The 57,671-nt window shown below is 64.4% G+C and carries 48 protein-coding genes and 2 tRNA genes (2 of these 50 cut by a window edge); 24 read left to right on the plus strand and 26 right to left on the minus strand.

Annotation, left to right across the window (positions count from 1 at the left end):
• On the minus strand, positions 1-1,231 hold the 5' portion of the coding sequence (locus tag DKB74_RS02585) for a sigma-54-dependent transcriptional regulator (RefSeq protein WP_109806525.1). The gene continues 20 nt to the left of window position 1, outside the view; 1,231 of the gene's 1,251 nt are visible here — the first part of the coding sequence; its start codon is at positions 1,229-1,231; its stop codon lies beyond the left edge, outside the window.
• A 176-nt stretch (positions 1,232-1,407) separates the two neighbouring features.
• On the opposite strand from DKB74_RS02585, the gene DKB74_RS02590 reads away from it, so the two are divergent.
• The 6 genes from DKB74_RS02590 to DKB74_RS02615 all read left to right on the plus strand — a co-directional run bounded on the left by DKB74_RS02590 (position 1,408) and on the right by DKB74_RS02615 (position 8,435).
• Positions 1,408-2,658: an efflux RND transporter periplasmic adaptor subunit gene (locus DKB74_RS02590; RefSeq protein ID WP_109806526.1), complete on the plus strand. Its 1,251-nt coding sequence runs from the start codon at positions 1,408-1,410 to the stop codon at positions 2,656-2,658.
• A gap of 9 nt (positions 2,659-2,667) precedes the next feature.
• The gene (locus DKB74_RS02595; RefSeq protein ID WP_109806527.1) at positions 2,668-3,348 is read left to right on the plus strand and encodes an ABC transporter ATP-binding protein; all 681 of its coding nucleotides are present in this window, start codon (positions 2,668-2,670) and stop codon (positions 3,346-3,348) included.
• A gap of 17 nt (positions 3,349-3,365) precedes the next feature.
• Positions 3,366-5,780, plus strand: a complete 2,415-nt coding sequence (locus DKB74_RS02600; RefSeq protein WP_109806528.1) for an ABC transporter permease — start codon at positions 3,366-3,368, stop codon at positions 5,778-5,780.
• 321 nt (positions 5,781-6,101) lie between these two features.
• Entirely contained in the window at positions 6,102-7,775 is a 1,674-nt protein-coding gene (locus DKB74_RS02605) for a DNA polymerase III subunit gamma/tau (RefSeq protein ID WP_109806529.1), read from the plus strand.
• Entirely contained in the window at positions 7,772-8,095 is a 324-nt protein-coding gene (locus tag DKB74_RS02610; RefSeq protein WP_109806530.1) for a YbaB/EbfC family nucleoid-associated protein, read from the plus strand. The genes DKB74_RS02605 and DKB74_RS02610 overlap by 4 nt, the downstream gene beginning before the upstream one ends.
• A gap of 103 nt (positions 8,096-8,198) precedes the next feature.
• Entirely contained in the window at positions 8,199-8,435 is a 237-nt protein-coding gene (locus DKB74_RS02615; protein ID WP_109806531.1) for a hypothetical protein, read from the plus strand.
• An 11-nt stretch (positions 8,436-8,446) separates the two neighbouring features.
• Here DKB74_RS02615 and mtgA read toward each other — a convergent pair whose 3' ends face one another.
• The 3 genes from mtgA to DKB74_RS02630 form a co-directional block, all read right to left on the minus strand.
• Entirely contained in the window at positions 8,447-9,124 is a 678-nt protein-coding gene (gene mtgA / locus DKB74_RS02620; protein WP_239987390.1) for a monofunctional biosynthetic peptidoglycan transglycosylase, read from the minus strand.
• A gap of 360 nt (positions 9,125-9,484) precedes the next feature.
• Complete coding sequence (rpoH, locus tag DKB74_RS02625) at positions 9,485-10,387, minus strand: RNA polymerase sigma factor RpoH (protein ID WP_109806533.1); 903 nt, start codon at positions 10,385-10,387, stop codon at positions 9,485-9,487.
• Positions 10,388-10,449: 62 nt separating this feature from the next.
• Positions 10,450-11,397 (minus strand): RluA family pseudouridine synthase, encoded by a 948-nt coding sequence (locus DKB74_RS02630; RefSeq protein WP_109806534.1) that lies wholly within the window; start codon positions 11,395-11,397, stop codon positions 10,450-10,452.
• An 18-nt stretch (positions 11,398-11,415) separates the two neighbouring features.
• Here DKB74_RS02630 and DKB74_RS02635 point away from each other — a divergent pair, with 18 nt between their 5' ends.
• Positions 11,416-11,823 carry a M67 family metallopeptidase gene (locus DKB74_RS02635; RefSeq protein WP_109807077.1) on the plus strand — a complete coding sequence of 136 codons (408 nt, stop codon included), beginning with the start codon at positions 11,416-11,418 and terminating at the stop codon, positions 11,821-11,823.
• Between the two features lie 306 nt (positions 11,824-12,129).
• On the opposite strand, the gene DKB74_RS02640 is transcribed toward DKB74_RS02635, so the two are convergent.
• The 7 genes from DKB74_RS02640 to cysS all read right to left on the minus strand — a co-directional run bounded on the left by DKB74_RS02640 (position 12,130) and on the right by cysS (position 22,146).
• Complete coding sequence (locus DKB74_RS02640; protein ID WP_161956777.1) at positions 12,130-12,858, minus strand: energy transducer TonB family protein; 729 nt, start codon at positions 12,856-12,858, stop codon at positions 12,130-12,132.
• Positions 12,833-14,983 (minus strand): TonB-dependent receptor domain-containing protein, encoded by a 2,151-nt coding sequence (locus tag DKB74_RS02645; protein WP_109807078.1) that lies wholly within the window; start codon positions 14,981-14,983, stop codon positions 12,833-12,835. The genes DKB74_RS02640 and DKB74_RS02645 overlap by 26 nt, the downstream gene beginning before the upstream one ends.
• A 93-nt stretch (positions 14,984-15,076) precedes the next feature.
• Positions 15,077-15,490 (minus strand): hypothetical protein, encoded by a 414-nt coding sequence (locus tag DKB74_RS02650; protein ID WP_109806536.1) that lies wholly within the window; start codon positions 15,488-15,490, stop codon positions 15,077-15,079.
• 82 nt (positions 15,491-15,572) lie between these two features.
• On the minus strand, positions 15,573-16,943 hold the full coding sequence (locus DKB74_RS02655) for a class II 3-deoxy-7-phosphoheptulonate synthase (RefSeq protein WP_193504373.1): 1,371 nt from the start codon (positions 16,941-16,943) through the stop codon (positions 15,573-15,575).
• Between the two features lie 312 nt (positions 16,944-17,255).
• A complete protein-coding gene (locus DKB74_RS02660) occupies positions 17,256-19,565 on the minus strand; it encodes a GH92 family glycosyl hydrolase (protein ID WP_109806538.1) in 2,310 nt (769 codons plus the stop codon).
• Positions 19,566-19,661: 96 nt separating this feature from the next.
• Entirely contained in the window at positions 19,662-20,597 is a 936-nt protein-coding gene (locus DKB74_RS02665) for an NAD(P)-dependent oxidoreductase (protein ID WP_109807079.1), read from the minus strand.
• A 91-nt stretch (positions 20,598-20,688) separates the two neighbouring features.
• Positions 20,689-22,146, minus strand: coding sequence for a cysteine--tRNA ligase (gene cysS / locus DKB74_RS02670; protein WP_109806539.1), 1,458 nt, complete (start codon positions 22,144-22,146; stop codon positions 20,689-20,691).
• A 113-nt stretch (positions 22,147-22,259) separates the two neighbouring features.
• Between cysS and DKB74_RS02675 the strand changes: the two genes are divergently transcribed.
• Positions 22,260-22,469, plus strand: a complete 210-nt coding sequence (locus tag DKB74_RS02675) for a hypothetical protein (RefSeq protein ID WP_109806540.1) — start codon at positions 22,260-22,262, stop codon at positions 22,467-22,469.
• Positions 22,470-22,481: 12 nt separating this feature from the next.
• Here the strand turns inward: DKB74_RS02675 and DKB74_RS02680 are convergent, their stop codons facing one another.
• From DKB74_RS02680 to DKB74_RS02690, 3 genes are all read right to left on the minus strand, one after another.
• Entirely contained in the window at positions 22,482-22,769 is a 288-nt protein-coding gene (locus DKB74_RS02680; protein WP_109806541.1) for a hypothetical protein, read from the minus strand.
• Between the two features lie 118 nt (positions 22,770-22,887).
• Entirely contained in the window at positions 22,888-23,118 is a 231-nt protein-coding gene (locus tag DKB74_RS18800; RefSeq protein WP_162604165.1) for a hypothetical protein, read from the minus strand.
• A 265-nt stretch (positions 23,119-23,383) separates the two neighbouring features.
• A tRNA-Cys gene (locus DKB74_RS02690) sits at positions 23,384-23,457 on the minus strand.
• A gap of 205 nt (positions 23,458-23,662) precedes the next feature.
• On the opposite strand from DKB74_RS02690, the gene DKB74_RS02695 reads away from it, so the two are divergent.
• The 10 genes from DKB74_RS02695 (at position 23,663) to DKB74_RS02740 (ending at position 36,821) form a co-directional block, all read left to right on the plus strand.
• Positions 23,663-24,343, plus strand: coding sequence for a protein-L-isoaspartate O-methyltransferase family protein (locus DKB74_RS02695; RefSeq protein ID WP_109807080.1), 681 nt, complete (start codon positions 23,663-23,665; stop codon positions 24,341-24,343).
• 17 nt (positions 24,344-24,360) lie between these two features.
• The gene (locus DKB74_RS02700) at positions 24,361-25,902 is read left to right on the plus strand and encodes a TolC family outer membrane protein (protein ID WP_109806543.1); all 1,542 of its coding nucleotides are present in this window, start codon (positions 24,361-24,363) and stop codon (positions 25,900-25,902) included.
• A 40-nt stretch (positions 25,903-25,942) separates the two neighbouring features.
• Positions 25,943-26,458, plus strand: a complete 516-nt coding sequence (locus DKB74_RS02705) for a DUF2497 domain-containing protein (RefSeq protein ID WP_193504347.1) — start codon at positions 25,943-25,945, stop codon at positions 26,456-26,458.
• Between the two features lie 95 nt (positions 26,459-26,553).
• Positions 26,554-29,376 carry a valine--tRNA ligase gene (locus tag DKB74_RS02710; RefSeq protein ID WP_109806544.1) on the plus strand — a complete coding sequence of 941 codons (2,823 nt, stop codon included), beginning with the start codon at positions 26,554-26,556 and terminating at the stop codon, positions 29,374-29,376.
• Between the two features lie 213 nt (positions 29,377-29,589).
• A complete protein-coding gene (locus tag DKB74_RS02715) occupies positions 29,590-30,651 on the plus strand; it encodes a choice-of-anchor A family protein (RefSeq protein ID WP_109806545.1) in 1,062 nt (353 codons plus the stop codon).
• Positions 30,652-30,754: 103 nt separating this feature from the next.
• Positions 30,755-32,203, plus strand: coding sequence for an MATE family efflux transporter (locus DKB74_RS02720; protein WP_109806546.1), 1,449 nt, complete (start codon positions 30,755-30,757; stop codon positions 32,201-32,203).
• Between the two features lie 40 nt (positions 32,204-32,243).
• The gene (locus DKB74_RS02725; RefSeq protein WP_109806547.1) at positions 32,244-32,969 is read left to right on the plus strand and encodes a hypothetical protein; all 726 of its coding nucleotides are present in this window, start codon (positions 32,244-32,246) and stop codon (positions 32,967-32,969) included.
• 40 nt (positions 32,970-33,009) lie between these two features.
• Positions 33,010-33,993: a porphobilinogen synthase gene (gene hemB, locus DKB74_RS02730; RefSeq protein ID WP_109807082.1), complete on the plus strand. Its 984-nt coding sequence runs from the start codon at positions 33,010-33,012 to the stop codon at positions 33,991-33,993.
• Complete coding sequence (locus DKB74_RS02735; protein WP_109806548.1) at positions 33,990-34,526, plus strand: GNAT family N-acetyltransferase; 537 nt, start codon at positions 33,990-33,992, stop codon at positions 34,524-34,526. The genes hemB and DKB74_RS02735 overlap by 4 nt, the downstream gene beginning before the upstream one ends.
• 51 nt (positions 34,527-34,577) lie before the next feature.
• Positions 34,578-36,821: a polyamine aminopropyltransferase gene (locus tag DKB74_RS02740; protein ID WP_109806549.1), complete on the plus strand. Its 2,244-nt coding sequence runs from the start codon at positions 34,578-34,580 to the stop codon at positions 36,819-36,821.
• A gap of 41 nt (positions 36,822-36,862) precedes the next feature.
• On the opposite strand, the gene DKB74_RS02745 is transcribed toward DKB74_RS02740, so the two are convergent.
• Positions 36,863-37,366: a hypothetical protein gene (locus tag DKB74_RS02745; protein WP_109806550.1), complete on the minus strand. Its 504-nt coding sequence runs from the start codon at positions 37,364-37,366 to the stop codon at positions 36,863-36,865.
• An 83-nt stretch (positions 37,367-37,449) separates the two neighbouring features.
• On the opposite strand from DKB74_RS02745, the gene DKB74_RS02750 reads away from it, so the two are divergent.
• The 3 genes from DKB74_RS02750 to DKB74_RS02760 all read left to right on the plus strand — a co-directional run bounded on the left by DKB74_RS02750 (position 37,450) and on the right by DKB74_RS02760 (position 39,504).
• Positions 37,450-37,526: transfer RNA gene (locus DKB74_RS02750), tRNA-Arg, on the plus strand.
• Between the two features lie 265 nt (positions 37,527-37,791).
• Positions 37,792-38,373 (plus strand): helix-turn-helix domain-containing protein, encoded by a 582-nt coding sequence (locus tag DKB74_RS02755; RefSeq protein ID WP_109806551.1) that lies wholly within the window; start codon positions 37,792-37,794, stop codon positions 38,371-38,373.
• 117 nt (positions 38,374-38,490) lie between these two features.
• Positions 38,491-39,504, plus strand: coding sequence for a winged helix-turn-helix domain-containing protein (locus DKB74_RS02760; protein ID WP_109806552.1), 1,014 nt, complete (start codon positions 38,491-38,493; stop codon positions 39,502-39,504).
• On the opposite strand, the gene DKB74_RS02765 is transcribed toward DKB74_RS02760, so the two are convergent.
• The 11 genes from DKB74_RS02765 to DKB74_RS02815 form a co-directional block, all read right to left on the minus strand.
• Positions 39,501-41,120, minus strand: coding sequence for a tetratricopeptide repeat-containing sulfotransferase family protein (locus tag DKB74_RS02765; RefSeq protein WP_109806553.1), 1,620 nt, complete (start codon positions 41,118-41,120; stop codon positions 39,501-39,503). The genes DKB74_RS02760 and DKB74_RS02765 overlap by 4 nt on opposite strands.
• Positions 41,121-41,187: 67 nt before the next feature.
• Entirely contained in the window at positions 41,188-44,295 is a 3,108-nt protein-coding gene (locus tag DKB74_RS02770) for a TonB-dependent receptor domain-containing protein (RefSeq protein ID WP_109807083.1), read from the minus strand.
• A gap of 320 nt (positions 44,296-44,615) precedes the next feature.
• Positions 44,616-45,428 (minus strand): LytR/AlgR family response regulator transcription factor, encoded by an 813-nt coding sequence (locus DKB74_RS02775; protein ID WP_109806554.1) that lies wholly within the window; start codon positions 45,426-45,428, stop codon positions 44,616-44,618.
• Complete coding sequence (locus DKB74_RS02780; RefSeq protein ID WP_109806555.1) at positions 45,425-46,510, minus strand: sensor histidine kinase; 1,086 nt, start codon at positions 46,508-46,510, stop codon at positions 45,425-45,427. The genes DKB74_RS02775 and DKB74_RS02780 overlap by 4 nt, the downstream gene beginning before the upstream one ends.
• Before the next feature lie 442 nt (positions 46,511-46,952).
• Positions 46,953-48,272 (minus strand): ATP-binding protein, encoded by a 1,320-nt coding sequence (locus DKB74_RS02785; RefSeq protein WP_109806556.1) that lies wholly within the window; start codon positions 48,270-48,272, stop codon positions 46,953-46,955.
• 73 nt (positions 48,273-48,345) lie between these two features.
• A complete protein-coding gene (locus tag DKB74_RS02790; RefSeq protein ID WP_109806557.1) occupies positions 48,346-48,561 on the minus strand; it encodes a hypothetical protein in 216 nt (71 codons plus the stop codon).
• A gap of 64 nt (positions 48,562-48,625) precedes the next feature.
• Positions 48,626-49,879, minus strand: coding sequence for an N-succinylarginine dihydrolase (locus DKB74_RS02795; RefSeq protein ID WP_109806558.1), 1,254 nt, complete (start codon positions 49,877-49,879; stop codon positions 48,626-48,628).
• Between the two features lie 30 nt (positions 49,880-49,909).
• Positions 49,910-50,920, minus strand: coding sequence for an arginine N-succinyltransferase (locus DKB74_RS02800; RefSeq protein WP_109806559.1), 1,011 nt, complete (start codon positions 50,918-50,920; stop codon positions 49,910-49,912).
• On the minus strand, positions 50,917-52,125 hold the full coding sequence (locus tag DKB74_RS02805; RefSeq protein ID WP_109807084.1) for a hydrolase: 1,209 nt from the start codon (positions 52,123-52,125) through the stop codon (positions 50,917-50,919). Before DKB74_RS02805 ends, DKB74_RS02800 begins: the two co-directional genes overlap by 4 nt.
• Positions 52,126-52,171: 46 nt before the next feature.
• Positions 52,172-53,065: a DUF481 domain-containing protein gene (locus DKB74_RS02810; RefSeq protein WP_109806560.1), complete on the minus strand. Its 894-nt coding sequence runs from the start codon at positions 53,063-53,065 to the stop codon at positions 52,172-52,174.
• Between the two features lie 43 nt (positions 53,066-53,108).
• Positions 53,109-53,606 (minus strand): RNA pyrophosphohydrolase, encoded by a 498-nt coding sequence (locus tag DKB74_RS02815; RefSeq protein ID WP_109806561.1) that lies wholly within the window; start codon positions 53,604-53,606, stop codon positions 53,109-53,111.
• Between the two features lie 89 nt (positions 53,607-53,695).
• On the opposite strand from DKB74_RS02815, the gene DKB74_RS02820 reads away from it, so the two are divergent.
• The 3 genes from DKB74_RS02820 to DKB74_RS02830 all read left to right on the plus strand — a co-directional run.
• Entirely contained in the window at positions 53,696-54,742 is a 1,047-nt protein-coding gene (locus DKB74_RS02820; protein ID WP_109806562.1) for a cupin-like domain-containing protein, read from the plus strand.
• Positions 54,743-54,876: 134 nt separating this feature from the next.
• Positions 54,877-56,751 (plus strand): 2-oxoacid:acceptor oxidoreductase subunit alpha, encoded by a 1,875-nt coding sequence (locus tag DKB74_RS02825; protein WP_109806563.1) that lies wholly within the window; start codon positions 54,877-54,879, stop codon positions 56,749-56,751.
• 94 nt (positions 56,752-56,845) lie between these two features.
• Positions 56,846-57,671, plus strand: the 5' portion of a protein-coding gene (locus DKB74_RS02830; protein ID WP_109806564.1) for a 2-oxoacid:ferredoxin oxidoreductase subunit beta. It continues 221 nt past the right edge of the window; the window shows 826 of its 1,047 coding nt (coding positions 1-826); it begins with the start codon at positions 56,846-56,848; its stop codon lies off the right edge, out of view.

Raw genomic sequence — 57,671 nt, forward strand, 5'->3', positions numbered from 1 at the left:
TCCGGCGATAGAGGGCGGCGCGCGTAAGGCCGAGCTCTCCGGCAGCGCGGCTGACGTTGAAGCCGTTGCGCTTGAGCGCCGCCTCGACCAGCAACCGCTCGCTACGTTCGAGATTGAGGTCGGACGCGATGGCGCGCGGGGCGGGTGCCTGTGCATCGGTTTCGAGCTGGAAATCGGCAAGATCGAGTGCGTCGCCTGTGCCGAGCAGCACCGCGCGCTCGACCACCTGGCGTAGCCCGCGAACATTGTCGGGCCAGCGATCGGCGGCGATCGCGGCAGCGGCGGTTTCGCTGATCGACCGTGCGGGCTTGCCGTAGCGCGCGGCGAAGCGATCGGCGAAATAGCGGGCGAGCAGAAGCACGTCGTCGCTGCGTTCGACGAGAGGCGGCAGGTCGATCTCGATCGTATTGATGCGATAGAGCAGGTCGGGAGCGAGCGTCTGGGCCAATGTGGCGCGATCATGCCGACTGGTCGCGATCGGGCGCGTTTGCGACAGGCGGCTTGCGAGCTGGAGCTGGAGTTCGGGCGCCAGCGCGTCGACTGCGTCCAGGATCAGCGTGCCGCCGGCCGCTTGCGCCAGCGCAGCATCGATCGCCGCCATGGTCTTCACCGCCGCGCAGGCGAGCAGCGCGGGCGGGCGCTCGGCATGCTGCGAGCCATTATGGAGTACGTCCGCGAACAGGCTCTTGCCGCTGCCCGCCGGTCCGCGGATCAGCACCGGCGCAGCGGTAGCCGCCACTTGCGCGATCCTGTCGCGCGCAGTCTGGATGGCCGGTGCCTCTCCGATGATCAGGCGGTCGGTGTCGCTGGCTGTGGGAATGACGCGGCGGCGTGCGCGGCTGAGCGCGACGGCGCGTTCGATCGTCGCGAGCAGCCGTTCGTTGCTCCATGGCTTGATGACGAAATCGGCGGCGCCGGCGCGCATCGCCTGCACTGCGATGTTGATGCCGCTATGGCCGGTGACGACCACCACGGCGAGATCGCGGTCGGCGGCGGTCAGCCGGTCGAGCATCGCGAAGCCTTCCTCGCCGGTAGTGCGCCCGCGCGCGAAATTGAGATCGAGCAGGACCGCATCATAACGATGCTCGGCCAGCAGCGGCCATGCCGCGTCAGGCGACGCGGCGCCGGTGAGCGCCATGCCGCGCCGTTCGAGCAGCAGCCGCGCCGCCTTCACGATATCGGGGTCGTCATCGATGAAGAGAATCGCGGGCGGTGACGTGTCGTTTGACATGATCCAGACAGTGTCCGAAATCGGACAGTTCGTACAGTCCGAGCTTTTCGCGACTGTCCGCTATTCCATTTTAAATATGTATATCAGTGCCTTAGGAAGGTGTCCGCCTGTCCGGTACACTGTCCGGGATGAACCAGGACACTTCCATAGCATCAAGCGCGCATTCGGGCGCGACGATGGACCAGCGGATCGAGCGGCCCGGCCTGCGCCGCCGCAAGCTGTTGGTGCGCGGGCTGATCGCGCTGGCCGCGCTGATCATTCTCATCGCCGCATATCTGTTGATGCCGGGTGCCAATGCAGTGACGGTCGATCGCGACAGCGTCCGCATCGGTACGGTCGAAAGCGAGCCGTTCCGCGATTATGTGCCGTTGCGCGGCGAAGTGACGCCGTTGCGCACCGTCTATGTCTCGGCGCTGGCGGGCGGCCAGGTCGACGCGCTGATCGCAAGCGACGGCGCGATGGTCGCTGCGGGCGAACCGCTGGCCCGTCTGGTCAATCCCGATCTGCAGCGCGACGTCGCCACTCGCACCGCCGGGATCGCCGGCCAACTCAGCAATGTCAGCGGCGAGCGGCTATCGGTGCAGCGCAGCCGCCAGCAGGCCGAAAGCGAGCTGGCCGACGCGCGCAACCAACTGCGCCGCGCCGAGCATGACCTGTACGTCAAGCAGACGCTGTTCGAGAAGAACATCGTCAACGAAGCCGCGGTGCGCCCGCTGCGGGAGGACGTCGCTTATCTGCGCGAACGGGTAGGCGCGCTGGAAGCCGCGCGGCGCGACGAACTCGCGACGCTCGCCGATCAGGAGGCGCGGATCGACCAGAGCCAGCGCCAGTTGCGCGCCAGCCTGGAGATGGTCGAACAAAGCCTTGCCGCGCTCACCATCCGCGCGCCCGCCGGCGGGCGATTGACTGCCTTCACTGTCCAGCCGGGTCAGGCGATCCAGCCGGGCGACCGGATCGGCCAGATCGATTCCGAAGGCGCGTGGAAGCTCGTCGCCGATGTCGACCAGTTCTATCTCAACCGCGTCCGCACCGGCCAGCATGCCGCCGCCGAGATCGGCGGGCGCAAGGTGTCGCTGACCGTCGCCAAGGTGCTGCCACAGGTCGAGAATGGGCGCTTCCGTATCGAACTGGTGTTCGCCGAACGCGCGCCGGACGGGCTAAATCGCGGCCAGATCGTCGATGCCAAGCTCGTGCTCGGTGCCGCACAGCGTGCCGTGGTGGCGCCTTCGGGCCCGTGGCTCGATGCGGGCGGCACCATCGCCTTCGTCGTCGACGCCAACGGCAATCGCGCCGTCCGCCGCGCGATCACGGTCGGCCGCCGCAATCCCGAACAGGTCGAAATCACTTCGGGCCTTCAGCCCGGCGATCGCATCGTCCTCGGCACGATCGACGATTACCGCACCCGCGACCAGCTATTGATACGATAGGAGCCCAGGATGATACGCCTCGAAAATGTGAGCCGTCGCTACCGGTCCGACGAAGTCGAGACGACGGCGCTCGCCGACATCAATCTCCGCGTCGGCGAAGGCGAATTCGTCGCGATCATGGGTCCCTCGGGCTGCGGCAAATCGACCTTGCTCAACATTCTCGGCACGATCGATCGACCGAGCGAGGGGCATTACTGGTTCGAGGATCGCGATCTGGCGGCGACCAGCGAGGCCGAACTCGCCAAATTCCGCCGCGACCGGCTGGGCTTCGTCTTTCAGAGCTTCAACCTGATCGACGAACTGACCATCGTCGAAAATGTCGCGCTGGGCCTCGCCTATAGCAGCCTGCCGCGCGCCGAGAAACGCGCGCGCGTCGAGGCGGCGATGGATCGCGTCGGCATCGGCCATCGCCGCAGCCACCATCCGCACCAGCTTTCGGGCGGACAGCAGCAGCGCGCGGCGATCGCGCGCGCCATTGTCGGTCGGCCTTCGTTGATCCTCGCCGACGAGCCGACCGGCAATTTGGACACCGAAAACGGGGCGCAGGTGATGGACATCCTCGCCGAACTCAATCGCGAAGGGACGACGATCGTGATGGTCACCCATTCGCCCGCGCACGCCGATTTCGCCAAGCGGACCGTCCATGTCCTCGATGGCAAGATCCTTGCCTCGACGCGTCTCGCCGCCTGATCCCGGAGTTTTCCATCATGTCCAGCGGCCTGCTGACCTTCTATCGCGCGCTCACCCGGCACAAACTCTATGCGCTGCTCAACATCGGTGGGCTGGCACTCGGCATCGCGGTGTTCCTGGTGCTGTTCCTCTTCGTCCGGTTCGAAAAGAGCTATGACAGTTTTCCGGGGTCGGAGTATATCTGGGTGCTCGAGGAGCAATATTTCTTCCCCGGCGCGGCCGAAGGACCCTCGCTGTGGACGATGCAGGGCGAACTGGATCAGCTCAAGGCGGACTTCCCCGATCTGGTCGGCACCCGCTTCAACGGACTGACCGCAGTGGTGCGCGACGGCGATCATGTGATTTCGGAGGATGTGACGGCGGTCGACGCCAATTTCTTCGAGCTGTTCCGCTATCCGGCAGTTTCCGGCGATCCGACCGCGACGCTGGCCGATCCCGATGGGCTGGTGCTCACGGAAAGCGCCGCGCGCAAATATTTCGGTGCGGAATCGCCGATCGGGCGCACGCTGGCGCTCGACCTCGACGGGACGCCGTATCGCTACAAGGTGGGAGCGGTGATTCGCGACCTGCCGGCGAACACCAGCTTTACCACGACGATGTTCGTGCCCTTCCTGCGCGAGCGTTTCGGCGGGCAATGGTATGACCATTGGGGGAGTTCCAGCCTCACCACTTTCCTGTCGTTCCGCGACGCCGAAGCAGCCCAGGCATTCGCGGCGCAGCTTCCCGATTTCATCGAACGCCATGCCGGCGCCACCGACAATTTCACCAAGCCGGTTTCGAACATGTTCCGCCAGTCGATCGTGCCGCTGCACGAAATTCACCTGTTCGATGCCGCCGATCGGGCGATGGTGACCACGCTGGCCCTGGTGGGGCTGCTGACGCTGCTCATCGCGATCGTCAATTACGTCAATCTCGCCACTGCCCGTTCGGGACTGCGCGCACGCGAAGTGGCGCTGCGCAAAGTGCTTGGTGCGAGCCGAGCCAGGCTGATCCGGCAATTCATGGGCGAAGCGATTGCAACCGTCGCGCTTGCCGCGCTGATCGGTCTCGCGCTCACCGAACTGGCGCTGCCGTTCGTCAATGCGACCGGGGGGAGCAGTCTTGCGATAACCTATCTCGGCAGCGGAGGCGTGCTGCTCCCGCTGGTTGCGTTGGTGCTCGTTGTCGGCGTGGTTGCCGGCGCCTATCCTGCGCTTGCGCTGTCGGGTTTCCGCCCGGCCGCTGTCCTTGCTGCGGCGCGTGCGCCGGGTGGAGGACGCGCGGGCATCAGGCTGCGTCAGGGACTGGTCGTGCTGCAATTCGGAGTCGCCATCCTCTTCGCGATCGGCACTACGGTGATGATCGCGCAGACGGCGCATGTCCGCTCGGCCGATCTTGGCTTCCAGCGCGATGGGCTGTTCATCGTTGCGTCCTATGTCAACGCCAGCCAGCAGCAGCAGGACACGCTATTGCGTGAATTTGCCGAGGTTCCCGGCGTCACTTCGGTCACCCGTGCCAACAATTCTCCGGGCTGGCAATATGAAAGGAATTCGAGCAATTTTCATCGTCTCGATCGGCCCGATCTTTCGCCTTCGATCCTGTCGGTGCCGGTCGGCGAGAATTATTTCGCTACCTTTGGCGCGCGATTGCGTGCCGGACGACTGTTCGACAGCGCCAATCGCGCCGGCGACGACACAGCGGAAGAGGCACAGGGGGCCACACGGAACGTCGTCCTCAACGAAACCGCAGTGCACGAACTCGGATTTCCGAACGCACAGGCGGCGGTGGGGGCGCTCATCACGGACGGTGGACGCGAAAATCGCGTTGTCGGCGTGGTCGAGGATATGCGTTTCGACACCCCGCGTGAGCGCGTGCGACCGATGCTCTATATGCTGAACACGGTACATCCCTGGGGGCCGCTTGCGACGGTGCGCTATCGCGGCATGGCGCCCGCGCAGATCGAGGGCGCGCTCGAATCGGTATGGAACCGCGTGGTTCCCGGCGTGCCGTTCGAGGGCGAAACCGTCGAAAGTTCGCTCTACGAACGCTATTACAAACAGGACGCGCAGCGCGCGAACATCTTCACCATGGGCGCGGTACTGGCGGTGCTGATCGGGTGCATCGGCCTCTATGGCCTGGCCGCGTTCGATACGACGCGGCGGATCAAGGAAATCGGTATCCGCAAGACGCTCGGCGCATCGACATGGGACGTCATGCGACTATTGCTCGGGCGGTTCCTGCAACCGGTGTTGTTCGCCAATCTTATCGCCTGGCCGCTCGCATATTTCGCGCTGCGCGGCTGGCTGTCGGGCTTCGACGATCGCATTGCGCTCTCGCCGCTCTATTTCCTGCTGGCTTCCGTCGTGGCGACGCTGATCGCGGTTCTGACGATCATTGGTCAGAGCTGGAAAGTCGCCCGAGCCGAACCTGCGCGCGCGTTGCGCTACGAATGACGGGACTGCGGCGCAGCCGGGAAAAAGGCCAGGCCCTGCAAATCGCCAGTCGAACTTGCGATGTCCGCCATGCATAGCGTGACAAAAACGTACGAATGTCGGTAGTCAGGGCGCATTCCTGCCATTCCTCATCCCTCTGTCCTACATCCCCCAACCCGTGCTAGCGGCGCACCCATGCAGATCGGTTCGCGTATAATCGCCGTTTCTCCCGCGCGTGCGCACATGCCCGCGCCCGCGCGTGTTCGTGCGACTCACTGCGAACTTTGCACGCAAAACCGTGGCTTCGACATTGCGCTCCGCACGCACTAGATTGGGGCCAGCATGACCGATTCCTCGCTTGGCCTTGATGAACCGCCCCAGCCGCAATCGGCTGAGGCATATCGCGTGCTCGCGCGCAAATATCGCCCGAAAACCTTTTCGGAACTGATCGGCCAGGATGCGATGGTCACCACGCTGGGCAACGCGATCAAGCGCGACCGGCTGGCGCATGCGTTCCTGCTCACCGGGGTGCGCGGGGTGGGAAAGACCTCGACTGCGCGGCTGATCGCCAAGGCGCTCAATTGCATCGGGCCGGACGGGCAGGGCGGACCGACGATCGATCCGTGCGGCGTGTGCGAACCGTGCCGCGCCATTTCCGAAGGGCGGCATATCGACGTCATCGAAATGGACGCCGCCAGCCATACCGGCATCGACGATGTGCGCGAGATTATCGAGGCGTCGCGCTATGCTGCGGTTTCGGCGCGCTACAAGATCTACATCATCGACGAAGTCCATATGCTGTCGAAAGCGGCGTTCAACGGGCTGCTCAAGACGCTCGAAGAACCGCCGAGCCATGTGAAATTCCTGTTCGCGACCACCGAAGTGCACAAGGTGCCGGTGACGGTGCTGTCGCGCTGCCAGCGGTTCGATCTGCGCCGCATCCCCGCCGAATTGCTCGCCACCCATTTCGCGCATGTCGTCGAGGCCGAGGGCGTGACTGCCGAGCCGGAGGCGCTGGCACTGATCGCCCGCGCGGCCGAAGGATCGGCCCGCGACGGCCTCTCGATCCTCGATCAGGCGATTGCCCATGCCGATATCGAAGGCGGCGGCGTGCGCGCCGATGTGGTGCGCGCGATGCTGGGCCTGTCCGATCGCGGCGCGATCCGCGACCTGTTCGGCCTGTTGCTCAAGGGTGAGGGGCAGGGCGCGCTGCGGGTGCTGCGCGCGCAATATGACCTTGGCGTCGATCCGCAGGCGGTGCTCAAGACATTGCTCGAAACCGTCCATGCCGTCACGCTGGCCAAGCTGGGCACGCCGCCTCAGCCGGGCCAGTCGGGTGAGGAAGTGCGCGATCTGGAGGAGTGGGCGGCCGCCCTGTCTTTCCCGGCGTTGCACCGCCTGTGGCAATTGATGCTGCGCGGCCATGATGAAGTCGCACGCGCGGCCTTGCCGATCGAAAGCTGCGAAATGGCACTGTTGCGCGTCATTCACGCGTCGCAATTGCCCGATCCGGGCGATCTCGCGCGGCGGCTGGCTTCGGGCGAAATGCCCGCCGGCGCGCCGCCCGCCCCGCAATCGGCCTCCGCGCCGCCCACTGCGCCGGTTGCGCAGAATCAACCTGCGCCGGAGCCTCAGCCGCCTGCGCTGCCCGCTGATCTGGCCGGGCTCGCGCAATTGCTGCAGGACCGCAATCGCTTCGCGCTGGCCGAGGAAGTGCGGTCCATCGTGCGCGTCGTTACCTATGAAGCGCCGCGCATCGATTTCGCGGCGGCGCGCAATCTTCCCTATGATTTCCTGCGCGAGCTCGGTGCCGCGCTGCGCGAAATCACGGGCGTCAATTGGCAAGTGAAAGTCGTGGAAGGCGAAGGCCAGCCCACGCTACGCGAACAGGGTGAAGCTGCGGAGGCGGCGGAAAAGGCCGCCGTGCTCGCTTCGCCGGTGGTCGCGGCGGCGATGGAGGCGTTTCCGGGCGCCGAGCTGGTCGGCTGGAAACGCAGCAGGAGCAACGGAATATGAAGAATCTCGAAGAAATCATGGCGATGGCGCAGAACGTCCAGGCCGAATTGCAAAAGGCGCAGGAAAGCCTCGACACGATCGAGGTCGAAGGCGTGTCGGGTGGCGGCCTGGTCAAGGTGCGCGCCTCTGCCAAGGGGCGGATTCTGGGCGTCGATATCGACGATTCACTGCTCCAGCCGTCCGAAAAGGGCATGCTTGAGGACTTGATCGCGGCTGCGCTCAACGATGCCCGCGCCCGCGCCGATGCCGCCTCGCAGGAACAAATGTCCAAGATGACCAGCGGCTTGCCGCTCCCGCCGGGATTCAAGCTGCCTTTCTAAGGCGCTTTCCCACGGGCTTCCCGCTCCCCGGCCACACTGGCGGAACCAGCTGCGCGGTGACCGCGTTCTTGGGCCCAGTTCAGTAGCGTAAGGGAGTAGGAATATGGCCACCGAAACAACAACGACGGAATCGCCGCACACGACCGTCATCGAACGCCGCGGCAGCGGTGCCGGAATCCTGATCGGCCTCGCGGTGCTGATCCTGGTGATCGTCGGCGCCTTTTATCTGGTCAACCGCACCAACAACGAAAACGCCCAGACCCAGGCGATCGAAGGCGCCGCGCAAAGCGTTGGCGATGCCGCCGATTCGGTTGGCGATGCGGTCAAGCCTGCCCAATAAGCAATGCACGGTCAGCGGATGCAGGCGTCCAGACCCTGCGTCCGCACCGTCGCGATCCGCGCGGCGATGCTGTTGGCATAACGCCGCGTAAATCCCGTCGGATTGACCCCCGCCCGCTGTTTGGGCAGCGGCAATACGGCGGCAATCTGTGCGGCCTCGCGCGCGGTAAGCCGGTCCGCGCCATGTTTGAAGTAACGCCGCGCACCCGCTTCGACGCCATAGGTGCCGATGCCGGTCTCCGCGACGTTCAGATACACTTCCATGATCCGTCGCTTGCCCCACAGCTTTTCGATCAGGAAGGTGAACCACGCCTCCAGCCCTTTGCGGACATAGCCGCCGCCTTGCCACAGAAAGACGTTTTTTGCGGTCTGCTGGCTGATCGTCGAACCGCCGCGAATGCGGCCGCCCTGCTGGTTGCGTTTCCAGGCATTTTCCATGGCTTGCCAGTCAAAGCCATTATGTTCGCAAAATTTGGAATCCTCCGCGCCGATCACTGCACGCGCCATGTTGGGGTCGATCCGCGACAAGGACCGCCAGCTATGGCGCGCGCCGTGGCCGCTGAAGACATCGCCGATCATCGTCAGCGTGATGGGAGGCGGCACGAAGCGATAGATGCCGACCATCGCGACCGAAAGGAGCAGGAATCCCGCCACCAGCAAAAACGCCCATTTCGCGACGCGGCGGACGATCGAGCGGCGGGGTCGCGGTGTTTTCGCGCGGGCGGGCGGGGACGGCGGAGGAACCGGGGGTAGGGGCGGTGGTGTTCGCCGTTCGCTACCGGCCGTCCCGGGCGTGCGGAGGGGTATGCCCGAAGCGCTTGCGCCGGGGAGGAAATCCTCCACCGGTCCCGTTTCCTCGGCATTCAGTGCGGACAGCGACGGCCAGCCATCGGGGTGCGTAATCTGGATATGCCGTTTTTCGGCATCGTCCGATCCGGCATCCGAAACGCCGGAACGCTTCGGCGGCGAGGAGGGGAGCGACCGCTCCTCGCCCGATTCGTCGTCATCGACGGCCATGGCGGCAGGCAGTTTCCTTGCAGGGCCGAAGGTTCAGGCGGTCAGCAACCGCTTTTCGCCGGCCAGACGCATCATCGCCTTTTGCAGCTTTTCGAACGCGCGAACCTCGATCTGGCGAACGCGCTCGCGGCTGACGCCATAGACCTGGCTCAGTTCCTCGAGCGTCTTGGGATCGTCGGTCAGCCGCCGTTCGGTGAGAATATGCTTCTCACGCTCGTTCAGGTCGTCCATCGCCTCGACCAGCATTTCGTGCCGGACATCGGCTTCCTGCGTTTCGGCGACGCGTTCGTCCTGCAGCGGTTCGTCGTCGGCGAGCCAATCCTGCCACTGGCTTTCGCCGTCTTCGCGCATGGGAACGTTGAGCGAGGTATCGCCGCCCATCGCCATGCGACGGTTCATCGAAATGACTTCGTCCTCGGTCACGCCCAGATCGGTCGCGATCTTTGCCACGTCCTCGGGACGCAGATCGCCATCCTCGAACGCGTCGAGCTTGGCCTTCATCCGGCGCAGGTTGAAGAACAGCTTCTTCTGCGCGGCAGTGGTGCCCATCTTCACCAGCGACCAGCTGCGCAGGATGAATTCCTGGATCGACGCGCGGATCCACCACATCGCATAGGTGGCGAGGCGGAAGCCGCGATCGGGTTCGAATTTCTTCACGCCCTGCATCAGGCCGATATTGCCTTCGCTGATCAGCTCGCTGACCGGCAGGCCATAGCCGCGATAGCCCATGGCGATCTTGGCCACGAGCCGCAGATGGCTGGTTACCAGCTGCGCCGCCGCATCGGTGTCGCCATGCTCCTGAAAGCGCTTGGCGAGCATATATTCCTGTTCCGGGGCCAAGATCGGAAATTTCTTGATCTCGGCCAGATAGCGGTTGAGGCTTGCCTCTCCGCCAAGAGCGGGGATCGTCGCAGGGACGTTGCTGCCGCTAGCCATGATCATTTCTCCCTTCGGATGCTCTGGGGCCGGTCGCTTCCTGTGCGATCGTACCACCTAGTCTATACGAGAAGCTTATCGAACAGTTCCTGCATGTCTGCAGGCATTTCGCTGTCAAACGCTAAAGCGTTACTTTTAATCGGGTGAATGAACCCGAGATGCGCCGCGTGCAAGGCCTGCCGCCCGAAACCGAGCTGTTCGAGCACAGGGCGGTGCGTCGCGCGAGTACGAGAATATACAGGATCTCCCAGCAACGCATGGCCGATCGATGCCATATGCACGCGAACCTGATGCGTGCGCCCGGTTTCGAGCCGGCATTCGACCAGTGCGGATTCGCGCAGCGGCTTCACCATCTTGTAATGCGTCACTGCGCGCTTGCCGCCGTTGACGATCGCAATTTTCTTGCGGTTGCTGGGCGACCGCGCCAGTGGCGCGTCGACCGTGCCCTGAGTCGGGCTGGGCAGCCCGGCGACGATCGCGCGATAGCGCCGGTCGATGCTGTGCGCCTTGAACTGGCGGGCCAGTCCCTCATGCGCCCGGTCATGCTTGGCAGCGACCATCAGCCCCGACGTATCCTTGTCGATGCGATGGACGATGCCGGGCCGGGCAACGCCGCCGATGCCGGACAATTGCCCCGCGCAATGGTGCAGCAGCGCGTTGACCAGCGTGCCGTCCGGATTGCCCGCGGCGGGATGGACGACCAGCCCGGCGGGCTTGTTCACCACGATCAGATGTTCGTCCTCGAACACCACGTCGAGCGCGATGTCCTGCGCTTCGTTATGGGCGGGTTCGGGTTCGGGTACGCTGACCTGAAACCGCAGCCCCGAAGCGATCTTGCGCGAAGGATCGCGGACAAGACCATCGGGCCCGGCAACATTTCCGGTGGAGATCAGCGCCTTCACGCGCTCGCGCGAAAGCATGGGCAGGGCGTCGGCAAGCGCGCGATCCAGACGCCAGCCATTTGCTGCATCCGCGATCACGGCCTCGACTATCGCTACCCCCCGATCCATTATGTGTCCTAGATGGATATGACGGTTCGAATTTCAAGAAGTCTGATCGACGAAATCGACGCTGCCGCCGCCGCCGCTGCGCCGCACGAAGCATGCGGGCTGCTGTTTGGCCGGGGCGATGCGATCACGGCGTGGAAACCCGCCGAAAATGTTGCCGTGACGCCCGAAACCCATTTCGAAATCGATCCCGCCGCGCTGTTCGCTGCGATCCGGGCGGAGCGGGCTGGTGGCCCGCCGCTGATCGGATATTGGCACTCGCACCCCAATGGCGATGCCGCGCCATCGCCGACCGATGCGGCGATGGCGGCACCCGACGGCAAATTATGGGTGATCGTCGCCCGCGGCGCGGCGACATGCTGGCGCGCAGTAGCACAGGGCAGTCGCCATGGCCGTTTCGATCCGGTCGCGCTGACGCCCTTTGCCTGATTGCGGGCGTGGGTCGCCTGATTTCCGGTGTGGCGGCGCCTTTGCGAGAAAAGCGCGGTTTTGCGTGCCAAGTTCGCACTGGTTCGCACCGCAGCATGCGCGCGCGGGCGCACACATGCGCGCGCGCGAGGCATCGATATCGGGACAGGTGCAAACGTGAACATATAGGGAACAATTTAGCGTCGCGAAATGCTGTAGGATAGGAGGAATTCGCCATTCCAAAACGGTTGCGGAGGGGTGCGCGGTGCGTGGCGCTCTGTCTGGTCACGCCACGCCGCCCGAGCCATGGGCCGATGCGTCGTCGCTTTATCGGTTCGTGGTCTGGTCGAAGCTGACGGTGATGGTGAAGCGCAGCGCCGAGCCGGCCAGCGCCGCCGGGGGGGCGGGCATCGGCGCGGCGCGCGTGACGGTGCGCAGCGCCAGCCGGTCGAGCAGCGGGTTGCCGCTGCTTCGATCAAGCGACACATCATGCACCGCGCCGCCGCGATCGACGGTGAAAGCGATGACTGCCTCGCCCCGGATGCGCACGCCGCGCGGACGACGCGTGTTGATGTGCGACCAGAGCGCACTGGCATAGCTGTCGCGGACATTTGCCGGTTCGCGGGTGCGGACGGGGGCCGACGGCGCGATCGGTTGCGGCGACGCCTGTTCGGGAAGCGATGGGGCGGCGAGCTGCGGGGGCGCTGCGGAAGGGCTCGATGCGGCTTGCCGCGCCGGCGATTGTAACGGGGACGGCGCCGCAGGTGTCGATGGCGCAGTCGATGTCCGTGGCGGAACCGGTTTGCGTGGCTGTGCGGCCGGCTGTGCGGCTTTCGGTTCCGGTTCCGGAACGGCTGATTCCTCAGGGGGCAGGTCGAAAAGGCGCAGCGCCTGCTGCTCCGCCTGCGGTGCGGTCACTGCAGGCGCGAGCATCACCAGCGAAGCGAGCAATGCCAGAATAGCGGTCGCACTGCCCGCGCCGGCCCAGCGTTCGCGGCCCGAGGGGCGATAGCCCCCCGAGCCGCTCCGGTCAGAAGGATTTGCTGAGCGAGACATTGAAGCTGCGCCCACGCCCCGGAACGGGACGAAGCACGCCGGTCGCCCTGCGGTCGCCAAGCGATACGCCGCCCAGCGGCAGCGCATATTCCTTGTCGAACAGATTGCTGACATCGACGCCGATGCGGAAGCCGCTGATCGTATAGCCCGCGCCGATATTGGCGAGGACATAGCCGTCGGTTTGCGGTTCGTTGCGCGTGGCATCGACGCGCGTCTTGTCCGCCACGCCTTCGATTTCGACATGACCGTCGAAACCGGTGCCGCTCATATAATGCAGCCCCAGCGACGCGTTGAACGGCATCTGATGGTACAGTGGCGCGTCATCGGCGAGATTGTCGCCCTGCAGCCAGCTTGCCGCCGCTTCGACCCGCAAATGCCCGCCCGCATCGTTGCGCAGCAGCTCGACCGCGCCCGACAGATCGACACCGTAAAAGCGCGCTTCGCCATTGGTGAATTGCAGCTGCACGAAACCGCTGGGCATGCCCATCATGTCGGTCAGGTCCGCGATCTTCACCACGTCGATATAATCGTCGACATGCGTGTACCAGGGCGAAATGCGCAGCGACCACGGCGTCTCAACACCGCCGCTGAACGTCACTGCCGCGCTCACCGTATCGGCGCTTTCGGACGTCAGGTTCAGATTGCCGACATAGCCGTTGCCGTCACCGAACCAGCCGATCATCTGGCTCGCCATCGCGCCGCGACCCCAGCTGTAGCGTTCATAGAGGTTGGGCGAACGCACCTTGTGCGCATAGCCGAGCTCGAACGCGACGCCCTGCGCCGCTTCCCAGTCGAGCATCGCCGATCCGCTCCAGTTGCTGTCGTGGCGATCGCGGTCGGCGGCGTTGAACGCAGCGGCGGCGGCGACATCGGCCATCTGCATCATGCCGGTGCCATAGGGCGCGACATCGCCGGTGTTCATCCAGACCTGATCGTTGCGGATGCCGATGGTGGTCTTCACCGTGTCGCTCCACTGTGCTTCCCATTCGGCATAGGTGCCCAGCCGGTCGCGGTTGGCGGCGTTGATGTTGATGAAGGTGTTCGGCCCCATCATCATGCTGCCCGCCACCGGCGGCCACCATTCGTTCAGCCATTGGTGGTGCAGCTCGCTGCCGAAACGCACCGTGTCGCGGCTCGAGACGGGGATCGAGACCGCCAGCCGGTATCCTGCCGTATGCCCTTCACCGAGCATCGGCATGCCGCCATCGGCGATGCCGCCCTTGTCCGCCAGAAAGTTCATTTCATGGTCGGTGTCGCGGTAATGCGCAGTGAAATCGACATCGCCCCAGCCGAAATAGCCCTGATAGCGGCCGTTCAGGAACCAGGACTGGTTGTCGGTCATGTCCATATGCTGGTTGGGAAACCCCTCATAGGGCGCGCGCTGGATGCCGCCGCGCAGGGTGAATAGCCCCGCGCCGGTGAGCGCGCCGAGCGTCAGGCTGTGGTCGGTCTTGGCATATTCGGTCGATCGGACGACACCGGCATCGCCGCCGCCATCATAATTGTCCGACTGGGTATAGCTGCCGTCATAGGTGAGGCTGAGGCTGTCGGTGGCGACGGTCACATTCGCTGCGCCGCCGAACGCATCGCCGTTCGAGCGGTAAAAGGCCGAAACGCGACCGGTGACCAAAGTCGCTTCGGGGCCGGCGAATTTGGGATCGGCGGTGTTGACGCTGATCGCGCCGCCGATCGTGTCGCCGCCCATGCTGACGGGCGTCACGCCGGTCAGCACCGAAATGCTCTCCACCGTTTGCGGGTCGGTATAGGAAAGCGGCGGGTTCATGTTGTTGGGGCAGACCTCGTCGATCTTCACCCCGTCGACCAGGATCGAGACGCGACCATTGTCGAGCCCGCGAATGGTGGGAAGGCTGGAAACGCCGCCCGCGCCATAGGCGCTGACGCCGGGAATGCGGGTGATGGTTTCGGCGGTGTCGCTGCTGGTCGCGGAATCGCGCGCCAACGTGTCGCGATCGACGGTCTGGGCCGAAGCCGGGTCGGAACCGATTTCGACCGGGGGCAGGGCAGTGGCGTCCTGCGCCATGGCGGGGAGGGCGGGAAGCGTGGCGCCGCAAATCAGCGCAAGGCGAAGCGCCGCAACCGGGCGGCGCGCGTCGAACATCGTCATGGAATAGTCTCGTCTGCTGATCCGCCGCGCAGCCGCGCGACGGCTATCCGAAAGCAGCGCACGACGGCTGTCCGTCGCGCGCATGGTTGCATTTTAGAGGATCAGCAGCGGTGGTGCGTGGCTGGGCGGCGGTGGCGCCGACAGGCCCGCGCCGGGGCGGACCATGACGATCCGGGGCGCGGGGGTTTCGGCGAGATAGCGGACGCGGGGCGCCGGCGGCGCGATCAATGCCGGCAGTTCGGCAGGCGATGCGTGCCCGGCAAAGCTGCAATGATCGCGCGGGTCCTTTGGCGCCTGCTTCTGATGATCGGGGGTGAGGCGCCGCGCATAATCGCCGGTCAGTGTCTTTTCGACCAGGCCGGTACCGGTACAGATGGTGACGACCACGCTGTGATCGGCGGCGCGGGCGGGCATATAGCCCGGGGGCACGATGACGGTGAGCGCAATGGCCGCAAAGGCCAGCACTCGCATCACGCGGCCGATCAGGCCGATTCTGATGGCGTCCATCCCCATTTGTGCCGCGCTGCTAGGCCGCAGGCTGTCGCGGCGCAACACGAAATCGCGCGCGCCACGGCTACCCCCGATCGGTTCAGGCCGCCACTTTCCGCCGCTCGGCCATTTCCTCGTTGAGCATTTCGGCGAGCAGGAAGGCGAGTTCGATGCTCTGTCCGGCGTTCAAACGCGGGTCGCAATGGGTGTGGTAGCGCGCTTCGAGATCGGCTTCGCCGATATCGATCATGCCGCCGGTGCATTCGGTCACGTCCTGCCCGGTCATCTCGCAATGGATGCCGCCGCCGAACGTCCCTTCGGCGCGGTGGACGGCGAAGAAGCCGCGCACTTCGGCCAGGATACGGTCGAACGGGCGCGTCTTATAGCCATTGGCCGCCTTGACGACGTTGCCGTGCATCGGATCGCAGCTCCACACCACCGGATGGCCCTCGCGCTTTACGGCGCGGACGAGCGGGGGCAGGCCGTCTTCGATCTTTTCATGGCCATAGCGAGTGATCAGCGTCATCCGGCCGGGAATGCGGGCAGGGTTGAGCGTGTCGAGCAGGCGCAGCAATGCGTCGGGCTCCAGCGTCGGGCCGCATTTCATGCCGATCGGGTTGCCGATGCCGCGCAGATATTCGACATGCGCCGATCCTTCGAACCGGGTGCGATCGCCGATCCACAGCATATGCGCGCTGGTGTCGTACCATTGGCCGGTCAGGCTGTCCTGACGCGTGAGCGCCTGTTCATAGGGGAGCAGCAGCGCCTCATGGCTGGTATAGAAATCGGTGCCCGATAGCTGCGGCACGCTTTCCGGGCCGAGCCCGCACGCACGCATGAAGGCCAATGTCTCGCCGATCCGGTCGGCGGTCTCCACGAATTTTTCGGCCCATGGGCTGCGGTCCATGAAATCGAGCATCCAGGCATGAACCTGGTCGAGGCTGGCATAGCCGCCATGCGCGAAGGCGCGCAGCAGGTTGAGCGTGGCGGCGGACTGGCTGTAGCCCTGTACCATGCGCTGCGGATCGGGGATGCGCGCTTCGGGCGTGAACGCCGATCCGTTGACATTGTCGCCGCGATAGCTGGGCAGCTCGACGCCGTCGATCGTCTCGGTCGGAGCCGATCGGGGCTTGGCGAACTGCCCGGCCATCCGGCCCACCTTCACTGTCGGGAGCTTTGACGCAAAGGTGAGCACAACCGCCATCTGAAGGATGACGCGGAACGTGTCGCGGATATTGTTGGGGTGAAACTCGGCGAAGCTTTCGGCGCAATCGCCGCCCTGAAGCAGGAACGCCTTGCCCTCGGAAACGCGCGCGAGTTCTTCGGTCAGCTGCCGCGCTTCGCCGGCGAAGACGAGCGGCGGGAAGCTGGCGATCTGGCCAGTGGCGGCGGCAAGCGCTTGCGGATCGGGATATTCGGGCAGCTGGCGCGCCTCGTGCGATTTCCAGCTGTCGGGGGACCATTTGTTCATGGCGTCCTCTCCGGGACGATAGGGGACGAACCAATCGGCATGATGGGCAATGCCGTTGGCGGCGATTTGATTGACGACGGTGCGGCTGGCGCGTTTGCCATGTTCTTCCCAGCCCTGAACCGTCGAACCGGGCGAATCATACCAGGCGCCGAAAGCGGCGCGGGTGAGGGCGCGTTCCTCGCGGAACCGGCGGATCTTGAAACCAGCTAAAGTCGTCATGGGATGCGCGGCTTACTCCGACGGGGTAATGTGCGCAAACCCTTTTTGAATAAAAATGCAAATTGCCCGCCAAACGGCCCACGCGCCGCTGCGTTATTGCCCGCCCGACATCGAATAAGGGCGCATATCGGGCCGCGTCGCCCAGCTGGTGTTGGGCGTTGCCTGCATGGTGAAGCGCAGTTCGCCGCCCGCGACGATCTCGCCATGGCGGATGAAGCTGCGGTTGAGGCGGCGGCCGTTGAGTTCGACCTTGCCGATATAGCGGTTCTGCGGCGTCAGATTGTCGGCGACGATCGTGAAATCCTTGCCGTTGGGCAAATGCAGCGTCGCGCGGTCAACGAACGGGCGGCCGATCACATATTCGAGGCTGCCCGGCGTCACCGGATAGAAGCCAAGCCCGGTGAAGAACAGCCAGGCCGACATCTGGCCCAGATCGTCATTGCCCGAAAGGCCGGCGGGCGTGTCGTTATACTGGCTGGCGACGATCTGCGTCAGCCGTTCCTGGGTCTTCCACGGGGCGCCGGCGAAGTCATAGAGATAGGCGACGTGATGGCTCGGTTCGTTGCCATGGATATATTGGCCGATCAGGCCGGCGATATCCTCGGCATGGCTGTAATCGATGCCCGAATTGTCATAATCGAACATGGCGTCGAGCTTGGCGATCGCCGCGCGGTCGCCGCCCATCGCCGCAAACAGCCCGGCCTGATCCTGGGGCACGAACCAGCTATATTGCCAGGCGTTGCCCTCGGTATAATCCGAGCCATAGTTGATCGCGGTCGGATCGAACGGCTCGCGATAGCTGCCGTCGGCAAGCCGCGCGCGCAGGAAGCCGGTGCCGGTGTCGAAGCTGTTGCGCCAGTTTCCGGCGCGGGCATGGAATTGCCGGGCGATATTATCCTTGCCCATCGCCTGTGCCATGCGCGCGATCGTCCAGTCGTCATAGGCATATTCGACGGTTTTCGAAGCGGCCTCGGGCTCCTTGTCGATCGGAACATAGCCAAGCCGCATATATTCGCGCAGGCCGCCATAGGGGGCATAGGTGGCGCTCGCGACCATCGCGGCGAGTGCTTCTTCCCCGTCAAATCCGCGAATGCCCTTCAGCCAGGCATCGGCAATGACCGGCACGGCGTGATAGCCGATCATCGTCCAGGTTTCGCGCCCCTGAAATTGCCAGACCGGCAGGATGCCATAGGGGCTGTCATGCCAGCTGGCGATCAGCGAGCGGACGATCGCGCTGTTGGTTTCCTCTGGCTGGACGAGCGTGAGCAAAGGATGTTCGGCGCGGAACGTATCCCATAGCGAGAAGGTCGATCGGAACGCGAACCCGTCGGCGCGGTGAACTTCATTGTCGGTGCCGCGATAGCGCCCGTCGACATCGCCGGCGATCGCGGGCGCGATCAGGCTGTGATAGAGCGCAGTGGCCATCATCCGCCGCATCGGCTCCGGCGCATCGATCTCGACGGCGCCCAGCGCAGTTTCCCAACGCTCGCGCGTCGCGGCGGCGACCTGATCGAAACTGCCGGCTTCGGAGTCGAGATTGGCGATGGCGCCGGCTTCATCGACCGAAGAGATCGCGACCTGCACCTCCAGCGGTGCATCCAGTTCGCCGAAGTCGAAGCGGGCGACGAGTGCGCGACCCAGCTTTTCGGCCACTGCATCCTCGCCGCGTCCCGGCCCCTGAAAGCCGCGATAGGGGATGTTTTCCTCGGTATTCACGAAGGCATGCGTCTTGAGCGGCGTGGAAAAGCGGATCGCGAAATAAAGCTGGCGGTCGGGCGCCCAGCCGCGCGTCTGGCGCGATCCGGTGATCGTACCGTCGGGGCGGATGCGGATCGAGGACCAGAGCGTCTTGCCGGGGTAATTATAGAGCGAGCTGCGCAAGTCGAGGATCAGATGCGCGTCGCTGCCCGCTGCAAAGCTGTAGCGATGGACGCCGGTGCGCAGCCCCGCCGTCATTTCCGCGCGCACGCCGATATCGGAGAGGGTGACGGCATAATAGCCCGGCCGCGCGATTTCGGTGTCGTGGCTGAAGCGCGAGCGATAGCCCGATCCCGGCACGTCGGGGTCGCCGGGTTCCAGCTTCACGTCGCTGCCGACCGCGGGCATCATCAGGAAATCGCCCAGATCCGAATGGCCCGCGCCCGAAAAATGGGTGTGCGAAAAGCCCTGAATCGTCGGATCGTCGTAGCGATAGCCCGCGGCATGGCCATAGCATTCGCGGATTTCGCACGTCGTATCGGTGTCGGGCGACAGCTGGACCATGCCGAACGGCGCGACCGCGCCGGGGAAGGTATGGCCTTCGCCCCCGGTGCCGATCATCGGATCGACATCGTCATAGCTCTGAAAGGCGAGCAGGGCGGGGGCAGCAAGGAGCAGCGCGAGGCGCGAGATCAGCTTTGACATGGCGCGACTATAGCGCGGGGGCAGTCGGGGGGAAGTACTGCGCCGCGTGGCACAACTTTGCGTCGGTCTGCTCAGCGCGAACGGTTGCGCAAAGGGTCAGTAGCCCGCGTCGAGATCGACGACATTTTCCATCGGCCTGCCCGCCAGAAACGCGTCGAGATTGCGCAGGAACAGTTCGACGGCGCGCAGGAACATCCTGGTCTGGCTGCGCCCCGACAAATGCATCGAATGGATCGTGTTGGGCGCGCCCCAGAGCGGATGTTCTGGGGGCAGCGGCTCGGGCGTCACCGTATCGAGGAACGCGCCGCCGATGCGCCGCGCCTTGAGCGCCGCGATCAGGGCGTCCTGGTCGATCATGTCGCCGCGCCCGACATTGACGATCCAGGCAGTCGATTTCATCGCGGCGAATTCGGCCTCGCCGAACATCGCGGCGGTGTCGCCCGTCGCCGGTGCGGCAAGGATCACCCAGTCGAAATTTCCCAGCTGGTCGCGCCACGCATCGGGAGTCAACGTGCCGTCGCGGCCCGACCGCGTGACGCCGGTCACCGCAACATCGAACCCGGCCAGCCGCTTGCCGATCATCCGGCCGATCGTGCCATAGCCGATGATCAGCGCCTGCGTGTCGTACAGTTCCATCTGGCCCGGCGCGGTGTTCGTCCATTCGTGCCGGTCGGCCATCCGCACCACTTCGTCGAACCGCTTGGCCGCGGCGAGCACGCCCAGCACGGCATATTCGGCCACGGCTTCGGCATTGATGCCGCCGCCATTGGTGAGGATAACGCCCTGATCCTTCAGCCGCGCGAGATCGAAATCATCCACGCCAGCGCGCAGAGTCGACGCCCATTTGAGCAGGCGACCGGTGACGAGGATATCGGGGCCTTCGCGTGCGTCCTGCAAATCGATCCAGGCGATTTCCGCATCAGCGATCATCTCTGCCGCGTCCCCGGCATTGGTGAACCATGAAGGTTCGACCGAAGCGGGCAGGCGCGGTTCGAGGAGCGGACGGGCGAGCGCGGGGAGAACGGCCTTCATGGCCATTGGCTACTCCCGGTCGCGCTGCGCCTCAATCCATTGCGTGGCTGCCCGCATCGGCGGCTTCATCCTCCAGAGAAGGGCAGTATCTTCAAAGTTCGGGGCGCCAGTCCCATCCCATCGGGTCGCCGTCCATGACTTCGACTCCTGCGGCGGTCAGTTCGTCGCGGATTGCGTCGGATTGCGCAAAATCCTTGTTCGCGCGCGCTTCGCGGCGTTCGGCAAGCCGGGTTTCGATCGCTTCGGCAGTCAGCGTCGCGCCGTCGGGGCGGACGCGCAGATCGGCGCGCGTGAGACGAAGCAAATCGAGCCCCAGCACCGCGTCGAATTCGGCAAGCGCCTCGATCCGCGCTTCGGCAGGCATGCGCTTTTGCGCCAGCAGATCGTCGAGGATCGGCAGCGCACGCGGCGTGTTGAGATCGTCCGACACGGCTTCATCAAGCGCGGCGATGAATCGCGCCGCCGGATGGCCTTCGGCACGCGCGGCACCGGTGGCGGTCGCTTCGACGGGATCCGGCAGATGCTTGCGCACCGCCATCACCAGCCGCTTCAGCCGCGTCAGCGCCGCCGCCAGATTGTCGGTGCTGAACTCCAGCTCGCTGCGATACTGGGCCGAGAGGCACATCAGCCGATAGGCGAGCGGGTGCACGCCGCGCGCGATCAGTCCGTCGAGCGTGGCGATCCCGCCCTTCGACTTTGACATCTTGCCGCCGCGATCGACCAGAAAGTTGTTGTGCATCCAGAAGCGCGCACCGGTGTCCGCGCAGCTGCAATAGGCCTGATTCTGAGCGATTTCGTTGACGTGGTGAATCTCGCGATGGTCGATGCCGCCGGTATGGATATCGAACGGCATGCCCAGATACATCCGGCCCATCACCGAACATTCAAGGTGCCAGCCCGGCGCGCCTTTGCCCCAGGGCGAATCCCATTCCATCTGGCGGGTTTCGCCCGGCGGCGTCTTGCGCCAGATCGCGAAATCCTGCGGATGGCGCTTGCCCGCGACCGGGTCGATACGGCCTTCGCCGGCATCGTCCTGCGCGCCGGCCAGCCGCCCGTAATCGGGCACGGTGGTGCTGTCGAAATAGAGGCCGCTGTCGATTTCATAGCAATGTTCGGGCGCGATCTTCTTCGCGAAATCGAGCATTTCCTCGATGCAGCTGGTGGCGGTCGGCATGTGATCGGGCGTGCGGATGTTGAGATCGTCCAGATTGCGCCGGAACACCGCCGTATAATGCGCGGCGATGTCCCACGCGCTCATCGCGCGCGCCTTTGCCGCTGCTTCCATCTTGTCGTCGCCCGCGTCGGCATCCGATGTCAGATGGCCGACATCGGTGATGTTGAGGACATGGGTGAGCGCATAGCCCTTCCACCGCAGCACGCGGCTCAGCGTGTCGGTGAAGACATAGGCGCGCAGATTGCCGAGATGCGGATCGCTGTAAACCGTCGGTCCGCACGAATAGACGCGCACGCCCTTTTCGGAATCGATCGGTTCGAAACGCTCGATCGAGCGGGAGATGGAATTATAGAATGTGAGCGGTGCCTGCTGCATGGCGGTGGCCCATAACGGCTCACATTGATTTCGTCACATATTACTGCGCGATGGCGCATTGATGCGTCGCAGCATATACTCGCTGGTGATTCGAGGGGTGGGATAGAACGTCAGTGGAAAAATTGTCGATCATCGGAATTGCAGTCGCTTCGGTGCTGCTCGTCGCGGCCGTTCTACGCGTGATCGTCAAGCGCAAGCGCAAACATGCACGCCGCGCCCGCAGGCAGCGCAACATCGCGCATCGCTCGGCATGGGAATGGCTCTATGGCCGTTCGCGGACCCACAAAAGGCTGACCTATCGGCCTGAAGATCCGGCGGTATAGGCGCCCTGCGCTTCAGACCTGCTGGTCGAGCGCCTTCGCCACCATCGCGCTCCAGATTTCCGCGACATCGCCGCCTGCCTTTTCGCCCGCCGCAACCATGTCGGCAGTCGGTTCGCGCAGCGTTTTCAGAACCGCTTTCGCGCGCGACACTTCCTGATCCCAGGTGGCATCGATATGCCCGCTGACGGCGGCGGCGATTGCCGCACCTCCGGCGGGCCTGTCGCCATTGGGGCTATGCGCTTCGGCACAGATGACGCGCGCGATTCGTTCGATCGGCGATGTCAGGGCGATATCGGTCATGGCATGGCTCCCGTTCGCTTTCAGGGGCAGTGCCTGCCTATTCGGGCTGTTCCGCAACTGCGGAAAACGGGCCAGGGATCGGGCAGGCGCGCGATCCCCGGGCCTTGCCGGATGGTGATCAGGCCGCCAGCGACCCTCCGACGGCGGATTTGCCGTGGCGCCGGAACAGGCCGGTTCCCTGCATGCCCCCGGCCATCATCGGCACGGCGGTGCCGCAATAGGCGCATTCGGCGGTCATGCGACCGATGATCCAGTGCGACTTGCCGCAGCCGGGGCAGTGATTTGCCTCATCCGGGCGATACGCAACACGATACCCGGTATGGGCCTGACGGATGCCGAAATCGTACATCATTTGTCTCCCTTAACCGGGGCATATAACGGGCCGGGAAATGGGTTTGTTCCGCATGTGTCGCGAGCCGCGTCAATGGCGTTCCGCCGCTCGGATGGCGCGACTCGCCGCGAAACCTGTCGAATATCCGGCCTGAGACGAAGCGAAATTCGTCATCGTGCGGCCGCGCGACTCGGGCGGGGATATCCGGTCCGGGGCCCGGTCCGGGGCGCGTGGACGCCGGCGTTTCGATCGGAAAAGGCGCTGCCGCGCGTCGCGGCGATAATGGAGGCCCGAGCCGGAATCGAACCGGCGTATACGGATTTGCAGTCCGCTGCGTCACCACTCCGCCATCGGGCCTCGGCGCGGTGAAGGCGCGAAATGCGCGGCGGCGGCTCCGCTGTCAACAGCGACGATGATTCCCGCGCTTGACGTGGCCGCTCCGGCTCCCGAAATCAAAGTTTCTGGCGGGGTTGCTTGGCGGAGGGGAAATGCCGCGATACAAGCGCCGCAACGCAACAAGTGTATTGCGCGACTATAACAGTTGTGCGACAGGGCAGGAATGATGACTCAGACAGTGGAATCCCCTGTAGGCGGCGCGGATCGTTTCGAAACGATGCGGCATGCGATGGTGGCGAGCCAGCTTCGCACCAACGCCGTCAGCGACGCGCGCGTGGTCGAAGCGATGGCCCGGGTGCCGCGCGAGCGGTTTGTTCCCGAAACGGTACGCGCGATCGCCTATCGCGACACGCTGCTGCCGCTTACCGATGGCCGCAAACAGAATCTGCCGATGGCGACCGGGCGGCTGCTGACCGAGGCGCAGCTGCGGCCCGACGATCGCGTGCTGCTGATCGGCGCGACGGGGGGCTATACCGCCGCAGTGCTGGCGCGGCTGGCCGGTTCGGTGGTCGCGGTCGAAGAGGATGCGGCGCTGGTCGCGCTGGCAAAGGCGGCTCTGGCCGACGAAGCCAAGGTCGAACTGGCCGATGGTCCGCTGGCCCAGGGCTGGGCCGCGGGCGCGCCCTATGACCTGCTGATGATCGATGGTGCCGTCGAACAAATTCCCGAATCGCTTCTCGAACAGCTTAAGCCCGGTGCGCGCGTCGTCACCGGGATTGTCGATCGCGGCGTTACGCGGCTGGCAAAGGGGCGGCGCACCGCCGGCGGCTTCGGCCTTGTCGATTTTGCGGACTGCGAATGTGCGGTCCTTCCCGGTTTCGCCCGTCCGGCGAGCTTCCGGTTCTGAACACGGGAATGAAACCCATGCGAATCTCTTCCTTGCTCCTGGGTGCGAGCCTGCTCGCGGTAGCGGCTCCGGCCGCCGCACAGACGGCCCCGACCCCCGCGACCGCCGACGCCGAGGCGCCGACGACGACGCTGCGCGAGGCAATGGTGCAGGCGTACAACACCAATCCCGAACTGAGCGGCGAGCGCGCCAATCTGCGCGCCACCGATGAAGGCGTGCCGCTGGCGCGTGCATCGGGTCTGCCGACGGTCAGCACGAGCAGCTCCTATAGCGAAAGCCTGTACGACAGCGGCGCGACTGCGGTCAGCCCGCCGCGCACCGCTTCGGTCGGCATCGATGCCTCGCTGCCGATCTATTCGGGCGGGTCGGTGGCCAATTCGGTGCGTGCCGCCGAACGCCGGGTCGAGGCCGGGCGCGCCAATCTGCGCGGTGCCGAATCCGATCTCTTCGTGTCGGTCGTCACGGTCTATCTCGACGTCATGCGCTATGAAGCGATCGTTCGCCTCAACCGCCAGAATGTCGAAGCGCTGAAGGTCAATCTTCAGGCGACGCGCGACCGGTTCGAAGTCGGCGACCTGACGCGGACCGACGTTGCCCAGTCCGAAGCGCGGCTTGCGCTGGCCGAGAGCCAGCTGCGCGGCGCCGAGGCGCAGCTGATCGCTGCCCGCGAATCCTATATCCGCGTGGTCGGCACGCCGCCGGGCGCGCTGGCCGCGCCGCCGCCGCTGCCCGACCTGCCCGACAGCCCGGATGCGGCCGTGCGCATCGCGCTCGACGAAAATCCCAGCCTCGCCGCCGCGCGCAAGGCACGCGAAGCCAGCCGCTTCGACACCGATGTCGCGCGCGCTTCGCGCCTGCCCAAGGTGAGCGTCAATCTCGGCACCGATTATTATAATCGCCTCGGGTCGCTTGGGAATCAGGCCTCGGCGCTCGGCTATACCAATGATGGCGTGGCCGCGTCGGCGGGGCTCAGCCTGTCGCTGCCGCTGTTCCAGGGCGGTCGTCCTGCGGCGCAGATCCGCCAGGCACAGGCCCGCGAATCGCAGGCGATCGAGCAGGTCACCTATATCGAGCGCGCGGTCGTGTCTCAGGTCCGTTCGGCCTATGCCAATTACCAGTCGACGCTGCGCGTGATCGAAGCTTCGCGCGTCGCGGTGCAGGCCAACCAGCTGTCGCTCGAAGGCGTGCGTGCGGAAAACAGCGTCGGCACCCGCACGATCCTCGACATCCTCAACGCCGAGCAGGAATTGCTCAACGCGCAGGTCAATTATGTGACGGCCGAGCGCGACGCCTATGTCGCCGGTTTCACGCTGCTTGCGGCGATGGGCCGTGCAGAAGCGGAGGATCTGGGCCTGGGCGGCGGTGCGCTCTACGATCCGATGGCGAATTACAACAATGTCCGGGGCCGCTGGTCCGATTGGGGCACGGGAAACACGCCCGAACCGGTCGCGACATCGACCGCGCAGACGCCGGCGCAGACCCCGGATGTCAGCAACACGCTCGACCCGTTGCTGCAACACCCGGTTGACACGACCTACCCCGATAGCTCAGGGGATTAGGGTTAACCGCGCAGGAGCGCATAGATAAGGGGTGCTCGATATGGGGGATATCAGTACCGAGCCGTCGATGGAGGAGATTCTCTCGTCCATCAAACGGATCATTTCCGAAGAGGGCAGCACGGCGACCCAGCCGCGCTCCCGCCGTTCCGCGCGCGCCTTGCCGCAGCAGAGCGAATCGCGTGGCGGTGGCCGCGATGCCGAGGACGAAGTGCTCGAACTGAGCAACCCGGTCGATTCGCCGCGTCCCGATCCCGTCGCCGAATGCCGCCAACCCGAATCGGCAAAGGACGAACCCTGTCAGCAGGAGCAGGTGGAAGCGTTGCGTAACGCCGAAACGATCATTTCCGATCGCGCCGCACAGGCGAGCCGGGGGCAGTTGGAGGCTTTGTCGCGTATGGTGATCAAGCCGCAGACGCCCGGTTCCGACACGCTGGAGGGCATGGTCCGCGAAATGTTGCGTCCGATGCTCAGCGACTGGCTCGATGAAAATCTGCCGCGCATCGTCGAGCAGATGGTTTCCAAGGAAATCTCCCGCATCACCGGCCGCAACGGCTGAATTGCGCTCCCGAAAGGGGGCGTCTTTCCGATTGATCGTGCGACATGCGCCGCGCAGGCTTGTCTTGCGCGGCGGCGCGGTTATGTGCCGGGCCTATGAGTGAACTGCCCAAAACCTTCGATCCGGCCGAGATCGAGAAGCGCTGGTATCAACATTGGGAAAGCGAAGGCCTGTTCCGGCCCGAACGCCCGAATGCCGAGCCATGGACGCTGGTAAACCCGCCGCCCAATGTGACGGGCAGCCTGCACATCGGCCATGCGCTCGACAATACGTTGCAGGACATCCTCGTCCGCCATGCGCGGCTGCAGGGCAAAGATGCGCGCTGGGTGGTCGGCACCGATCATGCCGGCATCGCGACGCAGATGGTGGTCGAACGCCAGCTCAACGAAAAACAGCAGAAACGCACCGATTTCACGCGCGAGGAATTCGTCGCGAAGGTGTGGGAGTGGAAGGAAGAGAGCGGCGGTGCGATCACCGGCCAGCTCCGCCGCCTCGGCTGTTCGATGGACTGGGCGAACGAACGCTTCACCATGGACGAAGGCTTTACCAAAGCCGTGCTCAAGGTGTTCGTCGACCTGTATAATCAGGGCCTGCTGTATCGCGACAAGCGTCTGGTCAACTGGGACCCGGGCCTTGGCACTGCGATCAGCGACCTTGAGGTCGAAACGGTCGAAGTGAAGGGCAGTTTCTGGCGCTTCCGCTATCCGCTCGCCGATGGCAGCGGCCATATCGAGGTTGCGACGACGCGCCCCGAAACCATGCTGGCCGACATGGCGGTTGCAGTGCATCCCGAGGATGACCGCTATACCGCGCTGGTCGGCAAGCAGATCAAGCTGCCGATCACTGGCCGGCTGATCCCGATCGTCGCCGACGAACATGCCGATCCCGAACTCGGCTCGGGCGCGGTGAAGATCACACCGGGACATGATTTTAACGACTTCGAAGTCGGCAAGCGCGCGGGGTTCAAGCCCGGCGAGATGCTCAACATGCTCGACGCCAACGCTGCGGTGACTCAGACTGCAGACGGGCTGATTCCCGACGAATATCTCGGTCTCGACCGGTTCGATGCGCGCAAGCTGGTGGTGCAGCGGCTCAAGGAACTGGGCTGCCTGATCCCGCATGTCGTCAAGGACAAGGAAGGCAACGAGACCGAACACGACGCCGAACCGCGCACGATCCAGACGCCGTTCGGCGACCGATCGAATGTGGTGATCGAACCCTGGCTGACCGACCAATGGTATGTCGACGCGGAAACGCTCGCCAAACCGGCGATCGAAGCGGTCCGCTCGGGCGCGATCAACATGGTGCCCAAGAGCTGGGAGAAGACCTTCTTCCACTGGATGGACAATATCCAGCCCTGGTGCGTGTCGCGTCAGCTTTGGTGGGGGCATCGGATTCCGGCCTGGTATGCCGAGGATGGCAGCGTCTATGTTGCGGAAAGCGAAGCCGAGGCACAGCAGCAGGCTGGCGAGGGTGTCGCGCTCCAGCGCGACGAAGACGTGCTCGACACCTGGTTCTCTTCCGCGCTGTGGCCGTTCGCGACGATGGGCTGGCCCGATCCGGGCGAATGGGAAAAACGCTATCCCAACAGCGTCCTGATCTCGGGCTTCGACATCCTGTTCTTCTGGGACGCGCGGATGATGATGCAGGGTTTGCACTTCCTGAAAGAAGTGCCGTTCAAGACGCTGTATCTGCACGGTTTGGTCCGCGCCGCCGACGGATCGAAAATGTCCAAGTCCAAGGGCAATACGGTCGATCCGCTCGGCCTGATCGATCAATATGGCGCCGATGCGCTGCGTTTCTTCATGGCGGCGATGGAAAGCCAGGGCCGCGACATCAAGATGGATGAGCGCCGTGTCGAGGGCTATCGCAATTTCGCGACCAAGCTGTGGAACGCAGCGCGCTTCTGTCAGTCGAACGGCATCGGCGCGAGCAGCAGCATCGAACCGCCGGTCGCCGATCTCGCGGTCAATCGCTGGATCATCGCCGAAACGGTGGCGTGCGTGCAGGCGATGGACCTCGCCTTTGCCGATCTGCGCTTCGACGGCGCGGCGAACGCGATCTATCAGTTCGTGTGGAGCCGTTTCTGCGACTGGTATCTCGAACTGATCAAGCCGGTGCTGCAGGGGGGCGCTACCAACCCCGTTGGGGCTGAGCCTGTCGAAGCCCCGGCATCGGACGACGCCCTTCGACAAGCTCAGGGCGAACGGATCGATCTGGGTAATGTCAGCGGCACATTCTCGGGCGATGAAATGCGCGAAGCCGCTGGCGCGCAGGGCGAGATTGCCGAAACTCGCGCCGTTGCCGGCTGGGTGCTCGATCAGATCCTCGTCATGCTCCATCCGTTCATGCCCTTCATCACCGAAGAGCTGTGGGCGAAGACGGGCACGCGCGACTATGATCTGATCGTCGCGAAATGGCCGATGGCCGATGCGCGTGCGCTCGATCCCGATGCCGCGCGCGAAATCGACTGGCTGATCGAACTGGTGAGCGAAATCCGCGCCGCGCGTACCGAAGTCAATGTTCCGCCGGGCGCGCGACTGCCGCTGCATGTCGCCGACGCTTCGGCGCTGACGCTGGCGCGGCTCGAACGGCAGGGCGCGGCGCTGGCGCGGCTTGCGCGAGTCGATGTGACCGGAGGCGATGCACCGACCGGCGGCGCGCTGCAGGTCGTGGTCGATGAAGCGACCTATGCGCTGCCGATCGGCGATGTCGTCGACCTCGAAGCCGAGCGCACGCGCCTGTCCAAGGCGATTGCTGCGGCGGAGAAGGAACGCGACAGCCTGTCCAAGCGGCTCGAAAACCCGGCATTCGTCGAAAAGGCCAAGCCCGAAGCCGTGGAAAAGGCGCGCGCCGATTTCGCCGACAAGGCGGCAGAGGCGGAACGGCTGACCGCGGCGCTCCAGCGGCTGGGCTGATCGCGAATATCGCATGACCGAAACCGGCGTTCCTGTGGTGGCAGGGGCGCCGGTTTCGCGTGGCATCGGCAGCCTCACCGCGGTTTACCAACAAGGAAAATTAATTAACCCAATATCTTAACCATCATTCTTGTTACTAACTGTCGCCACAGCGCCTATCTTCCGCTGTGTCACCAAGGGGCGGTTTCAGCCGTTTCGGACAGGGAAAGAATAATGGGTCGCTCGAAAATTCTGTTCGCCGCAGCGCTGGGCGCCGCGGCAATCGCCATACCGCATCAGGCACAGGCACAGGTCGTCACCGGGCTCGACGCCCTGCGCAACTGGAACCTGGTCGTGCTCGGCGATCTGACGTCGTCGTCCGAAGTCGAAGGGCGCACCTATGTCACCGGCAATCTGACCGGTAACAGTTCCAATTATCAGATCAAGACGCCGTCGGATGCGACGGTGACCGGCCTGCCGGGCCTGACCGTGGTCGGCAATGTCACCGGCGGCGTAAAGAACCTCAACAATGGTTCGGGCGCGGTGATCGGCGGCAATGTCGATAGCGGCTTCAATCTGAACGGCGCGCCGCAAACGGTGAAGGTCGGCGGTACGATCGCCAACACCAATATCAATTCGAACACCGTCAATTCGGGGCTGGCGACCAGCGACCCCAGCTTTGCCGCCGATCTGAAGCTACAGGCGAGCGTGCTCGATACCAGCATGCACGGGCTGTCGCAGGATCTGGCGAAACTCGACGCCAACAGCACCGCGACCTTCAGCGGCAATCGCGGGACGTTCGACGCAAAGCCCGGCGCCGACGGCGTCGCGGTGTTTCAGATCAGCGCGGCGGATCTCGACAAGATCGGCGAGATTCAGTTCAACCCCAATGGCGCCGACACGGTGGTCGTCAATGTCAGCGGCACCGACATCAAGCTGAACGACAATTTCCTGGGCGGCACCAACGGCCTTGGCGAAAAGGTCATCTGGAATTTCAGCGAAGCCGAAACGCTCGACCTGTCGACTGCATGGGGCGGATCGATCCTTGCGCCCGATGCCGATGCGCATACCCGCAACTATGTTCAGGGCTCGGCGGTGTTCGGCAATCTGGTACAGGATGGGGAATTCCATCTCGGCACCTATGGCGGCAGCTATAACCCGCCCAGCAATCCGGGCGGCGGCGATGGCGGCGATCCGACGCCGGTGCCCGAACCGGGGACGATGTTGTTGTTCCTGATCGGTGCGGGCGGAATTTTCTATGTCGCCCGCCGACGCAGGCAGGCCGCCACGGCCTGACGCTTCCCCGCTTGCATGCGGCGCACCGCGCCGCCAATAGCGGAATGGGGGAGGACGACGGACGCCATTGGTCCGTCGCCAGCCTTCCTGCGCAGGGGGCGGCATGGCATCGCGGGCGAAACAGGATCTGACGACCGGCCCGATCGGGCCGACACTGTTGAAATTCGCAATCCCGACGCTTGCAACGTCGGTGCTGCAATCGCTCAACGGATCGATCAACGCGGTCTGGGTCGGGCGGTTTCTGGGCGAAGAAGCGCTTGCCGCGGCGTCCAACGCCAATCTGATCCTGTTCCTCACCATGTCGTTCGTCTTCGGCTTTGGCATGGCGGGCACGATCCTGGTCGGTCAGGCATGGGGGCGAAAGGATGTCGACGGCGTTCGCCGCGTGATCGGTTCGGTGATCGGCGGGTTTCTGGCGGTTGCGATATTGATGGCGGCGCTGGGATGGCTTTTCGCGCCGCAGATCCTCGACCTGATGGGAGTCGCCGCCGGCGCGCGTGAATTCGCGCTCACCTATCTGCGGATCATCTTCCTCGCCATTCCCTCGGGCATGGTGCTGATGGTGTTCATGATGGCGCTGCGCGGCACCGGCGATGCGATGACGCCGATGTGGGTGATGGGCATTTCGGCTGCGGTCGACTGCACGCTCAATCCGCTGCTTATTCTGGGCGTGGGGCCGTTCCCCGAAATGGGGATTGCCGGGGCGGCCACCGCGACGCTGGTCACCAACATTGCCGGGCTGATCGGCACGCTGATCTATGTCTATGCGCGCGATTTGCCGGTGCGGCTGCGCGGGGCGGAGCTTGCCTATCTGAAGCCCGACCCCGCTTTGGTGAAGCGGATCATGGGCATGGGCCTGCCGATGGGCATGCAGATGATCGTGATGTCGCTGTCGTCGGTGACGATGCTCGGGCTGGTCAACCGGCAGGGTGTCGAAACGACCGCCGCCTATGGCGTCGCGCTCCAGCTATGGACCTATGTCGCGATGCCGGCGATGGCGCTGAGCGGCGCAGTGAGCGCCATGGCGGCGCAGAATATCGGCGCGGGCAAATGGGACCGGATTTCGGCGATCACGCGCCATGGCGTGCTGTTCAATCTGGTCGGCACCGGAACGCTGGTCGCGCTGCTCGCCATCGCCGACCGGCCCGCGCTGGCGCTGTTCCTCGGCGGCGACAGCCCGGCGCTGCCGATCGCGCAGCATATTCAGCTGATCGCGACCTGGAGCTATATCATCGCGGGCGTCACCATGGTGTTGTTCGGCACGGTGCGCGCCAATGGCGCGGTGTGGGTGCCGCTGATCATCCTGACGACGACGATGATCCCGATCCGGATCGGCTTTGCCGTGGCGGGGCAGGGGTGGCTCGGCGCCGATGCGATCTGGGCGGCATTCCCGGCCAGCTCGGCAGTCAGCATGATGCTCGCGCTTGCATATTATCGCTGGGGCAAGTGGCGCAAGCCCAGGCCCGGATTGGCGCGTCCGACGCCGGATCGCGCGATCGAGGAAGCCAATGCCGCGCTCGATCCCGACGGCAAGATGACTCCGACCGGCTGAGGCTTGCGCACCGCGCCCGCGCCGCGCAGAAGCGCTCGCCATGGCACAGGAAAAGACCGTCAGGGAAACGCGCGAAGTCACCGGCATCGTCGGGCGCGAGGGCGTCGCGATCGTCGAAGGAGAGCGTGGCTCCGAACTCGTCTTTCAGCTTTTCCCCTGGCGCGCCGATCGCGGCAAGGTGGCGCTGTCGCGGCTGAGCGTGGTGGCGCCGGGGCAGGAGAATATGGACAGCTGGTTCGACCGGCTGCCCCCCGGCGCGCCGGTTTCGATCCGCGGGTTCCTGACCGATTGGGATTCCGCCCATGGGCTGGTGATGACGGCGTGGCTCGGCCCGGCACGCGATCCGGCGCTCAATGCAGCGGTGCAGCGCTGGAACCGCGATCAGACGCTGAAGCATCCGGCGTTCAAGAGTTTTGCATATGATATCGAGCATGACCGTTTCAGCGTCGAGGCGCGATGGTCGGGAAAGCGCGTTCGGCTGGTGATCGAGCGGCCCGAGCGCGAAACGCCCAAGGCAATGGCCGATCTTGCCGCGCGCTTGTTCGACGATAGCGAAGTCTGGGACATGCGGATCGCGACGAAAGTCCAGCGCGACATGCCCGACAGCCGGGCCGCCGATCGCATGCGGCTCAAGCGTGTGACGCTGATCTCGCGCGACAGTGTCGAGTTGTTGTACGATGACGGCGATGCGCTGGGCGGGCGCAATCTGATCGCGGAGATCGATCTGTCGCGCGACATCGTGACGGGCGTCGACGTCATCGGTTGATGCCTTGCATGCCGCTTCGCGCTGGCGCAAAAGCCGGGCCATGAGCCACTATCCCGCGCTTCGCATGCGCCGTCCCCGTGCCGCCGGCTGGAGCCGCCGGCTCCATGCCGAAACGGTCCTGACTCCCGCCGATCTGATCTGGCCGCTGTTCGTGACCGAAGGCGATGGCGAGGAGCCGATCGCCACGTTGCCGGGCGTTTCGCGCTGGGGGCTGAACGGCATCGCCGATCGCGCCCGCGAAGCGCAGGACCTGGGCATTCCCTGCATCGCGCTCTTCCCCAATACTCCGCGCGAGTTGCGCAGCGACCGGGGCGAGGAAGCGCTCAACCCCGACAATCTGATGTGCCGCGCGATCAAGGCGATCAAGGATGCCGCCCCCGACATCGGCGTGCTGACCGATGTCGCGCTCGATCCCTATACCAGCCATGGGCATGACGGGCTGATCGACGATTGCGGCTATGTGCTCAATGACGAGACTGCCGAGCTGCTGGTCGCGCAGGCGCTGGTTCAGGCAGGGGCAGGGGCCGATATCGTCGCGCCCAGCGACATGATGGACGGCCGCGTCGGCCGCATTCGCGAAGCGCTGGAGGCCGAGGGCCATTGCAACGTCCAGATCATGGCCTATTCGGCCAAATATGCGAGCGCCTTTTACGGCCCCTTCCGCGATGCGGTGGGCAGCCGCGGGCTGCTGCAGGGGGACAAGAAAACCTATCAGATGGACCCGGCCAATGCCGAAGAGGCGCTGCGCGAAGTCGCACTCGATCTCGAGGAAGGCGCCGACAGCGTGATGGTCAAGCCGGGGTTGCCCTATCTCGACATCATCCGGCGGGTGAAGGACGCGTTTGAAGTGCCGGTATTCGCCTATCAGGTGTCGGGCGAATATGCGATGATCGAGGCTGCGGTCGCAGCCGGTGCGGGGGACCGCGACGCGCTGGTGATGGAAACGCTGATGGCGTTCAAACGCGCCGGTTGTGCGGGTGTCCTGACCTATCACGCAGCGCACGCAGCGCGGTTGATGGCATGATCACCACCGAGCGGCTGATCCTGCGGCCGCCGACCGATGCCGATGCGCCCGCGCTGGTCGCGATGCTGAGCGATGCCGAAGTGATGGAGCGATTGGTGCGCGACCCGAGCGTGGAAAGCGCCGAGCGCAGTCTCGTGCGGCATCGCGGCTATCGCCAGCAACATGGGCTGGGGTTCTGGGCAGTCGAATTCGACGGCAAGGTCGTCGGCCTGTGCGGACTGAAGCCCGGTGCGGAAAATACTCCGATCGCGGGCGAGCTGGAAATCGGCTGGCTGTTTTCCAAGCCGGTATGGGGCAAGGGCGTTGCGCGCGAAGCGGCCGAGGCCAGCCTCAACTGGGCATGGGAAAACCATCCGGCAATGCGCGTGGTCGCGATCACCGGCGCCGATCATATCGCCAGTCAGAAGCTGATGGAAAAGCTGGGCATGTCGCGGCTTGCCGATGGCGATTTCGTCCACCCGCTATACGAGCCGGACGATCCTATGGCGCGCAGCGTCACCTTTGCAATCGAGCGGCCTAAGCCCGCTGGTTAATCGAGGCGAAAGCATCGACGGCTATGGCTGAACGGTTGTGAAGGGGGAAATATGGCATCGTTGAGCGACGAAGCGGCGCCGCCGCAGCAGCGCCATGCCGGCTGGCTGTTCGTCGTCGCGATCCTTACCGGCTCCTTCCTGCTGTTCCTGGTTCAGCCGATGGTCGCGCGGATGGCATTGCCGCGTCTGGGCGGCGCACCCGCCGTGTGGAACAGCGCGATGCTGGTCTATCAGCTGCTGCTGCTCGCCGGCTATGCCTATGCCCATTGGCTCGGCCGGTTTCAGCCGCGGCTTCAGGCGGGCATCCATCTTGCGGTGCTGACGCTGTCGGCATTCTGGCTGCCGATCGGACTGATGGCGATTCAGCTACCGGCCGATGCCGAACCGGCCTTATGGGTGCCCTGGCTGTTCGGCGCTTCGATCGGGCCGCTCTTCTTTGCCGTTTCGGCGCAGGCGCCGTTGATGCAGCGCTGGTTCAGCGTCGCCACCGGGGGACGCGATCCCTATGCGCTCTATGCCGCATCGAACATCGGCAGCTTCGGCGGGCTGGTCGCCTATCCGCTGCTCGTCGAGCCGGAACTGGCGCTCCATGGCCAGAGCATGTTGTGGAGCATCGGTTATCTGTGCGTCGTGCTGATGGTTGCGGCCTGTGCCTGGCTGCTGCCCCGCGGCGCGTCGCCGGCCGCGCGGGTTGCGCCGGAAAGTCCCGCGCCGGGCATGCGACGCGTGCTCCACTGGATTGCGCTTGCCTTTGTCCCTTCCGGGCTGATGCTCGCGACGACGACGTTCCTGACCACCGATATCGTCGCGGTGCCTTTGCTCTGGGTGCTGCCGCTCGGCCTGTATCTGCTCAGTTTCGTCGTCGCGTTCGCCACGCGCCGCAGGGCGGCAAATCTCGCCACTTTCTTCGCGCCGGTGATGCTGTTGCTGTTCGGTGCGACGCTGATTTCGGGGCATGAGGAATATGCCTATCTCAATGCCGGAATCGGGCTGACGTTGCTGTTCTTCGTATCGGTCGCGATCCATGCGCGGATGTACGAACTGCGCCCCGAACCCGACCGGTTGACCGGCTTTTATCTGGCGATGGCGCTGGGCGGCATGCTGGGCGGGGTATTTGCCGGGCTGGTCGCGCCGGTCCTGTTCGACTGGACCTATGAATATCCGCTGCTGATCCTCGCTGCGGCACTATTGTTGCCGCAGGCGATCCTGTTCGGTTTTCTGCGCCGATTCTGGTCGGGTTCACGCCGCTCTGTCGCGATCAGGAGCACCGGGATCGGTGTGGCCGTGCTGGTGCTGGTCTGGATCGGCATCACCGATCCCGGCGGCATATTGGGCGAAAAGCATGAAAGCATCGCCTTTATCGCGATCGCGGTGCTGGGTGTGGCATCGGTGGGGATGCGCGTGCCCTTCTTCATCGCGCTGACCGGCGCGTTGTTTCTGTTCGGCGGCTATCGGTCGATCGAGCTGTCGCTCGCCGGGGATCGCACGCGCAGCTATTTCGGAGTCTATACCGTCAGCGATCTGCCGCAGGAGCGGCGCCTTGCCCATGGCACGACGTTGCATGGCGTGCAGTTGAAGGGCGAGAAAGCAACGCTCCCCACCACTTATTATGTGCCCGGATCGGGCGTGGGACAGGCGATGCGGATCGCGCCGTTCCTCTATGGCAGCCATGCGCGGATCGGCGTGGTGGGGCTGGGGACCGGAACGCTGGCCTGTTACGCGCGTAAGGGCGAGCGCTGGCGCTTCTTCGAAATCGATCCCGTCGTGGTTTCGCTGGCGCGCGATTCGGGCAGGTTCAGCTTTCTCTCACGCTGTCTGCCCGATGCCGATATCGCGATCGGCGATGCGCGGGTGCGGCTCGGTGAAATGGCCGATGACAGCCTCGACCTGCTCGCGCTCGACGCCTTTTCCTCCGACGCCGTGCCGATGCACCTGATGACAGTGGAGGCGTTCGAAACCTATGGGCGCGTGCTCGACCGGCGGGGGTTGCTGCTCGTCCATATCTCCAATCGTTTCCTCGCCTTGTCGCCGGTCGTGGCGGCAGCGGCCGAACGCAGCGGCTGGCATGCCGCGCGCATGGTCTATTTCCCCACAGACGCGGAAGCGGGGGACGAAGCGACGGTGTCTGACTGGATCGCATTGTCGCGCGACAAGGATGTGCTCGACGTGCTTACCGTTGCGGGCAATGGCTGGCGTCCGTTGACCGGACGGCCCGGCATCGCCGCATGGACCGACGATCACGCATCGATCGTGCCGCTGCTGCGCGCATTTCATCCCGATCTGGCGAACGAATAGGCGCCGGGCGTCGGCGCCCGCGTCGTTTATGGGTTCACGACCTAGTTGCCGGTAAAGCCGCGCTCCAGCGAATCGATTCGCGCCTGTTGGCGATCGCTTTCGGCGCCTGCCTGCGCCACGGCTTCGTCGAGGGACGGATAGGGCGGCTTGCCGTCGACGCCCCGCTGAATGGCAAGCGAATCGAGCCGTACCGCGATATCCAGAGTCGCGCCGTGCAGCGAATCGATCTTGCCCAGCGCCTCTTGCGCGCTCAGCCATGCCGCGCTGCCGGGCGCAGTGCCCACTGCGACGGCGATCTTCGCTTCGGCGTCGGCCGCAGCAGTGGCGAATGCTGCCGCGGTTTCGGAAATCCGGGCCTTTTCCGCCGTGATCTGGGCGTCGAGCGCCGGATCGGGGGTGGCCATGGGCGCTGGAACGTCCGGCTCGGCCAGGCTCTGATTCTCGATCTCCCTTGGCAGGAGCGAGGGATAGCGATCCGTGCTGTCGGTGCAGCCGGTCAGCGCCGCACAGGCGGCGAGCGAAAGAGAGAACAGGGTGTGTTTCACATTTCCGCTCTATGCGGCGCGAAAAGGTCGCGCAACGGGCTTGCACTATTGCGGAGACGCTTCTATGTCCCGCCCTCCAATGCGCGCCCGTAGCTCAGCTGGATAGAGCATCAGACTACGAATCTGAGGGTCGGACGTTCGAATCGTTCCGGGCGCGCCATTTTTCCGCTGGGGGTATCGCCCCCGACAAAAGCGCGAAAGGTGAAGGGGTTGGCGGCGTTCCAGACCCGCTTTTCCGCAAATAGCGCAGCGGTTCGGTAAGACCCGGTTTCAGCAGCAAAATTTGTGCTTCATTTCTCCGCAAACCCGGAATGTATAAGGGTTTGCGAGGAATCGCGGCGCCGCCCCGTCGCTGCGGCGCCCGATGACGCGCTGCTCCGGCGCCTGCGCTTGCCCAGGCGCCGCTTGCCTTGATAAGGAACGGCATGACGGAAAAGTCGGGGGCACGGGCGGCGGAACGGGATTTGTCGCTCAGCGATAGCGAAGGCACGTTTCTGGGGCTGGTGCTGCGCGCCCAGCCGATCACGGCCTATCAGGTGGCAAAAGTGTATGACCGGTCGCCGGTCAGCAACTTCAACACCAGCAAGGGCAAGATCTATCCGCTGATGAAGCGGCTCGTCGAACGCGGGATGCTGATCAAGGAACAGGTCGCGGGCGATGCGCGCGGCACCGAGCAACTGCGGTGTTCCGATCTTGGTCGCGAAGCGGTGCGCCAATGGGTGCTCGATATGCGCGAGAGCCATGTGATGCTCGAGGACCCGCTGCGCACCAAGGTTCAGTCCTTCGACCTTCTCGAACCCGGTGAGCGGATCGAGTGGATCCTGTCGGCAAAGGAGAGCCTGACCGAGCAGCTGGATCGGCTCGATGCCTATCAGGCGGGTGTCGACGTGCCGTTCAAGGCGTTCGTGCACGATAATGCGGTACGTTCCGTGCAGGCCCGGATCGGCTGGCTCGACAGGATGCTCGCGACTTTGTTGCGGGAAACGGCGGCCGAAAACGGCAGTTGATCGCGCCGCGCGCGCAGTTGGCCTGTTCTCGACCGCCAGCCGGCATTCGTTGCGTAGCCGGAGCGATCCACGGATTTGCGAGTCACGTGCCGACCGATCGCGGATATCCTGCGTGGCGTGCAGCAGGAAGCGATCTCGTTTGCGGCAGTTCGGGCCGCATCGGCGACACGCCGCCCCGGCGATGCGGTGCGCAGCCGCATTCTGGTCGCGGCGCGCGGATTGCTGCAGCGGCGCGATGACGGCAATCTCGACCTGCGCGACGTGGCCACGCTTTCCGGCGTTCCGGTGGCGGCGATCCGGGCGCATTATGCAGATTGCGAAGCGGTATTCCGCGCGTCGCGGCTCGCACTGCTTGAGGAAGTTGTCGCGGCGCTGCCGGCGACCCCCAGCGCCAATGGCGGTTTTGACGCGATGGTGAGCCAGTATCTGCGCGCAGCCCGGGAGGTCGTCGACGCAGTGGCGCATCGTGAGCTGGCGCTTTCGGTCCGCCGCGACGGTGCGCGTCATCCCTGGTTGCCGGCCGCCTATGCCGAATCGATCGAACGGCCACTGGCGATCGGAATCGAGCATCTCCTGTTGATCGGCGTCTTTCGCGGGCTGGTGAATATCGGCGATCCGGCGCGGCGTGCGCGCGACTTGCTCGCCCTGCTTTTGTCGCCATCGGACGATGCGGCCGGGGGCGATGCGCCGGGCGCGCTGATCGACGAATTCTACAAGCCATCGGGTGCGTCCTGCGCCCGGCCGGAGCGCGGATCCCCCAAGACGCCTCCGGCTTCGAACGGGCGCCGGGCGATGATTCGTCGCGGTGCCCTGACGCTGTTCCTGGATCCGACCGAGATTCGCTGGAACGACTGTGAAATTGCCCTGTCGCCGATCGAGGCACGCATCGTTGCCGCGCTGATCGCGCGCGGGCGGGCGACGTCGAGCGAGATCGAGGCGCTGATAGCGGAAGACGGCGCCAGGACGCGGACGCGCGACGTTTTCCTCCACCGCATTCGCCGCAAATTTGCGCAAGCCGGCGCCCCCGATCCGATCGAAACGGTGAAGGGATGGGGGCTCAAGCTGCGCGATCCGGGCGAGAAGCGGCGACTGGTGATCGGCGAAAGCGCGGGGCCCCCGGCACTCGCTTAGGCAAACGGGCCAAGCGTTTCGCGCAGCGGTTTCAGCCAGGGCGCATAGGCGCGCCAGTGATCCACGCCGACATCGGTCAGCGGCGCCCGCACCTGCTGGGCGCTGGCAGTGCGAACCGGACGGCGATTTTCGTGAAACCGCAGACATGCTGAATCAAAGGGCAGGCCCAGATAGTCGAGCATAGCCCGGACCTGTGCTTCCGGATCGGCAAGCAATGCCTCATGATCGACGCGATGGATCATGCCCGGCGCGACGCCATCGAAATGCGCGGTCAGCCGGACATAGTCGCGATAATAGCGGCCGATATCGACCAGGTCATAGGCAAAGGCCTGCCCCCGCGCGAAATGCTGTTTGAAGTTCGAAAATCCGCAGGCCATTGCGCCGCGCCGGGTGTCGATGAAACGCGCATTCGGCAGGATCAGGCGAATTAGCCCGATATTGAGCCAGTTATTGGGCAGCTTGTCGAGGAACAAGGGCCGGTCCTGATGCCGGTGCCATTGCGCGGCGGCCAGATAGCGTTCGCCCAGATCGCGACGATCCGCCTCGGTAAGTTCTGCCAGATGCGCCGGATAGCGCAGATCGCGGCGCTGCCAGTGCTGCGCGATTACCGATTGGGCGAGCGCGGGGATATAGGGAAGCTCGGCAGTCCCTTCGACCATCGGATGGCTGGCGAGGATCTGTTCGACCAGCGTCGAGCCCGATCGCGGCAGTCCGATAATGAATATCGGCGCCGGATCGGGTGCTCCCGCGCCTGCGCGCGCAGCGAGAAACGCCTGGGTGAACAGCGCGATCTGATCGTCCACTTCGCGCGAAATACGGTCGGGGTCATAGGGCAATGCGCTGCGGTGCAGCCGATTGGCCTCGGCATATTCGGCGAAGGCCGCGCCATGTTCGCGCGTGTCCTCCAGCGCCTTGCCGAGCGCGAAATGGAGATGCACCCGGTCGCCGGGGCTCAGGTCGTGGCGGGCAAGCAAGGTGCGCATTGCCGCGATATCGCGCGCATCGAACGGCGCGGTCTTGAGGTTGGCAAGGCTCCACCAGGCTTCGCCGACCTGTCGGTTCTGCCGCGTCACGGCTCGGAAATGCGCAATCGCTTGCTCGGTTCGTCCGGTGGTCTTGGCAAGATTGCCGCGTGCGAGGTGCAGTTCGGAATCCTCAGGCGTGGCCGCTGCAAGACCGCAGTGCAGCCGATCGGCGCTTTCATGATCGCCGATCCGCGCCAATAGCGAGGCCTTGGCAAGACCGGCCTCGCGATGATCGGGGTCGGCGGCGAGCACCGCGTCGAGATGCGTCTGCGCGTCGCCAATGCGCCCCTGATCGGCCAGGATTTCGGCAAGCCGCAATCGCGCATCGGCAAGCGCGGGCACCAGCGCGATAACGCGCGTCAGCGTCGCTTCTGCCTCATGCGCGATACCCAGCCGTGCGGCGAGTTCGGCGAGCAGCATCAGCGCGGCGGGATTGTTCGGATCGGCCCGGAGCAGGTCGCGGATACCGCGCTCGGCGCGGCCCAGCTCGCCTGCTTCCAGCGCGTGCCATGCCTGCACGAATCCCGGTTGGCGGGCGGCCGCCGTCACGGCGGCGAGATCGGAGGAGGGCGCGGTCATCGTGGCGGTCATGCGATGTTCCGTGAAACAGAAAAATGGCGGGCGCTCCCGGGGGGAAGCGCCCGCCGCACAGGGGCTCTTAGAACTTGGCCACGAACCCTGCGTAGAAGAAACGGCCGCGGTTGTTGTAGATGCCGCTGCCGCCGCCGATGCCGGTCAGACCGAGCGGCGGGGCGGTGTCGAGCAGGTTGTCGACGCCCAGATAGAAGTTGAACTTGTCCGTCGCGTCGATGGCGATCCGGGCGTCGTGATAGAAGACCTCCGGATACCAGGTCCGGTCGGCATAGTCGGCGTTTTCGGGATCACGTCCCTGGACGCTGAACCAGTCCTCCCAGTTGTGGATCACCATCTTGCCGATATAGCGCAGGCTGTACCCGAAGGTGACGCCGCCGGTTTGCAGGCTCATGTCGACATTGAACGCGTCCATCGGATCGCCCAGTTCGCCCAGGATGCGGTCGGCATAATCGGGCCGGGTGGGGTCGAGAAACTGATCGTTCGTGATCGCATGGGTGTAGATGGCACGCCCGGAGAACTGGCCGAAGCCAAGATCGGCGCGATAGCCGAGTTCGAAGTCGATCCCGCGAACCTTCAGCTTGGCATAGTTGAGCGGAACGACCGCCAGGCTGTTGTTGAGGATCTGGCCCTCGACTTCGCCCTGCGGCCCGCCGCTCGGCCCCGCGCGGTTGAACAGCGCGCAGAACTGGTTGCTGAGGTCTGCCGCATCATAGCAGGCATCGAGGATGTTCTGCGTCGTCGGCGTGCTGATCACGTCGTTCACGGTGATGTCGTAATAGTCCACCGTCAGCGAGAAGCCGGGCAGGAAGCGCGGTTCGAACACGCCGCCGATCGTGTAGCTGTCGGACTTTTCCGCGCGCAGATTGGGATTGCCGCCCGAAAGATAGGGCAACGACTGCTGATAGACGTGATCATAGTTGGTCGGAACGCCGTCGGCGCGACAATTGGCTTCGCGTGTCGCCGAACCCGCGCCGATGTTGCGCAACGCGCACGGATCGTTGGAACCGATCGACGCGTAGTTCTGACCGAGCGGCGAATAAAGCTCGACCAGGTTCGGTGCACGAACCGCGCGCGAATAATTGGCGCGCAGCCGCAGATCGCGAACCGGCGCCCATTCGACGCCCGCATTATACGACCAGACCGTGCCGGTGCCGCCCTTGTAATCGGCGATGCGGCCCGCACCCGTGAACGTCAGTTCCTCGAAGAACGGCATGTGCGAAAGCAGCGGAATGCGCAGTTCGGCATAGGCCTCCTTCACTTCGAACGACGGGAAGGTGTAGGCCGGGATCGAATTGTAGAAGGTCACCCCGGCAACCGTCGCATCGTCCTGCACGAAATAGTTGGTTTCGCGCCGATATTCCGCACCGAAGGCGAAGCCGACCGGGCCGCCCGGCAGTTCGAACCAGTTCCCGGAGTCGCCGGCGATATAGGCACTGGCGACGAACTGCGTGATCTTCGCGCGCTGCCAGCTGTTCTGCAGCAGATAATTGCGCGCGGGATCGGTGATGTTGCCTGCGCCGAACAGGTTGATCGGTTTGCACGCGGCAACGTCATTTGCCAGTTGCGCGGCCGCATAGGCCGCATTCGAGGCTCCTTCATAGGCAATGGCGGCGCTGGGATCGACTTGCGCGCGGCAGACGATATTGCCGTTCGCGGTGCCGTTCGTGACCACGCCTTCGTCGACGGCGTCGATCGCCAGCAGAAAGCGCTGAAGATTGACGTTGCCCAGGATCGTCGTGTCCTCCTGGAACTCGCCATAGTTGAGCGAGACTTCATAGTTCCAGTTGCTGCCGAACGAACCACGCGTACCGCCGACGATGCGATAGGTATCGCGCTTGGTGGCCTCTTCGCGATTGGTCAGTTCGACGACGTTCCGGATGAACGCGAAGGGGACGACGTCGGTGGTCGAAACGCCGTAATAGTCGCTGATGACTTCGCGCGCCTGGGGGTTGAGATAGGGGTTGTCGGTATAGAAGACCTCACGCGGCGAACCGGTGGTGCCCCCGGAGAAGAAGAAGGGGCCGCTGGCGTTGCTCAGCGAATCGGTGTGCACCCATTTGGCTTCGACGAACGGCACGAATGCCGGGCTCACTTCGAAATGTGCGATGACGTTGGTGCTATAGCGATCGAGCTTCGGCGAAAGGCCATATTGCGTGCCTTCGCGGAAGTTGCTGCCGTTGCCGCCGACGAACGACCCGAAGGGCGGCAGACCGATCCGCGTTCCGGTCTGCGGCGTCAGCGTGCCGTCGGCCTGGAACAGATAGGGCGTCAGGAAATCGCCCCCCAGATAGGAGAGAAAGGTGCCGCCGTTCGAATAGATCGAATTGCGGATATCCTTGTAGAACAGGCGATCCGGGTTCCCGTCGCTGCCGTTCACGGACGAGGACGGGTCGCTGTCCACCTGAATGAAACCGTCGGTGTGGCGCAGATTGGGGCGCTGTGAGGCGTAGAAATCCACCTGGTGCGCATATTCGAAATTGGCGGCGACATTGCCGCGCCCGCCCGCGAAATTGGTGCCGGCGAGTCCGCTCAGATAATAGGAACCGGCATCGCTATAGGTGCTGACGCCGCTCTGGCCGCGCAGCTGAATGCCTTCATAATCCTGCTTGAGGACGAAGTTGACGACGCCCGCGATCGCGTCCGAGCCGTAAATGGCCGAGTTGCCCCCGGTCACGACGTCGACGCGCTCGATCAGGTCGGTCGGGATCGTGTTGACGTCGACCGAAGTGCCGTAATTCAGAATATCGCCACCGACATGCCGCCGGCCATTCTGAAGCACCAGCGTGCGCTGGGTGCCCAGTCCGCGCAAGTCGAGCAGATTGAGGCCGCCCGTGCCGAGGAAGCGAGTCGAGTTGGCCTGGCTGAACGTGGTGTGCAGCGCGGGCAATTCGTTCAGGGCGTCACCGACCGACAGGTTGCCGGTTTCGTAAAAGGTATCGCCGGTCAACGACGTCACCGGAACCGGTGAGTCGAGATTGGGGCGCGGAATGCGCGATCCGGTGACGGTGATTTCGTCGCCGGTGCTGGCCGATTGCAACGCGTCGGCGGTTTCGTCCTGGCTGGTATCGTCCTGCGTGGCAGTCTGGGCCTGCGCCGGCACTGCGGCAAAAGCGGCAATCCCGAGCAGCATCGCCGGAAGCGCGCTGCCGGAAAGCAATGAAGAACGTCTCATCATCATTCCTCTGTTCGTCGTGGAAACCACTCGCGCTGCTGCGTGAGGGGTGCGGGCTGCGTCAGCGAAGACCCGCATCCGACGCGCCCTTGCGTTCGGGCGCGCTGGTCATGACCAAGGGCTAGACCCGAGCCGAGCGACGGCACAAGAAAAAGGTACGTTTAGAACTATCTTTTGTGACGAGGATGTTGCGCCGCCGCAACAGAAGATACGTTGCGGCTAAGGATTTTGCCGGTTTTCAGTGGAAAACAGAGAGGGCGACGCAATGGGGACCCGTGCCCGTCGATGCGGACCGCATGATTTTAGGTACGTATCGTACCTTATTCGCTTTTTGGAAGGCTCTGTTCGTCCAGGATTTCCCGGACAACGCCATGATAGGTCCGCCCCACGGGTAGCGTCTCGCCGCGATCGGTGACGATGCGGAATCCGCCGGCCGGACGCCGCACGATCGACGCAATGCAACTGGTGCAGATGATATGCGAGCGGTGCACCCGCTTGTACCGGGCCGGATCGAGATTGGGCAGCAAGGCGGTCAGCGACCCGCGGTGAAGAAACGTCTGCTGGCCCTGATAGAGGCGGACATATTCCCCCTCTGCGCTGATGCGCTCGAGCGTGTCGAGCTGCACGCTCACCATCTCGCCGCGGCGGCTGACCATGAGCCGCCTGCTCGGCTCGCTCGTCGGGTCGCGCATCGCGCGAAGCTGCGCCAGCTCGCGCGCGAGCTCGTCGAGCCGCTGTCGCGCACTGCGATCGGCGATTGCCTGCCCGACACGCTCCAGCGCCCGTTCGAGCCGTGCCTGCCGCACGGGCTTGGTCAGGAAATCGATCGCGCCGCTGTCGAAAGCCTCCGGAGCGAACTGCGGATAGGCGGTGATGAAAACGATCAGCGGCGTCGTGTCCGCTTCGGAACCCGCCCTGCGCGCCAGTTCCTCGACCACGTCGAAGCCGTCGAGCGTCGGCATTTCGATATCGAGCAGTATCGCGTCCGGTCGCAGTTCCGCGACTCGCGCCAGCGCTTCGGTGCCGTTGCGCGCGGTGCCGATGATCGCGACGTCTTCGCGTTGCGCCAGCAATCGCGACAGCCGCTCGGTGGCAAGCGGTTCGTCGTCGCAGATCAGCAGCTTTATCGTCATTGCGTCACATCCGGGATCACGAAGCTGACCGAGTAATGGCGGTCCGGCGTCTCTCCGGCGCGAAACGCGCAATCGCTGCCATAGCGGACCGAGAGGCGCCGCGCGACATTGGCGAGACCGATATGCTCTCCCCGCATATTGTCGGTCGCGGTCGATTGCAGCGTATTGCGCACTTCGATGCGCACGCCGCGCGCCTCGCGCCTGGCGACGATCTCGAGGCGCGTGACGCCGTCCGATCGTGCGACGGCATGCTTGATCGCATTTTCGATCAGCGGCTGCAGGATCAGGCTGGGAACCTTGATATTCTCCAGCTCGGCCGGGATCTGAATGTCGACGACGAGCCGGTCGGAAAACCGCACCGCTTCGATGGCGAGATAGAGCGATTGCAGCGCCAGCTCACGCTTCAATGCAATATCTTCGCTGGGATCGGTGGAAAGCGCGGCGCGCAGGAAGTCGGAGAGATTTTCCACCATCTGTTCGGCCCGCTCGGGTTCGCGCGACGCAATCAGCGACGCGATCGAATTGAGCGTGTTGAACATGAAATGCGGATTGAGCTGATATCGCAGCGCCTGCATCTGCGCAGAATGGGCAAGCGCGCGCGCTTCGGCCAGCCGCCTTTCCCGGTCGCGCAATTCCTCGCTATAAACGGCCGCGAGAAGAAGCGCGGAAACGGCACCATAGGCCCAGAACCACTGGATGAACGCGTAGGAATAGGAGACCCAGGTGAAGCTGATCCTGTTCATCTCCGGCATGAAGAGATGGAAGACGCCATAATTGAGCAGGCTGTGGATCAGCGCGCCGCCGATCGCGAGCAACAGGACGAAGGCGATGCGCTTCGATCCGGGCATATTGCTCTGGGCGCGGATCAAGCGGTGGATCAGCATCGACAGAATGATGGCGCCGAGCGTCACGATCAGTCGCGGGACCAGAATCTCGGTCTCGCCGGTATCTTCTTCCATCATCAGGCGCTGGGCAGTGAGCAGCGAAAACTGCGCTACCCAGAAGCTGATGATGATAACGGCGGGAATGGAGATGCCGAACCGCGAAAGCAGCGGATCATTCTCATCAGGCGGTGACGTCATCGCCAGACGCTAGGGCGCGAACTGCCGGATTGTAAATCCGCTGCGCATGCAGTTCGCGGCGCCACACCGGCACTTCGTTGGACAGGTGAGTGCCGTATCCTTTCCGGCACACCGCATTCGCTGCATCCGGCGCGGCGTTCGCGGCAATCCGATCCCGCGCTTCGCAACGTTGCCATAGGATGGGACGGAACGGAGACAATCATGTCGTATCATCGCCCCCCATCCGAGCGCCAGCCAGCCAAGGCCGGGTCCGACGCAGAGCAGCGCGACCGCCCCCGTGGTTCGCGGCAGCGGCCCGAGGATGGCCAGCGGCTCGCCCCTCCGGGCCGGGTGGCGTCGGCGCAACTGCCGCCCGGCCTTTACTGACCGGAACTGGCGCGTAAACGCATCGCCCGGCCTGAGGCTGCCGGGGTGCCGGATCGGCTGAGTCCCGCCGGTGCGATCAGGCAGTCGGCGGATTGCTCGGCAGGATCACCACGACGCGCAGCCCGCCGATCGGCGAACGGCCCGCTTCGATCCGGCCATGATGCGCATCGACGATCGCGCGCGCGGTTGCCAGCCCCAGGCCCGAAACGCCGCGTTTGCTGTCGGCACGTTCGGAGGAGCGGTAAAAGGGTTCGAACAGCCGCTGCGCCAGTTCGACGTCCACGCCCGGCGCGCTGTCGTCGATGATCAGTCGCCATGCGTCGCGCGAGCTTTCCAGACCCAGCACGATTTGCCCGCCAGGCGGCGTGTAGCGCAGGCTGTTTTCGATCAGCGCGCCGAACAGCTGTTCGACGCGCGCGCCGTCCCATTTTACCAATATCGTATATTCGGGAAGCGTGCTGGTCTCCAGCCGGACGCCGCCCGCCTCAGCGCGCTTGCCATTGCTCCAGATCGCGTTGTGGATCAGCGCGCGCGGATCGACCTGCGCGAATTCGACCGGCAGGCGGCCAAGATCGGACAGCGCCACCGCGCCCAGATCCTTGGCCATGCGGTTGAGGATGTGATGATCCTCCGCCAGGCCCATCAGCAGCGCCTGGTCGACGGGCGGCTCGGCCTCGGCGAGCCTTTCGAGCCGCTGTTCCAGATCGTGCACCGGTTGCTGAAGCTCGTCCGCGATCGTCACCAGCCAGGTGCGCCGCGCCGTTTCCAGACGGCTGAACTGCTGTGCCACGCGATGCAGGTTGCGCATGGTCGCGGCGGTTTCGGCATAGCCCTGTTCTTCGAAATAGACGTCATGGTCGCCCTGCACGATGTCATGACTCATGCGATAGAGCGCCACCTGCGGGCGCGACCAGCGCCGCGCGAACAAATAGGCCGCGAGCAGCAATATCGCCAGCATGCCGAACAGGATCGCGCCGATACCGATATATTGCATGCCCAGAAATTCGCGGTCGGCATCGTTCAGCTGTGCCGGGCGCGTGACGCGCAGAATGCCGATCGTCCGACCATTGATTTCGACCGCCTCCTGGGCGATCGGTTCGCCTGCCATGCCGGGCCCGGTGACGGCTTGTCCTTCGGGCGAGGCGAGCTGGACACGGCCCGCCAGACGATTGTCGCCGGTCATGTTGAAATCGGCGATGAAACGGTCGAGCGGGCGCCCGGTGATCGCCACTTCGGTGGCGCGCTGGGCAAAGGCGCTCAGCCGTTCGCGATCCTGCGCGGCGAGCTGGGCCGAATAGCCGCTGTGCATGTTCCAGACGAGCAGGCCGCCGGCAACGACGGTGACGAGCAGCGCCTGAGCGGCAAGCGCCGAGAAAATAGCGGAGAAAAGCCGCACGACCCCTAAAATCCCCCGAAAAACGCAGGCCTTGCCCAAGCGTTAGCCTTCGCCAGCGCTCGACACAAATGCTTTACCATGGACGGTTGTCGATCGAATCAAGGATTCGTGCGCCCGCCATGAAAACCGCGATCGGGCAGACCGCGAACAACAGCCAGCCGCCCACGCCGGGAAACCGATCAAGATAATGGAGCCCGCGCTCCACTGCGCCGGTGCCGAGGCCATAGATGACGAGAAACGCCTCGAACTTGGTCTTGATGACGAAAAGCCTAGCGAATCGATGCCACATGCACCGCACCACGCAAGCCGCGGGCCAATCCCGGAAACGCGTCAGTTCATCTTAAGAGACAGGGTTAACTGTAAGTTAACTCGACAATTTCCAGCATTTCGAGCAGCGCGCGGCGCGCCGTTTCGACACGCGCGATCAATGCGGGATCGGCGATTTCGTCCTGGGCAATCGCGTCGGGCCAATGCGCCTCAACGACTTGCGCAATCGCGTCGAGGCGGGCGTTGTCGACCAGAAAGCGCGAGTCGATGGTCGCAGGGTCGGCGACCACGCGCAGCCTGAGGCAGGCGGGGCCGCCGCCATTGGCCATCGACTGGCGGACATCGACGACCTCAAGGTGACGGATCGGGCCGTTGCCGGCGACCATTTCCTGAAGCCATTGCCAGACCGAAGGCGTTTCGCGCGCTTCGCCGGGCAGGATCAGCGCCATGCCGCCATCGGGCAAGGTCACCAGCTGGGCATTGAAGAGATAGGATGCGATCGCGTCTTCCAGACTGACCCTGTCCGCCGGGACTTCGACGATCTCGACTTCGGGAAGCGTGCCGCGCAGCGCGTCGTAAAATGCCTGGCTGTCGGCAAAGGCCTGTTCGTGCGCGAACAATACGCGCTCATTGGCGACGGCGACGACATCGTTATGGAACGCGCCGGCGGCGATTGCGGCTTCGGATTGCTGCACGAACAAGGTGCGCGCGGGATTGAGCCGGTGGCGCCGCGCGACCGCCGCGCTCGCCTCGCGATGCTGGCGGGCGGGGTAGGGGCCGCCCGAAACGCCATAGACGAAAATCTCGACGCCGGGGCGGTCATGCGCGGGCGTCAGCCGCATGTGATTGGCGGCGCCTTCATCGCCGAACGGCGCGGGAACCGGCGCGTGCACGGCAAAGCCATCGCCGGGAAAGGCCAGCCGCAACTGTGCCAGCGTTTCGGGCCATTCATGGCTGCGATGCGGCATGGTGAGCAGATTGGCGATTGTCAGATGGCAGCGGCCGTCGCTCGCATCGGGCGCGGGCGAAACCGTGGCGGCATTGGCTGCCCACATCGCCGAAGCCGACAACGCCTGTGCCTGCAGATGTGGCGGCGCTTCGGCAAACTGCGTGGCAAGGCTGTCGAGCCAGCGATGGTCGGGGCGCGCATGCGGCAGGAGAATGCCCTGCCGTAATCCGAGCGCGATATTGGCGCGCATCTTGGCAATGCCCTGCAGCGCGGCCGCGCGCGGATGCGAGACCAGCCCGCGATTCTTCGTCGCGGCAAGATTGCCCGGGCTCAGCCCTGCATAATTATGGCTGGGGCCGATAATGCCGTCGAAATTGATTTCGGTCAGCATGATGCGCTTCCTTGATGCAACTGCACGAATTCAGCGGCCGACATGCATCACCCTGTCGCCTTCGCCCACGCCCAGCGCGCGCGCCGCATCCGGATCGATCGCGACGCCGTCGCCCGAACGGCGCACCTGCGCCATCGCGCAGCGGAATTCCGCCAGCTGCCCGCTCGCGACCAGCCCCGGTTCGCCACCATCGGCGATGGCGGCGACCGTTTCGGTGCGCGCGTCGCGGATCGCATGCACCTGATCGGTGCGCGCGGTCATCGTCGGCCCGCCGTCGAAAATGTCGATGTAATTTTCCCAGGCAAAGCCTTCATTTTCCAGCATCCGCATCGCCGCGCGTCCGCTGGGATGCGGCCGGCCGATCACCGATCGCGCGCTTTCGGTCAGCATCGCGATATAGATGGGGTGTTTGGGCATCAGATCGGCAATGAACTGATTGCCGTGGATCGCATTGAATTCATCGGCTTCCTGAAAGCTCATGCCGAAAAAGCGCCCCGCGACGCCGTCCCAGAAGGGCGATCCGCCGGCTTCGTCGATCACGCCGCGCAGTTCGGCGAGGATGCGATCGGCAAAACGGGCGCGGTGGCGCGCGATGAACAGATAGCGGCTGCGCGCAAGCAACATGCCCAGCCCGCCGGCGCGCTCCTTGGGATGGAGGAACAGCCCGCCGACCTCGCTCGATCCTTCCAGATCATTGGCAAGGCTGAGCAATTGCGCGCGAAAGGTACGGTCCAGCTCCTGGCTGTGTTTGGTCACCATGCCGATGCGATAGCTGTAGAAGGGCCATTTCTGGCCGACCTGCGTGAAGATCTGACACGTGCCGCGCACTTCGCCGGTTTCGATATTTTCGAGCACGAGCACGAACAGATCGTCGGCGATGTCGTCGCCGGTACGGGCAAATGCCTGATGGCTGCGCTCCAGCTTGGCGCGCAACGCGTCCTTTTCAGGAGGCAGGTTGGTGAAGCCGCCACCGGTCAGCTTCGCCATTTCGTACAAAGGTTGCAGGTCTTGATCGCGCGCAGCGCGGATTACGAACGTCATGGATGCCCCTGTTCGGCGATACGTAAAATGGTGACGGCCGAAAGCGCGGCGCGCTCGGCCAGGCTTTCGGGAATCAGAAACTCGTCGGACGAATGGATGGCGCCGCCGCGTGCGCCCATCGTATCGACCACCGGCACGCCGCATGCCGCGATATTGTTGCCGTCGCACACGCCGCCGGTCGCTTTCCAGGCGATGGCGAGGCCAAGGTCGCTGCCGACTCGCTGGACCAGCCCGAACAGCTTTTCGGCGCCCGGATCAACTGGTTTGGGCGGGCGATTGAAACCGCCATGCAATTCGATCCGCACGTCATAGCGGGTTGCGACCTCCGCAATCGCTTCGTCAAGCGCGGCCTGGGCGCGGGCGATGGCGCCTTCGTCCTTCGGGCGGAAATTGATACGCAATATCGCCAGTTCGGGGACGACATTATTGGGTCCGCCGCCTTCGATCCGTGCCGGATTTACCGACAGGCCTTCGCCGCGAATGTCGAACAGCCGCACCGCGAGCGCGCCCGCCGCGACGATGGCGTTGCGCCCGTCGTCGGGATTGCGTCCGGCATGCGCGCTGCGCCCATGAACTATAGCCGAGAAATTGCCGGTTCCGCCGCGTGCGCCCGCCAGTGTGCCGTCGGGCAGGGCGGGTTCATAGGTGAGCGCCGCGACCTTGCCCTGCGCCGCGCGAACGAGCAGGGCGGCGGAGGAAAAGGAACCGACTTCCTCGTCCGAATTGATGACGACTTCATAGCCGATACGCGATGCCAGCGGGCTCGCCTCGACCGCCTCCAGCGCCGCGAGCATCACCGCCAGCCCGCCCTTCATATCGGCGGCGCCCGGCGCGTTGAGGTGACCATTGTCGAGCCAGCGCTCGTTCTGAAACGGATGATCGGCGGGAAACACCGTGTCCATATGGCCGGTCAGCAAAATCTGCACTGGTGCTTGCGGACGGACGGTGAGGTGCAGGTGCCGGCCATGTTCGATCGTTTCGACCTGACCATCGGCAGTCACGTTCTCCGCCGGATCGGGGGTTTCGAGCGCAAGGGTTCCGGGCAGTGCGGAAAAGGCATCGGCGAGCTGGTCCGCCATGCGCGCGAGGCCGGCGAGGTTGCGCGTACCGCTGTTGATCGCGACCCAGGCGCGGGTGCGTTCGAGCATCGGCGACGCGGCGCAACGCGCTACAGCTTCGGCTTCCTGAGGGGATAGCGCAGTCATCCCCAGCACCTAGCGTCAAAACGCGTTCAGGTGAACCTTTGCGAAATCAGAAGTCGACCACCAGCGCGGCGCGCGTCGTCGTATCGGTGCTGTTGCGGTTCGACGTGGGGTCGCTTTCATATTGGAGATTATATGAAAGCTGCGCCGAAAGCGGACCGAGCACGCGGAAATTGAGCGCGGAATTGCTCGACACCGTGCTGTTGGCGGTCTGGATATAGGTCGATGCGGTCTGTTGAAAGCGGATGCTGGGCGCCAGATTCCATTTGAAGTCGAGCGACCCGCGACCGCCGACATAGCCTTCATTGGTGTCGTCGGTATAATGGGTCTGACGAAAGGCGGGGCCGACTTCGAGCTCCAGCGTCATCCCCGGCCGCTTGATCGGCGTGTAGCCGAGACCCGCCGACAGCGAATAACGTTCGTCGAAGCCGGAAAACCGGTCGCTTTCGAACTGTGCCGCGCCATAGACATAGCTGCGGTCGTCGATCTTGTAGTTCGGCTCGTAGGCGGCGAGATAGCGTTCGCGCGTCGTGACGCCGAGGCTTTCCTGATATTCCCCGCGCAGCCGCAATTTATGGCGCCAGCGATAGCCTTCGCGCCGCAATTCGATGGTTCCGACCAGGCCGATATTTTCGGTATTGCCCGTGGTGCGATAGCCACCCAGTTCGATCTTGCCCTTGAGCAGATCGAGAAAATCCGACTGGCGCAATCGGCGTTGCGCGGTCTGGCGCCGCTCGGTGCGCCATTCGGTGGCGATCCGGCTTACCTCGCGCGCGCTGTCGGGCGCGGCGGTCTGCGCATATTTGACGATGATCGCGACACCGTTTTCGTCGCCCGCGGCCATGGCCGCGTCGAGCATGGCCTTGATCGGCGGCGGAATGACTTCGGGGTCGTCCGCATTGGCGAGCAGCAGCGGGGCGGCAAGGAAAATCAAGATACGCACGGCAGCCTCTTACGCAGCGGGCTCGGGCAGGAAAAGGGCAGCTTCAGGGCAAAGCGCGCCATCGTGCCAGCGGTTCGGCGAAAACCCGCACCAGTTCGGTATAGATGGTGCGTTTGAACCCGACGATCTGGCCGGGCAGTTCCTCCGGCTCGATCCACCGCCATGCGCGGAATTCAGGTTCGGGCGTGGCGATATCGACGTCCTGATCCTCGCCCAGAAAGCCATAGAGAAACCAGCGCTGACGCTGACCGCGCCATTTCCCCTTCCACACCTTGCCGATCAGATCGTCGGGCAGGTCATAGGTGAGTTCCTGCGGCGCTTCGGCGATCAGTTCGACCAGATGGCCGGCGACGCCGGTTTCCTCATGCAGTTCGCGAATGGCGGCATCGCGCGGGTCTTCGCCCGGATCGATGCCGCCCTGTGGCATCTGCCATGCCTCCAGCGTCGAATCGAGCCGCTGGCCGACAAAGACGAGGCCATGGCGGTTTGCCAGCATCACGCCGGCGCCGGGACGATAGGGCAGATCTTTGGGATCGGTCATGCCGGTCCTCCTAGTCCTTGCCGTCGCGGCTGTGTAGATAGCGCGTGCTTCGCAAAACGAAGCGCGTTGCGACTACAGGACCGGGCAGGATGGCAAAGGCGAACAAGCGCAAAGCGGCACAGGCGGCACGGGGTGCCGCGATCAACGACGATTTCCGGCAGAAGATCGCCGAGCGGTTGCTGGAAGGCGCCGATCCCGACCTGCTGGCCAAACAGCTTGCCGGTTCGGCCGGGCTTTCGCTGCCGCTGGTCGAACAGGAAATCGCCCGCGCGACCAAAAGCCCCTATTTCCTGGCGACCGAAAAGCTGCGCAATCGCATCGGCAAATGGGAATGGGTGCTTCAGAACGGCGCCCGGCTTGCCGCGAACGATCCGCAAGGCGGCGAAATCCCGGTGATCGGCAAGATCGACGGCGAGACATTTTATCGCGACTATTATCGCGCGCACCGCCCGGTGGTGGTGCAGGGCCTGTTCGATCATTGGGAAGCGCGCAGCACCTGGTCGCTCGACTATTTCCGCGATGTGCTCGGCAGGCGCGAGGTGTTCGTCCAGACCGGCCGCGAAGCCGACAAGGATTATGAGATCAACACCCGCGATCATGGCGCGATGCGCAGCTTTGCCGAGCTGTACGAGCGGCTGGCGTCGGACGAGCCGACCAACGATTTTTATATCACCGCCAACAACAGCGCCCAGAATATGGACGCGTTTCGTGCCTTTTATCGCGATATCGGCGGCATCCCCGGCATATTGCGGCCGGGCGGCGAGCGGAACGGCTTCATCTGGGTCGGGCCGAAGGGGACGGTGACGCCCTGGCACCATGACCTGACCAACAATCTGCTGATCCAGATGGTCGGGCGCAAGCGCGTGCGGATGGTGGCCAGCCACGACACGCCCAAAATGCGCAACCATTTCCATTGCTACAGCCGCTGGGGCAGCGACGATCTGTTGCCCGGTCCCGCGACTGCCGAAAAGCCGGCGGTGCTCGAATGCACGATCGGTCCGGGGGATGCGCTGTTCATCCCGATCGGCTGGTGGCACCATGTCGACGGGCTGGATCAGACGATCGGCATGTCCTTCATCGAATTTGCCTGGGACAATGATTTTTACACCGATTATCGAAGCTATGTCGCGTTCTGAGCAGCGCTTCGGGCGCGCGGGAACGGGGCCGTGCCCAAGCCGACATTGCAATGATCGGGGGTTTTTCTACCTTGGGTAAACGCAGTGACAGGCGTAGAGCGCCCGCCACGACATAAGATCCGCAGGAAGTTTCGATGGCAAGTGCCACTCATATTCTGACGCCCGAAGAGGCGTCCGCCAATCCGCTGCCCGAAGCCGTTGTTGTCCGTTTCGCCGGCGATTCGGGCGACGGCATGCAGCTGACCGGGGGGCAGTTCACGCTGTCCACGGCGCTGGCGGGCAACGACCTTGCCACTTTCCCCGACTTCCCTGCCGAAATCCGCGCGCCGCAGGGGACGCTGTTCGGGGTTTCCGCCTTCCAGATCAATTTCGGTTCGACCGAGATCGATACTGCGGGCGACGCACCCGATGTGCTGATCGCGATGAACCCCGCGGCGCTCAAGACCAATGTCGAACAGCTCAAGCCCGGCGGCCTGATCATCGCCGATGAAGGCGAATTCGGCGACCGCAACCTTGCCAAGGCAAAATACGACGCCAATCCGCTCGAGGATGACAGCCTCGCCAAATGGCGGCTGATGAAGCTCAATATTTCGCAGCTGACGCTCGATGCCGTGAAGCCGTTTGGCCTGGGCAACAAGGAAGCGCTGCGCTGCAAGAATATGTGGACGCTCGGCCTTGCGCTGTGGATGTTCGACCGCGATCGCCAGCCGATCATCGACTGGCTCAAGGCGAAGTTCGCCAAGGCGCCCGAGCTTGCCGAAGCCAACATCGCTGCGCTCAACGCCGGCCATGCCTATGGCGAAACCGCAGAAATCGGCGGGCAGGTGGGACGGCTCAGCGTCCCGGCGGCACCTGCCGAACCGGGCCTGTATCGCACCATCACCGGCGCGGAATCGATTTCGCTGGGGCTCGTCGCGGGTGCGCAGCTGGCGAGCCTGCCGCTTTTCTATGGCGGCTATCCGATCACGCCGGCCAGCGCGATCCTGCATCACCTTGCGCGGCTCAAGGAATTTGGCGTCACCACCTTTCAGGCGGAGGATGAAATCGCGGCGGTCGCATCGGCGCTGGGGTCTTCCTATGCCGGGTCGCTGGGCGTCACCTGTTCCTCGGGGCCGGGCATCGCGCTCAAGACCGAAGCGATCGGCCTGGCGATCATGACCGAGCTTCCGCTCGTCATCGTCAACGCCCAGCGCGGCGGCCCTTCGACCGGTCTGCCGACCAAGACCGAACAATCGGACCTGTATCAGGCGGTTTATGGCCGTAACGGCGACGCGCCGGTGCCAGTGATCGCCAGCCGTTCGGCGGCGGATTGCTTCGACTGCGCGATCGAGGCGGTGCGCATCGCCACCCAATATATGACGCCGGTCATGCTGCTCACCGACGGGTACCTGCAGAACGCGGCCGAGCCGTGGAAGGTGCCGGATATGAGCGAATATGCGCCGTTCCCGGTGACGTTCAAAACCGACGCTCCGGCCGAGGGCGAAAAGTTCCTGCCCTATGCCCGCGATAACAAGCTGGCGCGCCCGTGGGTCAAGCCGGGCACGCCCGGCCTGCTTCACCGTATCGGCGGCATCGAAAAGGCGCAGGGTACCGGCAATATCGACTATGCTCCGGCCAACCATCAGGCGATGACCGACATTCGCCGCGACAAGATTGCCGGGATCGACGTGCCCGATCAGGCGCTGTCGCTGGGCGAAGCCGGCGGCAAGCTGGCGGTCGTGGGCTGGGGCTCGACCTATGGCCCGATCTATCAGGCGGTTCGCCGCGCGCGGAAGAAGGGTCTCGACGTCGCGCACATCCACATCCGCCACATCTGGCCGATGCCGAAGAACCTTGGCGAGCTGCTCAAGGGTTTCGACAAGGTGATCGTGCCCGAAATGAACACCGGCCAGCTCAAGACGGTGCTGCGCGACCAGTATCTGATCGATGCCCAGCCGCTCAACAAGGTCTCGGGCCAGCCGTTCCGGATCGCCGAGATCGAGGCGGCGATCGAGGAAGCGTTGCTGTAGGTTTCACGCCGCCGTTCGTGTCGAGCGAAGTCGAGACACGGGCCCATGCGGAACACGTCCCTCGACTTCGCTCGGGACGAACGGAAGAACGAAGATGAACGACATCACCCCCATCAACAAGTCGACGCCCAAGGATTGGGAAACCGATCAGGAAGTCCGCTGGTGCCCCGGCTGCGGCGACTATGCGATCCTGAAGGCGGTGCAGCGCACCATGCCCGAAATCGGCGGTACGCCCGAAAACACGGTGTTCGTCAGCGGCATCGGCTGCTCGTCGCGCTTCCCCTATTATATGGAAACCTATGGCTTCCACACGATCCATGGTCGCGCGCCGGCAGTGGCGACGGGGGTCAAGCTCGCCAATCCCGATCTCGATGTGTGGATCATCACCGGCGACGGCGATGCGCTGTCGATCGGTGGCAACCACACGATGCACTTGCTGCGCCGGAACCTGAATTGCCAGGTGCTCTTGTTCAACAACGAGATTTACGGCCTGACCAAGGGCCAATATTCGCCGACCAGCCGCGAAGGCACGCGTTCGCCGTCGACGCCGTTCGGTTCGGTCGATCATCCGGCCAAGCCCTGCGCCTTCGCGCTTGGCAGCGGCGCGCGCTTCATTGCGCGCGGGATCGACGTGCACAAGAATCTGCCTGCCGTGCTCAAGGCGGCGCATGCGCATCAGGGCGCGGCCTTTATCGAGATTTTCCAGAACTGCATCGTCTATAACGACGATGTCTTCGCGTCCTTCACGGCCAAGCCCAACGCCGCGGGAACGCAGTTGTGGGTCGAACATGGCAAGCCGATGCTGTTCGGTTCGGAAAAGACCGGCGGGGTGAAGGGCATCGCGCTCGACGCCAAAACGCTCAGCCTCAAGGTCGTCGATGTCGAAGGCGATGATTGGGAAGGCGCGGGCGTGCTCGTCC

The organism is Stakelama portus, from assembly GCF_003171655.1.
GTDB lineage: Bacteria > Pseudomonadota > Alphaproteobacteria > Sphingomonadales > Sphingomonadaceae > Sphingomonas > Sphingomonas portus.

Excerpts from the sequence above, each read along its gene's own strand:
- DKB74_RS02640 (WP_161956777.1), bottom strand. The coding sequence starts at position 12,858 with ATGTCTCGCTCAGCAAATCCTTCTGACCGGAGCGGCTCGGGGGGCTAT.
- DKB74_RS02705 (WP_193504347.1), top strand. The coding sequence starts at position 25,943 with ATGGGGGATATCAGTACCGAGCCGTCGATGGAGGAGATTCTCTCGTCC.
- DKB74_RS02805 (WP_109807084.1), bottom strand. The coding sequence starts at position 52,125 with ATGACTGCGCTATCCCCTCAGGAAGCCGAAGCTGTAGCGCGTTGCGCC.
- DKB74_RS02790 (WP_109806557.1), bottom strand. The coding sequence starts at position 48,561 with ATGTGGCATCGATTCGCTAGGCTTTTCGTCATCAAGACCAAGTTCGAG.
- DKB74_RS02630 (WP_109806534.1), bottom strand. The coding sequence starts at position 11,397 with ATGGATCGGGGGGTAGCGATAGTCGAGGCCGTGATCGCGGATGCAGCA.
- DKB74_RS02695 (WP_109807080.1), top strand. The coding sequence starts at position 23,663 with ATGACTCAGACAGTGGAATCCCCTGTAGGCGGCGCGGATCGTTTCGAA.
- DKB74_RS02700 (WP_109806543.1), top strand. The coding sequence starts at position 24,361 with ATGCGAATCTCTTCCTTGCTCCTGGGTGCGAGCCTGCTCGCGGTAGCG.
- DKB74_RS02595 (WP_109806527.1), top strand. The coding sequence starts at position 2,668 with ATGATACGCCTCGAAAATGTGAGCCGTCGCTACCGGTCCGACGAAGTC.
- DKB74_RS02655 (WP_193504373.1), bottom strand. The coding sequence starts at position 16,943 with ATGAACAAATGGTCCCCCGACAGCTGGAAATCGCACGAGGCGCGCCAG.
- DKB74_RS02615 (WP_109806531.1), top strand. The coding sequence starts at position 8,199 with ATGGCCACCGAAACAACAACGACGGAATCGCCGCACACGACCGTCATC.
- DKB74_RS02645 (WP_109807078.1), bottom strand. The coding sequence starts at position 14,983 with ATGACGATGTTCGACGCGCGCCGCCCGGTTGCGGCGCTTCGCCTTGCG.
- DKB74_RS02755 (WP_109806551.1), top strand. The coding sequence starts at position 37,792 with ATGACGGAAAAGTCGGGGGCACGGGCGGCGGAACGGGATTTGTCGCTC.
- cysS (WP_109806539.1), bottom strand. The coding sequence starts at position 22,146 with ATGCAGCAGGCACCGCTCACATTCTATAATTCCATCTCCCGCTCGATC.
- DKB74_RS02800 (WP_109806559.1), bottom strand. The coding sequence starts at position 50,920 with ATGACGTTCGTAATCCGCGCTGCGCGCGATCAAGACCTGCAACCTTTG.
- DKB74_RS02770 (WP_109807083.1), bottom strand. The coding sequence starts at position 44,295 with ATGAGACGTTCTTCATTGCTTTCCGGCAGCGCGCTTCCGGCGATGCTG.
- DKB74_RS02720 (WP_109806546.1), top strand. The coding sequence starts at position 30,755 with ATGGCATCGCGGGCGAAACAGGATCTGACGACCGGCCCGATCGGGCCG.
- DKB74_RS02660 (WP_109806538.1), bottom strand. The coding sequence starts at position 19,565 with ATGTCAAAGCTGATCTCGCGCCTCGCGCTGCTCCTTGCTGCCCCCGCC.
- DKB74_RS02605 (WP_109806529.1), top strand. The coding sequence starts at position 6,102 with ATGACCGATTCCTCGCTTGGCCTTGATGAACCGCCCCAGCCGCAATCG.
- DKB74_RS02590 (WP_109806526.1), top strand. The coding sequence starts at position 1,408 with ATGGACCAGCGGATCGAGCGGCCCGGCCTGCGCCGCCGCAAGCTGTTG.
- DKB74_RS02775 (WP_109806554.1), bottom strand. The coding sequence starts at position 45,428 with ATGACGATAAAGCTGCTGATCTGCGACGACGAACCGCTTGCCACCGAG.
- DKB74_RS02650 (WP_109806536.1), bottom strand. The coding sequence starts at position 15,490 with ATGGACGCCATCAGAATCGGCCTGATCGGCCGCGTGATGCGAGTGCTG.
- DKB74_RS02740 (WP_109806549.1), top strand. The coding sequence starts at position 34,578 with ATGGCATCGTTGAGCGACGAAGCGGCGCCGCCGCAGCAGCGCCATGCC.
- DKB74_RS02710 (WP_109806544.1), top strand. The coding sequence starts at position 26,554 with ATGAGTGAACTGCCCAAAACCTTCGATCCGGCCGAGATCGAGAAGCGC.
- DKB74_RS02825 (WP_109806563.1), top strand. The coding sequence starts at position 54,877 with ATGGCAAGTGCCACTCATATTCTGACGCCCGAAGAGGCGTCCGCCAAT.
- DKB74_RS02795 (WP_109806558.1), bottom strand. The coding sequence starts at position 49,879 with ATGCTGACCGAAATCAATTTCGACGGCATTATCGGCCCCAGCCATAAT.
- DKB74_RS02780 (WP_109806555.1), bottom strand. The coding sequence starts at position 46,510 with ATGACGTCACCGCCTGATGAGAATGATCCGCTGCTTTCGCGGTTCGGC.
- hemB (WP_109807082.1), top strand. The coding sequence starts at position 33,010 with ATGAGCCACTATCCCGCGCTTCGCATGCGCCGTCCCCGTGCCGCCGGC.
- DKB74_RS02680 (WP_109806541.1), bottom strand. The coding sequence starts at position 22,769 with ATGACCGATATCGCCCTGACATCGCCGATCGAACGAATCGCGCGCGTC.
- DKB74_RS02815 (WP_109806561.1), bottom strand. The coding sequence starts at position 53,606 with ATGACCGATCCCAAAGATCTGCCCTATCGTCCCGGCGCCGGCGTGATG.
- DKB74_RS02635 (WP_109807077.1), top strand. The coding sequence starts at position 11,416 with ATGACGGTTCGAATTTCAAGAAGTCTGATCGACGAAATCGACGCTGCC.
- DKB74_RS02735 (WP_109806548.1), top strand. The coding sequence starts at position 33,990 with ATGATCACCACCGAGCGGCTGATCCTGCGGCCGCCGACCGATGCCGAT.
- DKB74_RS02725 (WP_109806547.1), top strand. The coding sequence starts at position 32,244 with ATGGCACAGGAAAAGACCGTCAGGGAAACGCGCGAAGTCACCGGCATC.
- DKB74_RS18800 (WP_162604165.1), bottom strand. The coding sequence starts at position 23,118 with ATGTACGATTTCGGCATCCGTCAGGCCCATACCGGGTATCGTGTTGCG.
- DKB74_RS02765 (WP_109806553.1), bottom strand. The coding sequence starts at position 41,120 with ATGACCGCCACGATGACCGCGCCCTCCTCCGATCTCGCCGCCGTGACG.
- DKB74_RS02610 (WP_109806530.1), top strand. The coding sequence starts at position 7,772 with ATGAAGAATCTCGAAGAAATCATGGCGATGGCGCAGAACGTCCAGGCC.
- DKB74_RS02715 (WP_109806545.1), top strand. The coding sequence starts at position 29,590 with ATGGGTCGCTCGAAAATTCTGTTCGCCGCAGCGCTGGGCGCCGCGGCA.
- DKB74_RS02820 (WP_109806562.1), top strand. The coding sequence starts at position 53,696 with ATGGCAAAGGCGAACAAGCGCAAAGCGGCACAGGCGGCACGGGGTGCC.
- rpoH (WP_109806533.1), bottom strand. The coding sequence starts at position 10,387 with ATGGCTAGCGGCAGCAACGTCCCTGCGACGATCCCCGCTCTTGGCGGA.
- DKB74_RS02665 (WP_109807079.1), bottom strand. The coding sequence starts at position 20,597 with ATGAAGGCCGTTCTCCCCGCGCTCGCCCGTCCGCTCCTCGAACCGCGC.
- DKB74_RS02600 (WP_109806528.1), top strand. The coding sequence starts at position 3,366 with ATGTCCAGCGGCCTGCTGACCTTCTATCGCGCGCTCACCCGGCACAAA.